This window comes from Pseudomonas sp. GV047, from assembly GCF_003058245.1.
GTDB classification, from domain to species: Bacteria; Pseudomonadota; Gammaproteobacteria; order Pseudomonadales; family Pseudomonadaceae; genus Aquipseudomonas; species Aquipseudomonas marginalis.
In genome coordinates this window covers 340,916-386,516 of sequence record NZ_QCWA01000007.1, presented here as the reverse complement: position 1 = coordinate 386,516, position 45,601 = coordinate 340,916, and the positions used below count along the sequence as shown (strand labels likewise).

Here is a 45,601-nt window from a genome sequence, read left to right as displayed (position 1 = left end):
AGGGCATGATCAGTTACCTCCTGATCATGCGTATTAGCCTGTAAACCATGTCCCCGGTTAGAAATGTAAACGATGTCCCCGGTTTGTACCGGGGCTTGCCCCCTCCCACATGGGGTCTGCATCAAGTTTCAGACTTGCGTCGACCACGGGTTTGAACACCCGCCTCCACCGCCATCCCGGCGGTACGCTCCAACGCCTCGGCAAACGCCTGACGCTGCTGCGGTTCGATCTGCGACAGGAACAACTCGTCCACCGTACTTTCGTAGATCTTCCACATTTTTTTACGCAACGCCCGGCCGGCATCGGTGATAGATGCAAAGGCCGCGCGGCCATCGCCGTCGGAGCGTGAACGCAGCACCAGGCCGTCCTTTTCCAGGCGGTCTACCAGGCGCGTGAGGTTATAGCGCTCGATGGCCAGCACATCGGCCAATTCGTGCATGCGGCGGGTGCCTTCGGGGCCGCTTTCAAGGCCCCACAGTGCGTCGTACCAGGCGTAAGGCGGCAAGTCGGCGGCCGCCAGGCGGCGCTCGATTTCGCGGATGACGGTTCTGTGGGCCCTGACAAAACGGAACCATACATCAGGCTCTTTCGACGACATGCAACACCATCCGGCGGATTTCAAGAAGGTTGCAATAGTAGCTCATCCCGCGCTAGATTCGACCATGTAGTTGCAATTGCAACAACTTTGGCGACACTCCCACAAGGAGCCCGCCACTTGAAATCCGCCGACCCTGGAGCCTCACATGACCCCGAATAACGAAGTCAGACGCGACGTCGATCCACAGGAAACCCGCGAGTGGCTGGAGTCCATCGAATCGGTGCTGTCCACCGAAGGCCGCCCGCGCGCCCATTACCTGATCGATCAGTTGCTGGATTTCGACGTGGCGCGGCATGGTGACTTCTACGGGCGGGTGACCACGCCTTACGTCAACACCATCCCGGTGGAACGCCAGTTGCCCTACCCCGGCAACCTGGTCATCGAACGCCGTATCAACGCGTTTATCCGCTGGAACGCCATGGCCATGGTATTGCGTGCAGGTAAACACTCCGGTGTGGGTGGGCATATCGCCACTTATGCGTCAGCCGCTGTGCTGTACGACGTAGGTTTCGACCACTTCTTCCGTGGCCGCACCGACAACTTCGACGGCGACCTGGTGTACATCCAGGGCCACTCCTCCCCAGGCATCTACGGCCGTGCCTACCTCGAAGGCCGCATCAGCGAAGCACACCTGGATAACTTCCGCCGCGAAGCCGGTGGCGAGGGCATTTCGTCCTACCCCCACCCACGGCTGATGCCGGACTTCTGGCAATTCCCCACCGTGTCCATGGGCCTCGGGCCGATCACGGCGGCCTACCAGGCGCGCTTTATGCGCTACCTGGAGTTTCGTGACCTCAAGCAACACCAGGGCCGCAAGGTCTGGGCATTCCTCGGTGATGGCGAAATGGACCAACCGGAATCCCTGGCCGCCATTTCCCTGGCCGGACGCGAGAAACTCGACAACCTGATCTTCGTGGTCAACTGCAACCTGCAACGCCTGGACGGCCCGGTACGCGGCAATGCCAAGGTGATCCAGGAGTTCGAAAGCCTGTACCGCGCCGCCGGGTGGAATGTGATCAAAGTGATCTGGGGCGGTGGCTGGGATGCACTGCTGGAAAAAGACACCAGCGGCCTGCTGCGCCAACGCATGATGGAGTGCGTGGACGGTGACTACCAGAACTACAAATCCCAGAACGGCGCCTACGTGCGCGAACATTTCTTCGGCAAATACCCGGAGTTGCTGGCACTGGTTGCAGACCTGTCCGACGACGATATCTGGAAACTCTCACGGGGCGGCCATGACCCGGACAAGGTCTACAACGCCTATACCGCCGCCGTGCGCCACAGCGGCCAACCGACGGTGATCCTGGCAAAAACCGTCAAGGGCTTTGGCATGGGCGAAGCCGGCGAAGGCCAGAACATCAATCACCAACTGAAAAAGATGGGCGCCGATGCCGTCAAAGCCTTCCGCGACCGCTTCGGCCTGGAAGTGCCCGATGAGCAACTCGCTGAAATTCCGTACCTCAAGCCCACCGCCGACAGCGAAGAAGCCCGTTACTTCGCCGCGCGTCGCCAGGCCCTGGGCGGCTATGTGCCCGCGCGCCACACGGCGGTCGAACCGTTGCAGATCCCCGAACTGAGCGCCTTCGCCACTCAGCTCAAGGACACCGGCGAGCGCGCGATATCAACCACCATGGCCTTCGTGCGCATCCTCGGTACGCTGCTGAAAGACCCGCACCTGGGCAAGCTGATCGTGCCCATCGTGCCGGACGAATCACGCACCTTCGGCATGGAAAGCCTGTTCCGACAGATCGGCATCCACTCCGCCGTCGGCCAGCTCTATACCCCACAGGACTCCGGGCAACTGAGCTATTACAAGGAGAGCAAGGACGGACAGATCATGCAGGAAGGCCTGAATGAGTCCGGCGCCATTTCCTCGTGGATCGCAGCAAGTACGTCCTACAGCAACCACGGCCTGATGACCGTGCCGTTCTATATCTTCTATTCGATGTTCGGCTTCCAGCGCGTCGGCGACCTGGCCTGGGCGGCGGGCGATGCACGGGCGCGTGGTTTCCTGCTGGGTGCCACGGCCGGGCGCACCACGCTGATGGGCGAAGGCCTGCAGCATGACGATGGCCATAGCCATATCCTGTCGTCGGTGATTCCGTGCTGCGTGTCCTATGACCCGACCTTTGCCTACGAACTGGCGGTGATTATTCGCGAGGGCATGCGGCGTATGTATGTCGAACAGGAGGATATTTACTACTACATCACCCTGCTCAACGAAAACTACCCGCACCCGGCGATGCCCGAAGGTGTGGAGGATGGCATTGTTAAAGGCATGTACCGCCTGAGCGGCAGCCAGCACGCCAAGGTGCAACTGATGGGCAGCGGGTCGATCCTGCGCGAAGTGATCGCAGCCGCCGACCTGCTCGCCAACGACTTTGCCGTGCAATGCGACGTTTGGAGCGTGACGAGCCTGACCGAGTTGCGCCGTGACGGACACGCGGTGGAGCGCTGGAACCTGTTGCACCCCGAGCGTGAGCCGCGCGCGAGCTACGTCGAGCGATGCCTGGCCGGGCAAACGGGACCGGTGGTGGTGGCGACGGATTACGTGAAACTGTTCGCCGATCAGATCCGTCCGTTCGTGCCGGGCCGACGCTTTGTCGCACTGGGCACTGATGGCTTCGGGCAATCAGACACCCGGGAAGCCTTGCGCGCGTTCTTTGAGGTGGATCGCCACTTCATCGCCCTGGCTGCCCTGAAGGCACTGGCGGATGACGGCGTGATCGGTCGCGACAAGGTCAGTGAAGCGATCAAGCGCTACGGGATCAACGTCGACAAGGCTGACCCCGTAGCGGTTTGATTTACTGCGCAGGCGTCGGCAGCGGCGGAATCGCTTCTGTCGGCGGCGGCAGGTCCGGCGTGGTGGCAGCGGGTGCGGGTTCGGCCTGCGGCGCAATCGGTGCAGCCTCAGGCGCGGGCACAACCGGCTCCGAGGCAGCCGGTGCGGCAGGCTGTTCCTTCGGCGCCTCGACTTTCTCGGCGGCCGGTGCGGCCTTCGGCTCCGGCACACCCAGGTCGGCCTTGGGCTGCTCGGGGATATGCTCGGCCTTCTTCACTTCCTGTGGCAGGAACACATCCACCAACGCAAAATAACGGTCGTAGAACTTCGGCGCGGACACCGTCTCACTGGCCACCTTCACCATCGAGTCATCGGTAGAGCCGATCGGCATCGACACCGACCCCAGCACGCCCACACCCAGGCTTGCGGAGTTGTTGACCTTCTTCAGCGCATAACGATCCTGCAGGGCATTGGCGAACATCGTCGAGTGGTTCTTGCCTTTGCCATCATCGGCGCAGACCACGTTGAAGCTGATCTGCAGGTGCGTTTCGCCGGTCTGCTGGAAGCTCTTGTTACCCACGACCAGTTTCGGATCGCTGCTGGTGATGATGTAGCCCTGGCTCAGCAAGGCGCGCCGCGCGGCCTCGCACGCCGCTACATCGGTAACCGGATAATCCCGGGAAAATGTACCGGAGTCGTCGAAGTTTTCATGTTCATAAATAGCGGTCTTGGGTGACGAGCAGCCCGCGGCGCCCGCCAGCACCAGCGCCAGCCCGAGGCTACGCAAGTGGAATGATGTCGACATTGATATTCCTGAGGAAAACGGTCTGGGCGGTATTGTGCAACAGAACGAGGTCTTGGCGCGCACATTCCTGTCGGTAAAACGTCACAGGGTTACGCACCGGGGCCTGCAGGGAAAAGCCCGGCGCACATATGGTCAATAAACACACGGAGCTTGGCCGAGGTATGGCGACCGGGCCACAATATCCAGAAATTGCCCCGATGCTCCAGGTATTCATCCAGCACCCGTTGCAAGCGCCCTTCGTCCACGGCCTGGTTGACCATGTAGTCCGGCAGGCAGGCAATCCCCAACCCCTCGAGCACCACATGCTTGAGGGACTCGATGGTGGTGCTGACCAACGGCGTACGCAACAGCGGTTCCGCAGCCCCCGGGGCAAGGCGCAACGGCCAGGGCTCGAGCTTGCCCGTGGCGCAGAACTTGTGGCGCAGGCAGGCGTGACCATTGAGGTCCTGTGGTTGCTGCGGCGTGCCGTGTTGGGCGAAGTAGCCCGGTGTGGCGACGAGTACCAACTGGTAGTGGCCCAGGTGGCGGGCCATCAAGCGTGAATCTTCCGGCTTGCCGGTGCGAATCACTGCATCGAAACCTTCCTCGATCACGTCCACCATGCGGTCGGAAAAATCCACGTCCAGCTCGATCTCCGGGTAGGCGCGCATAAAGTCACTGAGCACCGGCATCAACAAGCCGCGCACCTGCGGCACACTGATGCGCAACTTGCCCCGTGGCGTTGCAGCGGCGTCCGTCAGTTCCTGCTCGGCCGCTTCCACCTCAGCGAGAATCCGCCGCGAGCGCTCAAGGAACAGCGCACCTTCACTGGTCAAGGTGATACTGCGCGTGCTGCGGTGAAACAGCCGCACGCCCAGGCGCTCTTCCATCCGCGCAATGCTTTTGCCCACGGCCGACGACGACACCCCCAGCACGCGGCCGGCGGCGGTGAAGCTGAGCGTCTGCGCCACCTGCACAAATACCGACAGGCTGCCCAAGCTGTCCATGATCTGCCTCCAGCAATTACGGACACCGGCGTCCGATAAGTTCGGAACCTTAGCCTGTTTTTCCGCCAGTCACAGCCCCCTACTCTGCCTGCTTGCCCTTTTACCTGGATAAAACGTCATGAGCAGCAGCCCTTCACTCACCGCATCAGCCCAGCGGGATTCCTTACCCCTGGGCGGTTTACTGGCCCTGGCCAGCGCCGGCTTTATCACCATCCTCACCGAAGCCATGCCCGCCGGGCTTCTGCCGCAGATGGGCGAAGGCCTGGGCGTGTCACCCGCCCTGGTCGGCCAATTGGTTACCCTCTACGCCCTTGGCTCCCTGCTGGCAGCCATCCCGCTGACGCTGCTGACCCGCGGCTGGCGCAGGCGGCCCTTGCTGCTGCTGGCCATTGGCGGGTTTGCCTTGGTCAACAGCGTAACCGCGCTGTCCAGCCATTACGGGCTGACCCTGGTGGCACGCTTTTTTGCCGGGGTCTTCGCCGGGTTGCTGTGGGCGCTGCTGGCGGGGTATGCGAGCCGAATGGTGGCGCCACACCTGCAAGGTCGCGCCATTGCCGTGGCGATGCTGGGTGCACCGCTGGCACTGTCGCTGGGTGTACCCGCGGGTACCTTCCTCGGCACCGCCGTTGGCTGGCGCTTGAGCTTTGCGATCATGACCGGGCTGACCCTGGTACTGCTCGCCTGGGCACGCTGGCAACTGCCGGACTTTGCCGGCGAACGGGCGGATAAACGCCTGGGGCTGCGCGAGGTGCTGAACCTGCCGGGCGTTCGTCCGGTGCTATGGGTGACGTTTACCTACGTGCTGGCCCATAACATTCTGTACACCTACATCGCCCCGTTGCTGGTGCCCGCCGGGGTTGAGGCAGACGTTGACCGAGTGCTGCTGGTGTTCGGCCTCTCGGCGGTGCTGAGCATCTGGCTGGCAGGTGTATTGATTGACCGGTGGCTGCGCGCTTTGCTGCTGACCAGCTGTGCGCTGTTTGGCCTGATCGCCCTGGCGCTGGCGTTGTGGATCAATGTGCCGGCAGTCATCTATATCGCCGTGGCGTTATGGGGCCTGGCGTTCGGCGGTTTGCCGGCATTGCTGCAAACCGCACTGGCCCAATCGGCGGGCAAGTCGGCGGATGCCGCACAATCCATGCTGGTGACCGTGTGGAACCTGGGGATAGCCGGTGGCGGCCTGGCGGGTGGTGTATTGCTTCAAGGTTGGGGCGCCACGGCCTTTCCTTGGGCGGTTGTGCTTCTGATGCTGCTGGCCTGGGCCGGTGCATCACAGACGGCGCCCCAGCAGTTGGCCCGGCCACCCCGCCAAGTCGAACGTTGAAATGCGCTGGTAACCACAGGACTCATAAAAACGCACCAGATCCCCTGTCCCGCCGCCGTAGCAGTCCACACGCAAGCCCGTGACTCCTGCTGCGCGGGCCTGGTCATCGGCAAAGGCCATCATGCGCCGGCCAAGGCCGCGAACACTCGGGTCACGCGCGGCAATCAACAGGCGCACATACACCTCGGGCTCAGTCGCCGACGGTACATATGGCATGGGATCGCCCAACACCAGCGCTCCTCGGAGATGCCCCTCGGGGTCCTCGACAACCCAGGCCCCGGGCAACGCGCAGGCTTCAGCCACTTGCGCGACCCGCCGGGGCGACGCCGACCAGGGATCGGTGCCCCACTGATGGGTATTGCCCCTGCCAACGAACCAGGCGATCACCTCGTCGAACACCTGCAGCACGGCAGGAACATCCGCCACGCTGGCGCGGCGGATCAGCAAGCCATCCATTCCTTGAATCAACACGCTTGGAACTCCTGGGTCGACGATACCGAGTACCCAGTCTAGCGCACATAAAAAAGCCCCCGGTCTTTTCAGGCCGGGGGCTTCTTGTTCAAAGCGACATCAGTACTTCTTGATATCAGCCTTGGTTTCCAACTGCTTGCGGTACGCCGCGAAGTCCTGCTGGCCGACACGGGAAGCGAGGAAGCGGCGGTATTGCGCCTTTTCTTCGTCCGTTGGGGCAGCCGCTTCGTTGACGCCGTTCAAGCGCACGATCACCAGGCTGCCATCAGCCAGGGTCACGGTGGTGAAGGTCGGCTTGTCCTTGGCCGCAGGCTTGGGCATGCGGAACAGGGCTTGCAGCACGGCCGGGTCAATCGCTTCCTGGCTACGGGTAGCCGCTTCAGTGACTTTCCAGGCCTGGCCGTCGACCGGCTGGTTCAGCGGGGTCTTGCCATCACGCAGGCTGGCGATCAGCTCGTCAGCGTGAGTCTTGGCAGCCGCGCTGGCGCGCTCCTTGGCCATCTGTGTGCGAATCGCCGCAGCAACGCTTTCCAGCGGCAGTTGCGCCGGTTTGCGGTGCTCTTTGGCACGCAGCACGATGATGGTTTCCGGGTCCAGCTCGATGGCGCTGCTGTTGGCACCCTCATCCAGCACTTCCGGGCTGAACGCAGCGGTGACCACGGCGCGGTTGGCCGCAACACCGTCACCACCTTCACGGCCAAACGGCGCGGAGGTGTGTACGGTCAGCTTCAGGTCCGATGCTGGTTGGGCCAGGTCGGAGGCTTCGAATGCCGCATCTTCCAATTGCTTGGTTGCTTCGACAAAACGCTGCTCGACCTGTTGGGTCTTGAGCTCGCGGGTCAGCTTGTCTTTCAGGCTGGCGAACGTCGGCACTTGCGGTGCTTCAACGCCCAACAGCTTGATCAAGTGCCAACCGAAGGTGCTGCGCACCGGTGCAGATACCTGGTCCTTGTTCAAGGCGTACAAGGCTGCTTCGAAGTCCGGGTCGTAGACGCCAGGGCCGGCAAAGCCCAGATCGCCGCCATTGTTGGCCGAACCTGGATCCTGGGAGAACTCCTTGGCCAGGGCCTCGAACTTCTCACCCTTGGCCAGGCGCGCCTGGATTTCTTCGATCTTGGCCTTGGCTTGCGCGTCGGTGACCTTGTCGTTGACTTCAATCAGGATGTGCGCGGCACGACGCTGCTCAGCAAGGTTGGCGGTTTCTTTCTGATAGGCAGCCTGCAGTTCATCGTCCTTGACGCTGACCTGATCGAAGAAGGAAGACTTCTTCAGTTCCAGGTAGTCGATGACCACCTGGTCCGGGGTCATGAACTCCTTGGCGTGCTGGTCATAGTAAGCCTTGACCTCGTCGTCGGTGAGTTTCACCGCCGCAGGGTTGGCCTTGATATTGACGGTAGCGAAATCACGGGTCTGTTTTTCCAGACGGGCGAATGCCAGCACTTCGGCGTCGGTCACGAAACCGCTGCCGGCGATGCCTGCGCGAACCTGGCCAATCAGCATTTCCTGGGTCAGCATCTGACGGAACTGCAGACGGCTGTAGCCCAGCTGACGGATAACCTGGTCAAAGCGTTCGGCGTTGAACTTGCCGTCCACCTGGAATTCCGGGGTCTGCAGGATCACCTGGTCCAGTGCAGCTTCGGAGAAGCCAAACTTGGAGTCGGCGGCGCCTTGCAGCAGCAGCTTGCGATCGATCAGGCCCTTGAGGGCCGCTTCGCGCAGCAGTTTTTCGTCCAGCAGTGAAGCATCGAAATCCTTGCCCAGCTGTTGCATCAGCTGGCGACGTTGCATGTCGACGGCCTGGCTCAGTTCAGTCTGGGTGATTTCTTCACCGTTGACCTTGGCCACGTCCTGCTTGGTGTTGGTCGAAGCCTGGAAAATGGCCTCGATACCGGTGAACGCCATCAATGCGACGATGATCCCGATAATGGTCTTGGCAATCCAGCCTTGTGAATTGTCCCTGATATTTTGCAGCATGCGTCCCCCAGAAACGGTTGAACTTCAAAAATTGGCAACCGTGGAGCGTGGGTAGAGTCCGGATAGAAGAAAGGCGCATCCGAGGATGCGCCTTCTCGTAACTGGCGGAGCGGACGGGGGGTTGAATCTACACCCCCGGCTTGGCGACCCGATGGATACTTGGGTCAGCTTTCGCTCCGCTGCCAGGCCAGACCTGCGTCCGACCCGGGTAGCAAAGGCTTGATCGAAGCTTAGTTAACCGCTTCTTTCAGGGCTTTACCGGCTTTGAAACCTGGTTTCTTGGCAGCAGCGATTTGCAGTGCTTTGCCAGTCTGTGGGTTACGGCCAGTGCGAGCTGGGCGGTCAGTCACAGAGAAAGTACCGAAGCCTACCAGTACCACGGAGTCGCCGGCCTTCAGAGCGCCAGTGACGGATTCGATTACTGCATCCAGCGCACGGCCGGCAGCAGCTTTCGGGATATCAGCGGATGCAGCGATAGCATCAATCAGTTCCGACTTGTTCACTCTAAGTCCCCTTATATATCTATTGAGTATGATTCTAAGTTTTTTGGTAAACAGCAAAAACCAGTGCTGAATGGCCTACAGACACTTAAGAGCCGCTTTATAACAAGGGCTCTAAAAAGCTGTCAAGGAAGCCCCCAGGCTTATTCACATTAATGCGTGCTAATTCTTTCCTTGGAATCAGACTCTCGTTTTTCGTCCTTTGCAACTATCTCCGGAACCACATCCGGCAAGGGCTCCGGCGCGTATTGCAGCGCAATTTGCAGGACCTCGTCAATCCATTTAACCGGTTTAATCTGAAGATCCTGCTTGATATTGTCAGGAATTTCCTTCAAGTCGCGAACATTCTCTTCAGGAATGATCACAGTCTTGATGCCCCCGCGGTGTGCAGCCAGCAATTTCTCTTTCAGGCCACCAATGGCCAATACCTGGCCACGCAGGGTGATTTCCCCGGTCATCGCGACATCGGCGCGCACCGGTATGCCGGTCAATGCCGAAACCAGGGCCGTGCACATGCCTACGCCAGCGCTCGGGCCATCCTTCGGTGTAGCCCCTTCCGGCATGTGGATGTGGGTGTCGTGCTTCTCGTGGAAGTCCAGGGGGATCCCCAGGCTCCTGGCGCGGCTGCGCACCACGGTCTGCGCGGCGGTAATGGATTCGACCATCACGTCACCGAGGGAGCCGGTCTTGATCAACTGGCCCTTGCCGGGGATCACCGCAGCTTCGATGGTCAGCAATTCGCCGCCCACCTGGGTCCACGCCAGGCCAGTCACCTGCCCTACCTGATCCTGCTGTTCTGCCAGGCCGTAACGGAATTTACGCACACCCAGGAAGTGCTCAAGAGCGTCGGCCGTGACCTTCACCGAGAAGCGTTTTTCCAGCGCGTGCTCCTTGACCGCCTTGCGGCAAATCTTCGCGATCTGGCGCTCAAGCCCCCGTACACCGGCCTCGCGAGTGTAGTAGCGCACGATGTCGCGGATCGACTCGACGTCGAATTCGATCTCGCCCTTCTTCAGCCCATTGGCCGAAATCTGCTTGGGCGCGAGGTATTTGACGGCGATATTGATCTTCTCGTCTTCGGTGTAACCCGGCAGACGAATCACCTCCATCCGGTCCAGCAATGCCGGCGGAATATTCATGGAGTTGGAGGTGCACAGGAACATTACGTCGGACAGGTCGTAGTCGACCTCCAGGTAATGGTCGTTGAAATTGTGGTTCTGCTCAGGGTCGAGCACTTCCAGCAAGGCCGATGCCGGATCGCCGCGCATGTCGCTGCCCATTTTGTCGATTTCATCGAGCAGGAACAGCGGGTTGCGCACACCCACCTTTGTCATTTTTTGAATCAATCTTCCTGGCATCGAACCGATGTAAGTCCGGCGATGACCACGAATTTCCGCCTCATCGCGCACGCCACCGAGGGCCATACGTACGAATTTACGGTTGGTGGCATTGGCGATGGACTCGGCCAGGGAGGTTTTACCTACCCCAGGCGGGCCAACCAGGCACAGCACCGGGCCACGAATCTTCTTCACGCGCTTCTGCACGGCGAGGTATTCGAGGATGCGTTCTTTGACCTCTTCAAGGCCATAGTGGTCGGCATCGAGAATGTCTTCGGCACGAGCCAGGTCCAGGCGTACCTTGGTCTGAGCCTTCCACGGCACCTGCACCAGCCAGTCGATGTACGAGCGCACCACGGTGGCTTCGGCCGACATCGGCGACATCTGCTTGAGCTTGTTCAACTCGGCGGTGGCTTTGGTCAGGGCGTCTTTAGGCAGGCCGGCAGCATCGATGCGCTTTTTCAGCTCTTCGATTTCGTTGTGGCCTTCCTCGCTGTCGCCGAGCTCCTTCTGAATGGCCTTCATCTGCTCATTCAGGTAGTACTCGCGCTGGCTGCGCTCCATTTGTTTTTTGACACGACCCCGGATGCGCTTCTCGACCTGGAGCAGGTCGATCTCGGCATCCAGCAACGCCAGCACGTGTTCGACACGGGCCGACAGGTCAATGATTTCGAGGATGTCCTGCTTCTGCTCGATCTTCAGCGCCATGTGCGCGGCCATGGTGTCGACCAAGCGGCTTGGCTCATCGATGCTATTGAGGGAAGACAGGACTTCAGCCGGGACTTTCTTGCCCAACTGCACGTACTGCTCGAACTGCGAGAGCAGGCTGCGCACAAACACTTCGGACTCGCGCTCAGGGGCCTCGACTTCGTCGATCAGCACCACTTCGGCGCGCAGGTGGCCGTCCACCTCCATGAAACGCTCTACCGCACCGCGCTGCTCGCCTTCCACCAGCACCTTGACGGTGCCATCGGGCAGCTTGAGCAGTTGCAGGACAGTGGCAATGGTGCCGACGCGATACAGGGCATCTTCGCCTGGATCATCATCGGCAGGGTTTTTCTGGGCCAACAGCAGGATTTGCTTGTCGCCCGTCATCGCGGCCTCGAGGGCTTCGATAGACTTCTCGCGCCCCACGAACAGCGGGATAACCATGTGCGGATAGACGACGACATCACGCAACGGCAGGAGAGGCAATTCGATGGTTGTCTTCATGATTTCGCCTCTATGACAGTTGAAAAATAAGCTTGAAACCAAGATGGGGGCTGCGTGTAAAAAAAACAAGCTCAATGCTGGCAGTTACACGCAGTAAAAATCCTTATGAAAAACAAAGGAGCCCCTAGAGGCCCCTTCGTTTGTACCAAAACTGCGAAACGCTTACGCGTCTGGCGCAGCCTTGGCAGTCGGCTCACTGTTTTCGTAGATATACAGTGGCTTGGACTTGCCTTCTATAACGCTTTCGTCGATCACCACTTTACTCACCTCGGACTGCGAGGGGATTTCGTACATGGTGTCGAGCAATACACCTTCGAGGATCGAACGCAGGCCACGTGCACCGGTCTTGCGCTCCAGTGCCCGCTTGGCCACCGATTTGAGCGCGTCAGTACGGAACTCGAGGTCCACACCTTCCATCTCGAACAGCTTGGCATATTGCTTGGTCAGGGCGTTTTTCGGTTCGGTGAGGATCTGAATCAGAGCCGCCTCATCCAACTCGTCCAACGTGGCCAGGACCGGCAGACGGCCAACGAATTCCGGGATCAGACCGAACTTGACCAGATCGTCAGGCTCGACTTCACGCAGGGACTCGCCCACCTTCTTGCCTTCTTCCTTGCTGCGCACTTCTGCACTGAAACCGATGCCGCCACGGGTAGACCGTTGCTGAATAACCTTCTCCAGGCCGGAGAATGCGCCGCCACAGATAAACAGGATGTTGCGCGTATCAACCTGAAGGAATTCCTGCTGCGGGTGCTTGCGGCCGCCTTGTGGCGGTACGGAAGCAACCGTGCCTTCGATCAGTTTCAACAGGGCCTGCTGCACGCCTTCACCGGAAACGTCCCGAGTGATCGACGGGTTGTCGGACTTGCGCGAGATCTTGTCGATTTCGTCGATATAGACAATACCCATCTGGGCCTTCTCTACGTCGTAGTCGCACTTCTGCAGCAGTTTCTGAATGATGTTCTCGACATCTTCGCCCACGTAGCCAGCCTCGGTGAGGGTGGTGGCGTCGGCGATGGTGAACGGAACGTTCAGCAGGCGAGCGAGGGTTTCTGCAAGCAGGGTCTTACCCGAGCCTGTAGGACCGATCAGCAGGATGTTGCTCTTGCCGAGTTCGACTTCGTCGCCTTTCTTGTCACGCTGGTTCAAGCGCTTGTAGTGGTTGTATACCGCTACGGCCAGAACCTTCTTTGCACGCTCTTGACCAATCACATACTGATCAAGGATGCCGCTGATTTCTTTAGGCGAAGGCAATTTATGCGCGCTGCTTTCGGCCTGGGCTTCCTGCACCTCCTCACGGATGATGTCATTGCACAGGTCGACGCACTCGTCGCAGATAAAGACCGAGGGGCCGGCAATCAATTTGCGCACTTCATGCTGGCTTTTGCCACAGAAGGAGCAATAGAGCAGCTTGCCGTTGTCCTCGCCGTTGCGGGTGTCAGTCATTCGTTCGATCCAAATCCGATAGGCTTGCAACACAAGATGAAGGCTTATGCGGGCTTTTTCAAGCCCGCAGATGATCGGAAAACCCGACCAGCCCTATTTTGAGCGGCTTATATTAAGCGGGGCGCTTTTCGATCACTGCGTCGATCAACCCATATTCACGTGCGGCTTCGGCGCTCATGAAGTTGTCACGGTTGGTGTCGCGCTCGATTTCTTCCAGGGTGTGCCCGCTGTGCTTGGCCATCAGCGTGTTGAGGCGTTCGCGGATGAAGAGGATTTCCTTGGCGTGGATTTCAATGTCCGACGCCTGACCCTGGAAACCGCCCAGTGGCTGGTGAATCATCACACGCGAGTTCGGCAGGCAGTAACGCTTGCCCTCGGCACCTGCGGTCAGCAGGAACGCGCCCATGCTGCAGGCCTGGCCAATGCAGGTCGTCGATACGTTCGGCTTGATGAACTGCATGGTGTCGTAGATCGACATGCCCGCTGTCACCGAACCGCCCGGCGAGTTGATGTAGAGATGGATGTCCTTGTCCGGGTTTTCCGCTTCAAGGAACAGCAGTTGCGCACAGATCAGGTTGGCCATGTAGTCCTCTACCGGGCCCACCAGAAAGATCACTCGCTCCTTGAGCAGGCGCGAGTAGATGTCGTAGGCGCGTTCGCCACGAGCGGACTGCTCGACAACCATCGGGACCAGGCCGCCTGCGGCCTGGATATCAGAGTTCTGCTGAATATAGGAATTACGGAACATGCTCTGCAGTTACTCCCAAATAGTCATGTCTTGAAAACGCATAAGCCAGCGCGAGGCTGGCTTATGGTTGAATTTCCAACGAGTTGGACAATCAGTCGGCTTGTGCTGCTTCCGCCGGCTTGACTGCTTCTTCGTAAGAGACCGCTTTATCGGTCACCTTAGCCTTCTGCAGAACAGTATCCACAACTTGTTCTTCCAGCACAACCGAACGTACTTCGTTCAGCTGCTGGTCGTTCTTGTAGTACCAGGCCACGACCTGCTCAGGCTCCTGGTAGGCCGAAGCCATTTCCTGGATCATTTCGCGGACGCGATCTTCGTCAGGCTTGAGGTCGAACTGCTTGACCACTTCAGCCACGATCAGACCCAGCACCACACGGCGCTTGGCTTGCTCTTCGAACAGCTCGGCCGGCAGTTGGTCTGGCTTGATGTTGCCGCCGAACTGCTGGACAGCCTGTACGCGCAGGCGATCCACTTCGTTGGACAGCAGGGCCTTAGGCACTTCGATCGGGTTGGAGGCCAGCAGACCATCCATGACCTGGTTCTTGACCTTGGACTTGATAGCCTGGCGCAGCTCGCGCTCCATGTTCTTGCGAACTTCGGTGCGGAAGCCTTCGATACCTGTTTCCTTGATGCCGAACTGATTGAAGAACTCTTCGTTCAGCTCTGGCAGCTTAGGCTCGGAAACGCTGTTGACGGTCACGGTGAACTCGGCGGCTTTGCCAGCCAGGTCCAGGTTCTGGTAGTCAGCAGGGAATTCCAGGTTCAGGACACGCTCTTCGCCGGCCTTGGCGCCAACCAGGCCGTCTTCGAAGCCAGGAATCATGCGGTTGGAACCCAGCACCAGCTGAGTGCCCTTGGCGGAGCCGCCAGCGAATGCTTCGCCATCAACCTTGCCAACGAAATCGATGTTCAGCTGGTCTTCGTTCTGGGCAGCACGGTCGACCACTTCGAAACGGGTGTTCTGCTTGCGCAGGATTTCCAGCATGTTGTCCAGGTCCGAATCAGCCACTTCGGCGCTTAGGCGCTCGATAGCGATACCGTCGAAACCGGCCACTTCGAACTCAGGGAACACTTCGAATACGGCAACATATTCCAGGTCCTTGCCCGCTTCCAGGGACTTGGGCTCGATCGAAGGCGAACCAGCCGGGTTCAGCTTTTGCTCAACCACTGCTTCGTAGAAAGAAGCCTGGATCACGTCACCGACGGCTTCATTGCGTGCATCAGCACCAAAACGGCGCTTGATTTCGCTCATTGGCACTTTGCCTGGACGGAAACCAGCGATCTTGGCCTTTTGGGCAGTCTGCTGCAGACGCTTGTTGACCGCAGTCTCGATGCGCTCAGCCGGCACGGTGATGCTCATGCGGCGCTCGAGAGCAGTAGTATTTTCAACAGAAACTTGCATGGATATTCCTCGTTGCACAGACGTTAGCCGGCCATTTCCGACCCCAATCAAGGGCATGCATTCTAGTGGGTCAAACTCAAGAAGTCACCCTACTGGAAATACGCCCGTAAACAGCCGGCAATTTATCGGTACGAAGGCACTGTCGCGCCCCGCCCCGGTGACAAATAAAGCCAATCACGCCAGGGCTCTGCGCCGCCCCTCTATATATAGAAGGGATCGTCGCCCATCTCCCTGACGGCCTACCTCGCAATGAAGGCAGATAACAATGCAGTATCATCGAGACACATAAATACGATGAAACGCATCGCCATCGCGACCCACAACCCGCAGCCACGAAAAACCGAACCGCCAAAACCAAAAAAGGCGCCAGACTGTTAAATCTGGCGCCTTTCGAATATGGGGTGGACGAAGGGGATCGAACCCTCGACAACGGGAGTCACAATCCCGTGCTCTACCAACTGAGCTACGCCCACCATATTGCGTTAACAAAGAAACCAAACTACTTCTTTGTCTAACCCCACCCTGCATGTAAACCGAGTAAGGCCTTATTTGGTGCGGATGAAGAGACTCGAACTCTTACGCCTCGCGGCGCTGGAACCTAAATCCAGTGTGTCTACCAATTCCACCACATCCGCGCTTGAAGCTCTTAAAGCAAAGGCGCCAGACGGTTAATCTGGCGCCTTTCAAAATATGGGGTGGACGAAGGGGATCGAACCCTCGACAACGGGAGTCACAATCCCGTGCTCTACCAACTGAGCTACGCCCACCATATAGCGCTACTTGTGCCAAAGCTGCCTAATGGCGCACCCGGCAGGACTCGAACCTGCGACCATCCGCTTAGAAGGCGGATGCTCTATCCAGCTGAGCTACGGGCGCCTTATTAATCTGTACTCTTGGAGGATTACAAACTAAGTGCTTCCAGCCTTGCAGAACAACCATTCTGCTCGACCTTCTTAACCAGTGCTAGGCTGTGCCCGACAAGTGCGACGAATAGTATAGAGGGCCTGGAAACCCGTCAAATCTTTTTTGAAAAAAATTCATTTTATTTAAGGGGTTAGGCCAATTTGCGGACCAAGCGCCTTTGCCCTCACGCCGTGGCGTGCGAGAATGCGCGCACTTTTCCTCCCCCTCTCGATGGTTAATCACGCGTAATGACTGCACAACTTATCGACGGCAAATCAATCGCCGCCAGCCTGCGCCAGCAGATCGCCAAACGAGTCACCGAGCGCAGCCAGCAAGGCTTACGCACGCCTGGCCTCGCGGTGATCCTGGTCGGCAGCGATCCTGCCTCTCAGGTTTATGTCTCGCACAAGCGTAAAGACTGTGAAGAGGTCGGCTTTCTTTCCAAGGCCTACGACCTGCCTGCCGACACCACCCAGCAGGCCCTGACCGACCTGATCGACAGCCTCAACGACGACCCGGCGATGGACGGCATCCTCCTGCAATTGCCATTGCCCGCGCACCTGGACGCGTCCAAGCTGCTCGAGCGCATCCGCCCTGACAAAGACGTCGACGGTTTCCATCCTTATAACGTTGGCCGCCTGGCGCAGCGTATCCCACTGCTGCGCCCGTGCACGCCCAAAGGCATCATGACCCTGCTGGAAAGCACCGGTGTCGACCTGTACGGCCTCGATGCCGTCGTCGTCGGCGCGTCCAACATCGTGGGCCGCCCAATGGCCATGGAGTTGCTGCTGGCCGGCTGCACCGTCACCGTGACCCACCGCTTCACCAAGGACCTGGCCGGCCACGTTGGCCGTGCCGACCTGGTCGTCGTGGCCGCCGGCAAGCCGGGCCTGGTCAAGGGCGAATGGATCAAGGAAGGCGCCATCGTCATCGACGTGGGCATCAACCGCCAGGAAGACGGCAAGCTGGTCGGCGACGTGGTGTATGAAACCGCCCTGCCCCGCGCCGGCTGGATCACCCCGGTGCCGGGTGGCGTTGGCCCGATGACCCGTGCCTGCCTGCTGGAAAATACCCTGTACGCCGCAGAAACCCTGCACGGTTAATAACCAGCCGTACTGAAAAAGCCCTGCCTTATCGCAGGGCTTTTTATTGCTCGGAAGAAAACCTGTTTTTTCTTAGTTTTTAAGCACTTTCGTCCGGTTTTAGAAGAACATTCGACAGTCTCTCGTCCATACTCCTAAAATGTAACGCCATTTATCACAAAACCCGTTTCCCAACGGTATTTCTTACTTTTTAGCGAGTTCATCCGCGTGAAAATTCGTCTTTCCATTGTCAGCCTGTTTTTTGCGTTCACCGGCACCTTTGCACACGCTGCCGACTCCGCCCTGGCGCCGCGGGATCCCTCCAAACTGCAGATCGCTTCCGGCAGCGCCATGCTGGTGGACCTGCAGACCAACAAGGTCATCTACGCCAGCAACCCCGACGTGGTAGTGCCTATCGCTTCGGTGAGCAAGCTGATGACGGGCCTGATCGTGCTTGAAGCCAAGCAGAACATGGACGAGTACATCGACATCAACATCACCGACACGCCGGAGATGAAAGGCGTGTTCTCCCGCGTGAAGATCGGCAGCCAGATGCCGCGCAAGGAGATGTTGCTGATTGCCCTGATGTCCTCGGAAAACCGCGCCGCCGCTAGCCTGGCGCACCACTATCCGGGCGGCTACGCGGCCTTTATTGCCGCGATGAACGCCAAGGCCAAGGCCCTGGGCATGACCAGCACCCATTATGTCGAGCCCACCGGCCTGTCGATCCACAACGTGTCCACCGCCCGCGACTTGAGCAAGCTGCTGGCCTATGCGCAAAAATTTCCGATGCTGAGCCAGTTGAGCACCACCAAGGAAAAGACCGTAGCGTTCCGCAAGCCCAACTACACCCTGGGTTTCTCCAACACCGACCACCTGATCAACCGCGCCAACTGGGATATCAAGCTGACCAAGACCGGTTTCACCAACCAGGCCGGTCATTGCCTGGTGCTGGTCACCCGCATGGGTAATCGTCCCGTGTCGCTGGTGATCCTGGATGCTTTCGGCAAATTCACCCACTTTGCCGATGCCAGCCGTATCCGTAGCTGGGTCGAGACCGGCAAGGGCGGCTCGGTGCCGGACGTCGCGCTGCGCTACAAGGCTGACAAGAACCTGAAGAACCGCGCGAATGCCGCCGAAGTCCGCCGTTAAGGAACACCGAGAACGCATTTAGGAGGGGCTCGCCCCTCCCATTTTATTTGTGTTCCGCCAACACCTTGAGCGCCTGCGCGGCCGCCCGCTCCTGCCCGGCCTGGGCCGTTGCGTTCGCCGAATCCCGCCAGCGCTGCGCATCCACATTGGCCGGTAATTGGCTCGGGCGCTGGGTGACGATTGCCCAGTGCCCGGCACTGCTCCACTTCGACTCAAAGTCGCTGAAGCTCATCAGCAGGCGTCGGTCCATGCCTGAACGCAACAGCACCGTGCTTTTCTGCTGGTTGAAACCCACCACCACCACGTAGCGCGCGTCAGACAACAGGCCGCCGCCAATCCGCGCCATCACCGGGTAACCCGCCGCCACCTGCGCCAGTACCGCGGTCAGCTTGGCATCCAGCGGGTACACCATCAGCCCGTACTCACGGGCCAGCACCTGCATGTTGCGCTCCAGGTCCGCTTCACCGCCCGGCAAATGCAACGGTTTATCCAACAAGCCCGGTGTCATCACAATGCCTTGTTGCGACAGCATGCTGGCTAATGCCGTAGGACCGCTCTGATAAGCCTCGCTGCGAAAGGTCGGCACACCATTGAGTTCGACACGTTCCGGCAGGCCCGGAAGTTTCGACGGCTGCCCGGAACAGGCCGCGAGCCCCAGGGCACAGGCCAGCAACAAGGATGTTTTAAGGTTCGACCGTAACCGCAATTTTTTACTCTCTTGATCAACTGCCGGTGAGGGCCCTGATCATAGGACGCTCTGCCACGCGGGTATAGCCCACAGGCTCAGTAAAGCGTCGCGGTTAGAGCAAACGAGTTGGACGAACACGACCATTGGTCAATAGCAGGCAACCGCCGGGTAGCTAGACTGTCCATTGAGAAGACTGTGTGTGCCCCCTGCGGGGCGAAAGGAGGCCAAAATGAGCCTTGCAACAACGATTTTCCTGTTGATCTGCGGTTGGCTGGCGGTAGCCGGCGCCATGTTGTGGGGGGTGTTGCGCATTACCCGCCGGCACCATCACCCCCACGTCAAACCTGAGGCACCCGCCAAGCCCCATAGAGCGGCGGTGCACCACGCCTAGCCAGGCATGCAATTGAAATCCTGAGTCGCCGCGACTTCTTTACCGTGCCCGTCCATCAGGGATGCGCGCACGGTGGTGCCCAGGCTCGACTCCACCAGGGTGTAATGCTCACCCGCCTTGAAATCCTTGTACTCGACCCGACCCTGGCAGTCCTGCTGGTTGTCGTCGCCTGCCTCTTCCTCGAACAACGTCACGTCCAGGCGGTGATCCCCGGGGGTCACCTCGAAAAAGCGCCCGTCGTCGACACGCTTGCCGTCCACACGCTCGGCCATCAGGTCGTTCGGCGCTTCTTCTTTCAAGCCGATCCAGGCTTCGCTGGGGTCCGCCTTGGGAATCGGGCCGGCACAGGCCGACAACAACAAAACAGCCCCCAGGGCGGGGATCAACAATAAAGGTTTGAGTGACATGGCAGGGCTCCAAAGAACATCAGTAAAAAGACAAGTCGTCCGATGGGATGCAAGCTTGGGCAGCCACGCCTTGTAGAACAAATGAATCCATATGAAACGATCTTCAGCCCTTACCTAAATGTTCCTTCACCTGGCTGAAAGGCGCGTGTTAGGTGGGTCGGGCAAGACTGCCGGGGTTTGCAATCCTGCTCCCTCGGAGGTTCACGCATGCTCGGGCTGGTAAAGACCGCACTGCAAAAGCCGTACACGTTTATCGTGTTGGCCATATTCATCTGCATCATCGGGCCGATGGCGGCCCTGCGAACCCCCACCGACGTGTTTCCCGATATCGGCATCCCTGTGGTCGCCGTGGTCTGGCAGTACAACGGCCTGTCGCCGGACGCCATGGCCGGCCGGGTGATCTACACCTATGAACGCTCCCTGAGCACCACCGTCAACGACATCGAACATATCGAATCGCAATCCCTGCCCGGCATGGGCATCGTGAAGATTTTCTTCCAGCCCGGCGTCGACATCCGCACCGCCAACGCCCAAGTGACCGCCGTATCACAAACGGTGCTCAAGCAGATGCCACCGGGCATCACGCCACCGCTGATCCTCAACTACAGCGCCTCCACGGTGCCAATCCTGCAAATGGCGTTCTCCAGCCCCACGCTGTCGGAAGCCAAAATTCGCGACCTGGTGCAGAACAATATCCGCCTGCCCCTCAGCGCCCTGCCCGGCCTGGCCATGCCCACGCCGATGGGTGGCAAGCAGCGGCAGATCACCCTCGACCTCGACCCCCAGGCGTTGGCGGCCAAGGGCTTGTCGGCCCAGGATGTGGGCAATGCCCTGGCGCTGCAGAACCAGATCATCCCGGTGGGCACCGCCAAACTCGGCCCCAATGAATACACGATCCTGCTCAACAACAGCCCCAAGGCCATCGATGAGCTCAACGACCTGCCGATCAAGACCGTCGACGGCGCGCTGATCACCATCGGCCAGGTCGCCCACGTGCGCGACGGTTCGCCGCCGCAGACCAACATCGTGCGCGTCGACGGCCATCGCGCGGTGCTGATGCCGGCGTTGAAAAACGGCAGCATTTCCACCTTGTCGATCATCGACGGTATCCGCCAGATGCTGCCGCGCATCAACGAAACCCTGCCGCCGTCACTGAAGACCTCGTTGCTGGGCGACGCCTCGGTATTCGTCAAGCAATCGGTGGGCAGCGTGGCCCAGGAAGGCATCATCGCCGCGCTGCTGACCAGTGCGATGATCCTGCTGTTCCTCGGCAGCTGGCGCTCCACGATCATTATCGCGGCGTCGATTCCCCTGGCGGTACTGTCGGCCATTGCGCTGCTGGCGGTCAGCGGGCAGACCCTCAACGTCATGACCCTCGGCGGGCTGGCGTTGGCCGTAGGGATCCTGGTGGACGACGCCACGGTGACCATCGAAAACATCAACTGGCACCTGGAACAAGGCAAGGCGGTGAAGACCGCGATCCTCGACGGTGCCGCGCAAATTGTCGGCCCGGCGTTCGTCTCGCTGCTGTGCATCTGCATCGTGTTCGTGCCGATGTTCCTGCTGCAAGGCATCGCCGGTTATCTGTTCCGGCCGATGGCGCTGGCGGTGATCTTTGCCATGGCCAGCTCATTCATTCTTTCGCGCACCCTGGTGCCGACGCTGGCGATGTTCCTGCTCAAGCCGCACACGCCGGAGCCAGGCGTGGGGCACCATCCCGAAGATGCATTCATCAACCACCATGAGGGCGAGCAGCACCCGAAACCGCGCAATGCCGCGCTGCAAGCCGTGCTGAATTTCCAGCAGGGTTTCGAGCGTCACTTCTCGAATATCCGCGACACCTACCACGGCCTGCTGACCTTGGCCCTGGGCAATCGCAAGGGTTTTATCGTCGGCTTCCTGGCCTGTGTGCTCGCCTCATTCCTGCTGTTGCCCAGCCTGGGCCAGGACTTTTTCCCGGCGACGGATGCCGGCGCGCTGGCCCTGCATGTGCGCCTGCCCCTGGGCACGCGCATCGAAGAAAGCGCCGCCGCCTTCGACCGCATCGAAGCGCGGATCCGTGAAGTGATCCCCGCCGAAGAGCTGGACACCATCGTCGATAACATTGGCATTCCGCTCAGCGGCATCGACATGGCCTACAGCAGCAGCGGCACCATCGGCCCGCAGGATGGCGACATCCAGGTCAGCCTGAAAAAGGGCCATGCGCCCACCGCCGACTACGTGAAGAAACTGCGTGAAGCGCTGCCGCAAAGTTTCCCTGGCAGCCACTTTGCGTTCCTGCCGGCGGACATCAGCAGCCAGATCCTCAACTTCGGCGCGCCGGCGCCGCTGGACGTGAAAATCTCCGGGCGCAGCGATGCAGAAAACCGCGCCTATGCCGTCGAGTTGGAACGTCGCCTGCAACATGTGCCCAGCATCGCCGACCTGCGCATCCAGCAGTCCACCGGCTACCCGTCGCTGCAGGTGAATGTCGACCGCATGCGCGCCAACGGTCTGGGCATCACCGAGCGGGACGTGACCAACAGCATGGTGGCGTCGCTGGCCGGCAGTTCGCAGACCGCGCCGACCTTCTGGCTCAACCCGGCCAACGGCGTGTCCTATTCCATTGTCGCCGCCACCCCGCAATACCGACTCGACAGCCTGCCGTCACTGGAAGCGCTGCCCGTCACCGGCGCCGATGGGCAGTCACAGATCCTCGGCGGCGTGGCCACCATCTCCCGCGTGCAAAGCCCGGCGGTGGTGACCCACTACAACATCGAACCGACCCTGGACCTGTACGCCAACGTGCAGGGCCGCGATCTCGGCGGCGTAGCCCGCGACGTGCAAAAGGTGCTGGATGACACCGCGCATCTGCGCCCCAAAGGCGCGACGATCAGCCTGCACGGGCAGATCGATGCGCTGCATGAAGCCTTCAGCGGCTTGAGCCTTGGCCTGCTGGGTGCGGTGGTGCTGATCTACCTGCTGATCGTGATCAACTTCCAGTCGTGGGCCGACCCGTTCGTCATCATCACCGCGTTGCCGGCGGCGCTCGCAGGCATCGTGTGGATGCTGTTCCTCAGCGGCACCTCCTTGTCGGTGCCGGCGCTCACCGGCGCCATCCTGTGCATGGGCGTGGCCACGGCCAACTCGATCCTGGTGGTGAGCTTCTGCCGTGAGCGCCTGGCCGAACATGGTGATGCGTTGAAAGCCGCCATGGAGGCCGGTTACACGCGCTTCCGCCCGGTGTGCATGACCGCCCTGGCGATGATCATCGGCATGTTGCCCCTGGCAATTTCCGAGGAGCAGAACGCCCCGCTCGGGCGCGCCGTCATCGGCGGTTTGATCTTCGCGACCCTCGCCACATTGTTGTTTGTTCCCGTGGTCTTCAGCCTGGTCCACGGTCGTCACCCTACTCGCGCAGTTGCAGGAGAAACCCCACATGTCGTCTGATCACAAACCCTCGCGCAAGCGTCTGATGCTCATGGGTGTCGGCGGCCTGACCCTGGCCGCCCTGTTGGTCGCCAACGGCCTGCATGCCCGCACGCTGCACGAACAATCGGTCACGGCCTGGACCGAGACCGCCGCCATCCCGCACGTGATGGTGTTCCAGCCCCGGCAGATTGTGGCCGGCGATACCTTGCGCCTGCCGGCGCACCTGGAAGCCTGGAGCAAGGCGCCGATCCACGCCCGGGTCAGCGGTTACCTGAAGGATTGGAAAGTCGATATCGGCAGCCGGGTCAAGGCCGGGCAAGTCCTCGCGGAAATCGACAGCCCCGACCTGGATCAACAGCTGGCGCAGACCCATGCACGCCTGGTGCAGGAACAGGCCAACGCACGCCTGGCCGAAACCACCGCCACGCGCTGGCAAAACCTGCTGGCCAGCCATTCGGTCTCGCGCCAGGAGGCCGATGAAAAAACCTCCAATGCCGCTGCCGCCAAGGCCAACGCCGAGGCCGCCGCTGCCGACTACGCCCGGCTGTCGGCGCTGGAAAACTACAAGACCCTTCGCGCCCCGTTCGCCGGCACCATCACCGCGCGCAACACCGATATCGGCCAGCTGATCAAGGCCGACACCGACAGCGATCCGGAACTGTTCAACATTGCCGACACCCATCAATTGCGCCTCTACGTACCGGTGCCGCAGAACTACGCAGCAGTCATCCATCCGGGCCTTGAAGCCGAGCTGACCGTGCCCGAGCACCCCGGCAAGCATTTCAAGGCGCGCCTGATCGGTGACTCCACCGCCATCGACCGCCGCTCCGGCACCCTGCTCGCCCAGTTCGTCGCCGACAACCCCGACGGCGAGCTGCTGCCCGGTGATTATGCCGAGGCCACCCTGCCGATTCCGGCCGATACCCATGGCGTGAGCATCCCGGCCAGCGCCCTGATCTTCCGCGCCCAGGGCACTCAGGTGGCGGTGTTGGACGGGCAGAACCATGTGCACCTGCAGCCCATCCATATCGGCCTCGACCTGGGCGAACGCCTGGTGATCGACCAGGGCTTGAAACCCGCCGACCGCATCGTCGACAACCCGCCCGATGCGCTGCGCGAAGGTGATCCCGTGCAACTCGCCGATGCCTCCGGAGGTGCGCATGCGCATAAGGCTTAAACCGCTCGCCGCATTGACGCTGCTGGTCTTGCAGGGTTGCTCGATGGCGCCGACCTACAAGGTGCCGGCGATCGACCTGCCGGCCCACTACCGCGAACAGACCAGCGATGGGCCCTGGCACAGCGCCCAGCCCTCCGACCAACTGGCGCCCGAATGGTGGAAACTCTACAACGATTCGCGCCTGAATGACCTGCAACAGCAGCTGCTCAAGGCCAACCCGGACCTGGCGGCGGCGCTGGCGCACTTTGATGCTTCCCAAGCGTATGCCAGCCAACTGCACGCAGGCCTGTTCCCGCAGATCACCGCCAGCGCGCAACCGCTGCGCCAGCGGCAATCGGATTCGCGACCGTTGCGGGGGGATACGCAACCGTCGGTGTACAACAGCAACATCGCGGGGTTTTCCTTGAGCTATGACCTGGACCTGTGGGGCAAAATCCGCAACCAGGTCGCGGCCGGCGATGCCCAGGCGCAAGCGTCCGGGGATGACCTGGCGGTGGCGCGCCTGAGTTTGCAGCGTCAGTTGGCGACCTTGTACGTGCAGCTCAATGGGCTGGATGCACAGAGCCGGATTCTCACTCGCTCGCTGGATGATTTCAGCCAGGCATTGCAATTGACCCGCAGCCGCTACGAGGGCCAGATAGCCTCGGAGCTGGACCTGACCCGTGCGCAAAATCAACTGGCGCAGGCCAGGGCGCAATTGGATGAAGTGCGTGGGCAACGCAACCTCACCGAGCACGCCATCGGCGAGTTGGTGGGTGTGGCAGCCAGCGACTTTACCTTGCCGCCCGGCCAGCAACTGATCGCCCTGCCGGGAATTCCGTCGCAGTTACCAAGCCACCTGTTGCAACGTCGCCCGGATATTGCAGCGGCAGAGCGCCGGGTGTTTGCGGCCAACGCAAATGTCGGCGTGGCCAAGGCGGCGTGGTACCCGGACTTCAGCTTGACCGGGTTGATTGGCGGACAGACACAGGGCGTCGGCAATCTGCTGTCGGCGGGCAATCGGTATTGGGCGCTGGGACCGTTGGTGAACCTGCCGATCTTCGACGGTGGCCGCTTGAGCGCCAATGAACGCCAGGCCAAGGCCGAGTTTGAAGAGGCGTCGGCGCAGTACCGTAGCCAGGTGCTGAAGGCCGTGCGCGAGGTGGAAGATAACCTGGCGCAACTACGGGATTTGCAGCAGGAGGCGCAGGATGAACAGGCGGCAGCGGATGCGGCGCAGCATACGCAATCATTGGCGATGAACAGCTATCAGGCGGGGGCGGTCAGTTACCTGGATGTGGTGACCGCGCAGACGGCGGCGTTGCAGGCGCAGCGGACATTGCAGGCGGTGCAGACGCGGCAGTTGCAGGCCAGTGTAGGACTCATGACCGCACTCGGCGGCGGCTGGCAACCTGGCGCCTGACATCACCCCAGGCACAGTGATAGCGGTGGAACAGCCAGTTTATCCGTAGCTGAGCCACCGCCATCGGGGGCAAGCCCCCTCCCACACGGGTCCTGCGTCAGACACATAATGTATAAGCGCCGCTGAACCAATGTGGGAGGGGGCTTGCCCCGCGATTGCGGTGATTCAGTCAATCATCACTGACTGATCCACCGCATATTTCAGCCCTCTGGCCGACTATTAAGAAAAACACTCACCACTGTGTAATCACTACCATTGGCATGCCGATACAGGGTACTGCTGTGATAGTCGGATACATCCCCCGACACCGAAACCGTAATCGAACGGCTCTCGACATCAACTTTTACCGCCCCGTCACGCGTAACTAGAAACGGATTGGCATCTTTCAATAAAGCCAATATTTCACTATCGGTTCCCAAGGTGCGGTAAACGTAATATCGGTAACTGAACGGCACAGTGGCCCCTCCGCGATCATCCTTGACGCCATAGATCGAAGCGTCATCACTGATCGGCACGCGGAGTACAACCTCCGTCAATTGCGGACGGCCCGGCGAAAGCAGCCAATCACCAGCGATATACACCAAGCAAAGCGCCAGCAAGATCGTTGTGACCGTTGAATAAAGCGACTTTCTAGTAGTTCCTGAACCTGGCATACCTGATTCCTTTCTTGATCCAATATTGGTCGACTGGATCGTCACCGAAAGGCGCATCCCCCCACCAACGACCAAACTCGGGTTTATCCGTACCCGCCCTGGTTTGAGCAAGTCCCGCTGCACGTAAAAGCACTTCTTCGCTGAAACCCGCGGCAATCCCCACGGCGCCATAGTGAAAGTTTCCAAACGCTTCATATTCTTTGGAAATTTGCTTGTAGTCCCACGGGCCGCGATTGCGGACCTGAGTATAAAACCAAGAGTACATAAACGCTGAACCGGCTTTCAGTACATTCTTTTTATGAAAAGCGGTGGCCATATTTTCGTCAACCGATACACCAGGCGGGGGTATAGGGTTCGCCATTGCATGCTTCCTCTGCATTAGGTTTTTGCGCGGCAGAACCTAACACCGGATAGCCAAGATGATGAGCGAGGAGAAGAGCAAAAGAGGATTCGTACGAAGGAGTAAGACATGCCTTACACCACAGCCTCAAAGCAAGATACTTCCAAGTGCAATGAGGTTGCGGCAGCGTCAGTTCTGGCCTCATCGGGGGCAAGCCCCCTCCCACACTGATCCTGCGTCAGACACATAATGTATAAGCACTGCGGACCCCATGTGGGAGGGGGCTTGCCCCCGATAGCGTCCTTCCAGACACATCCTGCCAAAAGCCTGCCCATCAACCTCCTGCTCGCCAATCTAGCCTCTCTAAGCACATCTAGAGAGGGCCAGGGAATGGCAGATTTACCCGCTTCACACCGCCTGCGCATCGGTCGATTCAGCGAACCCGACCGCATCTACCTCGTCACCACCAACACCCACGAACGCATACCGATATTCAGCAATTTCCATCTCGGTCGCCTGGTGGTCTGGCAATTTCGGTTAGCCCAGTACCAAGGGCTGGCCAACTCCCTGGCATGGGTCATCATGCCGGACCATTTCCATTGGTTGCTTGAGCTGAAAAAAGGCTCGCTGGCGGACTTGATGTGCCAGGTGAAGTCAAAAAGCACCAGGACCGTCAATGGCGTGAGTGGTCGCAAGGGCCGGCTCTGGCAAGAGAGCTTTCATGACCGGGCTCTGCGCAAGGAAGATGACTTGGTGAAAATGGCCCGGTATGTGGTGGCTAATCCATTGAGAGCGGGTCTGGTCGAGCGGATTGGCGACTACCCACTGTGGGATGCCATCTGGGTTTAACGTCAAGCACAGTTCAAATGTGGGAGGGGCTTGCTCCCGATTGCGGTAGGTCAGTCAGCTTATCTGTAACTGATACACCGCTATCGGGAGCAAGCCCCCTCCCACATTTTTTACCCGCATTTCAGGCGGCGAGTTTGCCGCTGGCGATGGCTGCCGATGCAGCCACCATGGCCCGCAACAACACCGCACACCCCGCCGCCAGGTCATCCGGGGCGGCGTTCTCGATTTCGTTGTGGCTGATGCCCCCTTCACACGGCACAAAGATCATCCCCGCCGGCCCCAACTCGGCGACGAAAATCGCGTCGTGCCCTGCCCCGCTGACGATGTCCATGTTCGACAAGCCCAGCCCATTGGCCGCATCGCGCACGGCGTCCACACAGCCTTTGTCGAAGTACAGCGGCGGGAAGTCAGCCGTGGGTTCCATTTCAAAACTCAGCCCATGCCTGGCACAGGTCTCGTCGATTACCTTGCGCACCTGGGCAATCATCGAATCCAACCGTGCCGGTTCCAAGTGCCGGAAGTCCAGGGTCATGCGCACTTCGCCAGGAATGACGTTGCGTGAACCGGGATACGCCTGCAGGCAACCGACGGTCCCGCACGCATGGGGCTGGTGCCCCAAGGCCGCCGCATTGACCGCCGCCACCACCGCCGCCGCGCCTACCAGGGCGTCCTTGCGCAGGTGCATCGGCGTCGGCCCCGCATGGGCCTCGACACCGCGCAGTTTCAGGTCGAACCACTTCTGCCCGAGGGCGCCGAGCACCACGCCGATGGTCTTTTTCTCATCCTCCAGAATCGGCCCTTGTTCGATATGCGCCTCGAAATACGCACCGACCTTGTGCCCACTCTCAGGACGGGTTCCCGCGTAGCCGATCGCATTCAGCGCATCACCCACGCTGACCCCGTCCGCATCGACCTTGGCCAGGGTATCCGCCAGGGTGAATTTCCTGGCAAACACACCCGAGCCCATCATGCACGGCGGGAAGCGCGAGCCTTCCTCGTTGGTCCACACCACCACTTCCAAGGGCGCCTCGGTTTCGATCTTGAGGTCATTGAGCGTACGCAGCACCTCCACTCCCGCCAGCACGCCAAAGCAGCCATCGAACTTGCCACCTGTGGGCTGGGTATCGATATGGCTGCCGGTCATCACCGGCGGCAGGTCGGGATTACGCCCAGGGCGGCGCGCGAAGATATTGCCGATGCCGTCGACGGTCACGGTGCAACCGGCGTCTTCGCACCACTGCACAAACAGGTCGCGGGCCTTGCGGTCGAGGTCGGTGAGGGCCAGGCGGCACACGCCGCCCTTGGGGGTGGCGCCGAGTTTGGCCAGGTCCATCAGCGACTGCCACAAGCGGTCGCGGTTGATGTGCTGGTGGGTCGATTGCAGAACGTCAAGGGCAGCGTTCATGGGGATCTCCTCAGGCGTGTATTTCTTATGAATTGACAACCACCGGGCTGGCTCCACGCCTGGCATTCAGGCCGTAATACAACAACCCGCCCAACGCCGAACCGGTAAACCAGCCGTAGCTGTAGAACCAGCTGAACGCATCACTGCCCAGGGACAGCAAGGTCAGCACCACCGGCACACCGAAGGCGATAAAACCGCTCCAGTTCCACGCCGGGTACACGTCGTCGCGGTAGAGGCCGGCCAGGTCCAGTTGTTGTTTGCGGGTGATGAAGTAGTCCACCACCATGATCCCGGCAATCGGCCCCAACAGGCTCGAATAGCCCAGCAACCAGTTGGAATACACGGTTTCCAGGCTCACATCCGAGACGATCAGGCCGAGTTTTTTCAGCAGTTCGTGGCCCATCAACGCCAAGCCCACCAACCCGGTGAGGATCACCGCCGTGGTGCGGTTGATCAGCTTGGGCGCGATGTTCTGGAAGTCGTTGGTGGGCGAGACGATGTTTGCAGCGGTGTTGGTGGACAACGTGGCGACGATAATCAGCGCCATGGCCACGGCCACCCATACCGGGCTCTGGATATGGCCGATCAGGGTCACCGGGTCGGACACGCTGACGCCCACCAGTTTCACCGAGGCGGCGGTCATGATCACGCCGAGGGCGGCGAACAGGAACATGGTCAGCGGCAGGCCGAAAATCTGCCCGAGGATCTGGTCCTTCTGGCTTTTGGCGTAGCGGCTGAAGTCGGGAATATTCAGCGACAAGGTGGCCCAGAACCCCACCATCGCGGTAAGGCCGGCCATGAAGTAACCGGTCAGGCTCGCGCCTTCGGGCCGCTTGGGCGGGATTGCCATCAACTCGCTGATCGACACGTTGGGCATCGCCCATACCAGCAGGCCGATGCCCACCGCCACCAGCAACGGCGCCGAGAGGGTTTCCAGACGCTTGATCGACTCGGCACCGCGCAGCACCACCCACAGATTCAGGCACCAGAAAATCATGAAGCCGATCACTTCACCGGTGCCGCCGAGGGACTTCCATCCCTCGAAAATCGAGCCCAGGAACAGATGGATCGCCAGCCCGCCGAACATGGTCTGGATCCCGAACCAGCCGCAGGCCACCAATGCCCGAATCAAACACGGCACGTTGGAACCGAGGATGCCGAAGGACGAACGCAGCAACACCGGAAACGGAATGCCGTACTTGGTGCCGGGGAAAGCGTTGAGGGTCAGCGGGATCAGCACCACGATATTGGCCAGCAAGATCGCCATCAGCGCCTCACCCACCGACAGCCCGAAATACGCGGTGAGCACACCGCCCAGGGTGTAGGTGGGCACGCAGATCGACATGCCGACCCACAGCGCGGTGATGTGCCACTTGTTCCAGGTGCGTTCGTGCACCTTGGTCGGTGCCATGTCGTGGTTGTAGCGAGGGCTGTCGAGGACGTCGGGGCCGGCGTCGAGTTCGTACAGGCCGTTGCGCTCAATGACTTGCGATCTGTTCTGTTGCATGGCCGCTCCACGGTTTTTTCGAATTATTGTTGCTCACCCCGCGCTGAACGCAGGGTGGCCGGAGTACCTCGTAAACAACATGACATCACGGGCCCGGCCAGCCACCACTGCACTCAATAACCGTGCCGACAACTGCCCTTGAACCCGCACCGCTTATATAACTGGCTGATGTTAATCAGCTTTCCGATTGTGCCTAAGGTACTTGCCGCGTGACTCAGGCTAAATAACGCGCAAGTTATCCGAACTGTCAGGACTCAATCTGGTGCACCACAATTATTTTTATTTACCGACCCCGTCAAGAGGCATCTCTCAAGCGTCTGATTTGCAATAAGAAATGTTGCTCATATTGGGAACCTGTCAAGTGCGTCAAAATGGTGAGAGGCCGCTGCATTTTGGTGATTTTGTATTTTTTACCTTATAAATCAACAATTTAAATTCAATATAAGCTTATAAAAAATCTTCTTGCCCAATCGAAAAACTCGGGCTAGTTTCTATTCCTGTCACCGATGACAGGAATTAACCGACCATCGGCGCGTAGCCATACAACACTTAGAACTGGCACAAGCCGGTCAAGCCTGTGAGGAACTCGACATGTCGCTGTTGATCCGTGGCGCCACCGTTATTACCCATGATGAAAGTTACCGCGCCGATGTTTTATGCGCAGGCGGTCTGATTCGCGCCATTGGCACGGACCTGGATATCCCCGCCGGCACTGAACAACTCGACGGCAGCGGCCAATATTTGATGCCCGGCGGCATCGACCCCCATACCCATATGCAACTGCCCTTCATGGGCACGGTGGCCAGTGAAGATTTTTTCAGCGGCACGGCGGCGGGTCTGGCCGGAGGCACCACGTCGATTATCGACTTCGTGATTCCCAACCCGCAGCAATCGTTGATGGAAGCGTTCCATCAGTGGCGGGGCTGGGCGGAAAAATCCGCGGCCGACTACGGCTTCCACGTGGCGATCACCTGGTGGAGCGAGCAGGTGCGCGAGGAAATGGCCGAGCTGGTCAGCCACCACGGCATCAACAGCTTCAAGCATTTCATGGCCTACAAGAACGCGATCATGGCGGCCGACGACACCCTGGTGGCCAGCTTCGAACGCTGCCTGGAACTCGGCGCCGTACCCACCGTGCATGCGGAAAACGGCGAGCTGGTGTACCACCTGCAACGCAAGCTGATGGCCCAGGGCATCACCGGGCCGGAAGCGCACCCGCTGTCGCGCCCGTCCCAGGTGGAAGGCGAAGCGGCCAGCCGCGCTATCCGTATCGCCGAGACCATCGGCACGCCGCTGTACCTGGTGCACGTGTCCACCCGGGAAGCGCTGGATGAAATCACCTACGCCCGGGGCAAGGGCCAGGCGGTCTACGGCGAAGTGCTCGCCGGCCACCTGCTGCTGGACGACAGCGTCTACCAGCACCCCGACTGGCAAACCGCCGCCGGCTATGTGATGAGCCCGCCGTTCCGCCCGCGCGGGCATCAGGAAGCGCTGTGGCATGGCCTGCAATCCGGCAACCTGCACACCACCGCCACCGACCACTGCTGCTTCTGCGCCGAGCAAAAAGCCGTCGGGCGTGACGACTTCAGCAAGATCCCCAACGGCACCGCCGGTATCGAAGACCGCATGGCGCTGCTGTGGCACGAAGGGGTCAACAGCGGACGCCTGTCGATGCAGGAATTCGTCGCGCTGACCTCCACCAACACCGCGAAGATCTTCAACCTCTACCCGCGCAAAGGCGCGATCCGCGTGGGTGCGGATGCCGACCTGGTGCTGTGGGATCCCGAAGGCACGCGGACCATTTCCGCCAAGACTCACCATCAGAAGGTGGACTTCAACATCTTCGAAGGCAAGACCGTGCGCGGCGTGCCGAGCCACACCATCAGCCAGGGCAAGCTGGTCTGGGCCGATGGCGACCTGCGCGCCGAGCGTGGCGCCGGGCGCTATGTGGAACGGCCGGCATATCCGTCGGTGTTCGAGCAGTTGAGCAAGCGGGCGGAGCATTCCAGGCCGGTTGCTGTGAAGCGCTGAGACCGCTATCGGGGGCAAGCCCCCTCCCACACTTGACCGCATTCATTCAGATACAACTCGGTCGAATGTGGGAGGGGGCTTGCCCCCGATGAGGCCCGAACAGGCAACAAAAATGCCCACTTAGAGGCAATCCAGAAAAACCGTGAGGCCCACACCGTGATCCAGACCCTGACCCACCTCCCCCATCCCCATGAAGACGGCGCCACCCTCGCCAGCCATTTCACCGACCTGGCGCCGCCGCTCAACGCGCGCCAGGCCCAACTGGAAGCCTCGCGCTGCCTGTATTGCTACGACGCCCCTTGCGTGAACGCATGCCCCAGCGAAATCGACATCCCGTCGTTCATCCGCAATATCCACACCGACAACGTCCAGGGCGCAGCGCAGAAAATCCTCTCGGCCAACATCCTTGGCGGCAGCTGCGCGCGGGTCTGCCCGACGGAGATCCTCTGCCAGCAAGCCTGCGTGCGTAACAACGCCGAAGAATGCGCGCCGGTGCTGATCGGTCTGTTGCAACGCTACGCCATCGATAACGCCCACTTCAGCGAACACCCGTTCCAGCGTGCCGCCCCCACCGGCAAACGCATCGCCGTGGTCGGCGCAGGTCCCGCAGGGCTGGCCTGCGCCCATCGTGCCGCACTGCACGGGCACGACGTGGTGATCTTCGAAGCGCGGGAAAAGGCCGGTGGCCTGAATGAATACGGGATCGCCAAGTACAAGCTGGTCGACGACTTCGCCCAGAAGGAACTGGATTTCCTCCTGCAGATCGGCGGCATCGAAATCCGCCATGGCCAGCGCCTGGGCGACAACCTCACCCTGAGCGAACTGCACCAGCAATTCGATTCGGTGTTCCTCGGCCTGGGCCTGGCGGCCAGCAAGCAACTCGGCTTACCCCATGAGGACGCACCCGGCCTGCTCGCCGCCACCGACTATATCCGCGAACTGCGCCAGGCCGATGACCTGAGCCAACTGCCCCTGGCCGACCGCTGCATCGTGCTCGGCGCCGGCAATACCGCCATCGACATGGCTGTGCAAATGGCCCGGCTCGGTGCCCGTGATGTGAACCTCGTCTACCGCCGTGGCCTGGCCGACATGGGCGCCACCCACCATGAGCAGGACATCGCCAAGGCCAATCAGGTGCGCCTGCTGACCTGGGCCCAACCCGAAGCAGTCCTGCTCGACGACCAGGGCCACGTACGCGGCATGCGCTTCGCCCGCACCCGCCTGGAAAACGGCCGCCTGCAATCCACCGGAGAAACCTTCGAACTGGCCGCCGATGCCATCTTCAAGGCCATCGGCCAGGGCTTCGACAACGACGCCTTGCACGATCCCCTGGCGCAACAGCTGCACCGCGTCGGCGAGCGTATCTTCGTCGACGAACAGCTGCGCACCAGCGTCCCTGGGGTCTACGCCGGTGGTGACTGCGTCAGCCTCGGCCAGGACCTCACCGTGCAGGCGGTGCAACACGGCAAGCTGGCCGCCGAAGCCATGCACGCCCAACTCATGCTGAATGTGGAGGCTGCGTAATGGCCGATCTCTCGATTGTGTTTGCCGGTATCAAGGCCCCCAACCCGTTCTGGCTGGCCTCCGCGCCGCCCACCGACAAAGCCTACAACGTGGTCCGCGCATTTGAAGCGGGCTGGGGCGGCGTGGTGTGGAAGACCCTGGGTGAAGACCCGGCGGCGGTCAATGTGTCATCGCGCTACTCGGCGCATTACGGCGCCAACCGTGAAGTGCTGGGCATCAACAATATCGAACTGATCACCGACCGCTCCCTGGAGATCAACCTGCGGGAAATCACCCAGGTCAAAAAGGACTGGCCCGACCGCGCGCTGATCGTGTCGCTGATGGTGCCCTGCGTAGAGGAGTCCTGGAAAAACATCCTGCCCCTGGTGGAAGCCACCGGCTGCGACGGTATCGAGCTGAACTTCGGCTGCCCCCACGGCATGCCCGAACGCGGCATGGGCGCGGCGGTGGGCCAGGTGCCGGAATACGTGGAACAGGTGACGCGCTGGTGCAAGACCTATTGCTCGCTGCCGGTGATCGTCAAGCTCACGCCGAATATCACCGACATCCGCGTGGCGGCGCGGGCGGCGTATCGCGGCGGTGCGGACGCGGTGTCGCTGATCAACACCATCAACTCCATCACCAGCGTGGACCTGGAACGCATGGTCGCCCTGCCGATGGTCGGCACCCAGAGTACCCACGGCGGTTACTGCGGCTCGGCGGTCAAGCCGATTGCCCTGAACATGGTTGCCGAAATCGCCCGTGACCCACAGACCCAGGGCCTACCGATCTGCGGGATCGGCGGCATCGGCAACTGGCGCGACGCCGCGGAATTCGTCGCCCTCGGTTGCGGCGCGGTGCAGGTGTGCACGGCGGCGATGCTGCATGGTTTTCGCATCGTGGAAGAGATGAAGGATGGGCTGTCGCGGTGGATGGACAGCCAGGGCTACACCAGCCTGCAAGAATTTTCCGGGCGTGCGGTGGGCAACACCACGGACTGGAAGTACCTGGACATCAACTACCAGGTTATCGCCAGGATCGACCAGGCGGCGTGCATTGGCTGTGGGCGTTGCCATATTGCCTGTGAGGACACCTCGCACCAGGCCATCGCCAGTCTGAAACAGGCGGACGGCACGCATAAATACGAAGTGATCGATGATGAATGCGTGGGCTGCAACCTGTGCCAGATCACCTGCCCGGTGGCGGATTGCATCGAGATGGTACCGATCGACACGGGCAAGCCGTTTTTGAATTGGACGCAGGATCCGAGGAATCCGTACCGGGAGGCTGTGTAGTCCTGTAGACCGCTATCGGGGGGGGGGCAAGTCGAATCGTCGCACCGCCCCTCCCACCTTTTGATTTGTGAACACAGTCAAGTGTGGGAGGGGGCTACACCCCGATGAGGCCCTCAGCCCCACCACAACACTCAAGGCTCCAACCCAATCCCACGCAAAATCACACTGGTCACCGTCTGGATCGCCTTCTCGAACTGCATATCCGACAACGGCTGGTGATCATTCAAAATCTTCACCTGGTGATCAAAATCGGCATAGTGCTGGGTCGACGCCCAGATCATGTACAGCAGGCTCGACGGCTCCACCGGCAGGATGCGTTTGTCTTCCACCCACTGGCGAATTTTCGCTTCCTTCATCTTGGCCCAGTCGTACAGGCTCTCATCCAGGGCCTCACCGAGTGTGGGCGCACCGTGGATGATCTCGTTGGCCCAGACCTTGGAACCATAAGGCCGCGTGCGCGAGCGTTGCATCTTGGCGCGGATGTAACTGCTGAGCACCACCCGGGGATCATCGAAGGTCTCGAAGCTGAGGGCGTCCTGCTTCCACACTTCCAGCAGGTCGAACAGCACCGCGCTGTACAGCTCGCTCTTGGTGGTGAAGTAGTAATGCAGGTTGGAGCGCGGCAGTTGCACTTCTTCGGCGATATCGGCCATGGCGGTGCTGCCGTAGCCCTTTTCGGCGAAGATTTTCTCCGCCGCCAGCAGGATTTTCTCGACGTTGACCCGGCGAATTCCGCTCTTGTGATTGCCCATAAGGGCTCCCTGACAAAGACATGCCCCAAAGACTACCACCGCTCTAGATCGGGGCGACAGGCGCAGTCGAAACTTCGTACACTGCCCGCTCCTAACCATTGATGGGTATTGCACAATGTTGATCAAGAAAACCCTGACCACTGTCGCCCTGCTCGCCTCCCTGCTGGGTGCCTCCGCAGCATTTGCCCATGCTCATCTCAAAAGCGCCACGCCTGCGGCGGACAGCAGCGTCACCGCGCCCCAAGACCTGCGCCTGACCTTCAGCGAAGGCGTCGAAGCCACCTTCACCAAGGTGTCCCTGAGCAAGGACGGCATCGAAATCGCCATCAAAGGCCTGGAAACCCCGGACGCCGACAAGAAAACCCTGGTGGTGACACCGGCCGCCCCACTTGCGGCGGGCACCTACAAGGTGGTGTGGAATGCGGTGTCGGTCGACACCCACAAAAGCAACGGTGAATACAGCTTCAAGGTCGGCCAATAACCCATGGCAACGCTGCTGGTGCTGTGCCGGTTCGTGCATTTCATCGTCGTGCTGTTGATGTTCGGGGCCTGTGTATTCAGGCCCTGGCTTCTCGGCGCTGAACCGCAGCCGGTGCTGGACCGGCAATTGCTGCGCATCACCCGTGGGCTGGCATGGACGGCCCTCGCGTCGGGGCTGATCTGGCTGGGGTTGATTACCGCCAGCATGGCCGGTTCATGGCCGGCGGCACTGGAACTGTCGACCGTGCAGTTGGTGCTGGGCAAGACCTTTTTTGGCCAGGTGTGGACCTGGCACCTGATCGTCAATGGCTTGGTGGTCATCGCCCTGATAACCCCGTGGAAAACCCCGCGCCTGCCATTGCTCACACTGCTGCTGATGACCCTCGCCCCGGTCGGCCATGGCGCCATGCTCGACGGGCTGAGCGGGCAGTTGTTGATCCTCAACCAGGTGGTGCACCTGATATGCGTCGGCGCATGGCTGGGTGGGTTACTGCTGCTGGTATTGATCCTCAGGCAGCCACACCGTGTTGAGCTGGCGCCTGTCCTGCGTCGTTTCAGCGGCGTGGGTTATGGCCTGGTCAGCGGCCTGCTGGTGACCGGCCTGATCAATGTGCGCGTACTTACCGGGCAGCTGTGGCCCACCCCGTTGTTCAGTGGTTTTGCCCTGATTCTGTTGATCAAGGTGATGCTGGTGCTGGGCATGTTGGCGCTGGCATTGTTGAACCGGTTGCGCCTGGATAGCGGCGAACAGCGGTTGGGCAGCTTGAAGGCCAGCGTGATGCTGGAATGGCTGCTCGGTGTTTGTGCAGTCGCGGCCGTTTCACTCCTTGGCACTTTGCCGCCGATGGCCCTGGCGGGCTGAATGTGGAAGGGGCAAGTCGAATCGTCGCACCGCCCCTCCCACATTGACCCTGTGCGCTCTGGATCAACCCTCACCTAGTCATCGTATAACTTCTGCTTGACACCCCACGAAAACCCCGCAAATATCCGCCCTAATGTTGTACGACGACGTATAACAAATAATAAAAAAAACAAATGAAAGGGAGCGTCACTGTGAGTCCATTCGCCCGCAATTCGTCCGCGCGTCTCAGTGTTATCGGCCTGTTTACCCTGCCCCTCCTCGCCCACGCCGACGGTTTCGTCGACGACGCCAAGGCCACGCTCAACCTGCGCAACGCCTACTTCAACCGCAACTTCACCAACCCGAGCAACCCTCAGGGCAAGGCTGAAGAGTGGACGCAGAGTTTTATTCTCGACGCCAAGTCCGGCTTCACCCAGGGCACCGTGGGGTTCGGCATCGATGTGCTGGGGCTGTATTCCCAGAAGCTCGATGGCGGCAAAGGCACCGGCGGTACCCAGTTGCTGCCGATCCACGATGACGGCCGCCCCGCCGACAACTTCGGGCGCCTGGGCGTGGCGCTGAAAACCAGGCTGTCGAAGACCGAATTGAAGGTCGGCGAGTGGATGCCGGTGCTGCCGATCCTGCGCTCCGACGATGGCCGCTCGCTGCCCCAGACCTTTCGCGGCGGCCAGGTGACGTCCAGCGAAATCGCCGGCCTGACCCTCTACGGCGGCCAGTTTCGCGGCAACAGCCCGCGCAACGACGCGAGCATGGAAGACATGTTCATGAACGGCAAAGCCGCGTTCACCTCCGATCGCTTCAACTTCGGCGGCGGCGAATACACCTTCAACGACAAGCGCACCCAGGTCGGCGTGTGGTATGCCGAGCTGGCCGATATCTACCAGCAGCAGTACTTCAACCTGACCCACAGCCAGCCCGTGGGCGACTGGACCCTGGGGGCCAACCTCGGTTTCTTCAACGGCAAGGAAGACGGCAGCGCCCTGGCCGGCGACCTCGACAACAAGACCGTGTTCGCCCTGCTCTCGGCCAAATACGGCGGCAACACCTTCTATGTGGGCCTGCAAAAACTCACCGGCGACAGCGTGTGGATGCGCGTCAACGGCACCAGTGGCGGCACCCTGGCCAACGACAGCTACAACGCCAGCTACGACAACGCCAAGGAAAAATCCTGGCAGGTGCGGCATGACTTCAACTTCGTGGTACTCGGCGTGCCGGGACTGACCCTGATGAACCGCTATATCAGCGGCAGTAACGTACATACCGGGGCGATCACCGATGGCAAGGAATGGGGGCGCGAATCGGAACTGGCCTACACCGTGCAGAGCGGTGCGTTGAAGAACCTCAACGTTAAGTGGCGGAATTCCACCATGCGTCGGGATTTCAGCACCAACGAGTTCGACGAAAACCGGATCTTTATCAGCTATCCAATCTCCCTGCTGTAGAACCTAGTCTCCCAGCCCCAGAAAATCCCCTGTGGGAGGGGGCTTGCTACCGATGGCGGTGGGTCAGTAACAGATGCATTCACTGGCATGCCCTCATCGAGGGCAAGCCCTCTCCCACATTTTGCTCCGCACTCTGTCCGCAAGAACGTTGACAACCTGGGGGATCCCTAACAATACTTCGGCATAGTCATACGACAACCTACAACAAAAATTTGGAATTCCCATGACCACGACCACCCCCGCTCCCTTCAACCGCCTGCTGCTCACCGGTGCCGCCGGCGGCCTCGGCAAAGTCCTGCGCGAACGCCTGCGTCCCTACACCCAGGTGCTGCGCCTGTCGGACATCGCCAGCATGGCCCCGCCGGTGGATGCCTCGGAAGAAGTCCAGCCCTGCGACCTCGCCGACAAACAAGCGGTGCACCACCTGGTGGAAGGCGTCGACGCCATCCTGCACTTCGGCGGTGTATCGGTGGAGCGTCCGTTTGAAGAAATCCTCGGCGCCAATATCAGCGGCACCTTCCATATCTACGAAGCCGCGCGCCGCCATGGGGTAAAACGTGTGATCTTCGCCAGTTCCAACCATGTGATCGGCTTTTACAAGCAGACCGAAACCATCGACGCCCACTCCCCACGCCGCCCCGACAGCTACTACGGCCTGTCCAAGTCCTACGGCGAAGACATGGCGAGTTTCTACTTCGACCGCTACGGCATCGAGACCGTGAGCATCCGTATCGGCTCCTCGTTCCCGGAACCGCAGAACCGCCGGATGATGCACACCTGGCTGAGCTTCGACGACCTGACCCAACTGCTGGAACGCGCGCTGTATACGCCGAACGTCGGCCACACCGTGGTCTACGGCATGTCGGATAACCTCGACACCTGGTGGGACAACCGCTACGCCGCACACCTGGGCTACGCCCCGAAAGACAGCTCCGAAGTCTTCCGTGCCCAAGTCGAAGCCCAGCCACCGGTGGCCGCCGATGACCCGGCCAAGGTCTATCAGGGTGGCGCGTTCTGCGCCGCCGGGCCGTTCGGTGACTGAGTTCACACCAACCCAAGGGAATGAGTGGCCATGACTGCTGAATTGATCGTCGACGCCCGCAATGCCGTGGGCGAATGCCCGGTGTGGGTGCCCGAGGAAAACGCCCTGTACTGGGTGGATATCCCCAACGGCGGCCTGCAAAAATGGAGCGCCGCCAGCGGCCACGTTGCCGCCTGGAAAGCCCCGCAGATGCTCGCCTGCATTGCCCGCACCACGGCGGGCAACTGGGTCGCCGGGATGGAAACCGGCTTCTTCCAACTCACACCGCACAACGACGCCAGCCTCGATACCACGCCGTTGGCCAGTGTCGAGCATCCACGCCCGGACATGCGCCTGAACGACGGCCGTTGCGACCGCCAGGGCCGTTTCTGGGCCGGCAGCATGGTGCTGAACATGGGCGCGAATGCGGCCGAAGGTATCCTCTATCGCTATGCATCGGGTTCAGCCCCCCACGCCCAGCTGGACGGTTTTATCACCCTCAACGGCCTGGCCTTCAGCCCCGATGGCCGCACGATGTATGCCTCGGATTCGCACCCGCTGGTGCAGCAGATCTGGGCCTTCGACTACGACATCGACACCGGCACGCCGTCCAACCGTCGCGTGTTCGTCGACATGCACAACTTCCTCGGCCGCCCCGATGGCGCTGCGGTGGACGCCGATGGCTGCTACTGGATCTGCGCCAACGACGCCGGCCTGATCCACCGCTTCACCCCCGACGGGCGCCTGGACCGCTCCCTCACCGTACCGGTGAAAAAACCCACCATGTGCGCCTTCGGCGGCAGCCGCCTGGATACTCTGTTTGTCACCTCGATCCGTGACGACCAGAGTGAACAGTCAGTGTCCGGCGGCGTGTTCGCCCTCAACCCCGGTGTCACCGGATTGCCGGAGCCCCGCTTCATCCTCTAGCTGCATCGCTGTGCCTTGAATACAACAATAACAACACAGGAGTGACCTCCCATGGACTTCAAACGCACCTTGCTCGCCGCCGCAGTCTTTACCCTCAGCAGCGCCGCCCATGCGCTGGAAATCAAATTCGCCGACATCCACCCCGCCGGCTACCCCACCGTCGTCGCCGAAGAAAACATGGGCAAGGCCCTGACCAAGGAAAGCAACGGCGAACTGACCTTCAAGTACTTCCCCGGCGGCGTGCTGGGCTCCGAGAAGGAAGTGGTCGAACAGGCCCAGGTCGGCGCCGTGCAGATGACCCGCGTCAGCCTCGGCATCGTCGGGCCGGTGGTGCCGGACGTGAACGTGTTCAACCTGCCGTTCGTGTTCCGCGACCAGGCGCATATGCGCAAGGTCATCGATGGCGAGATCGGCGATGAAATCCTCGCCAAGATCACCGACTCCGAGTTCGGCCTGGTGGCCCTGGCCTGGATGGACGGCGGCACACGCAACCTCTACACCAAGAAGCCGGTGCGCAGGATCGAAGACCTCAAGGGCATGAAGATCCGCGTGCAAGGCAACCCGCTGTTCATCGACGCCTTCAACGCGATGGGCGCCAACGGGATTGCCATGGACACCGGCGAGATCTTCAGCGCCTTGCAGACGGGGGTGATCGACGGCGCGGAGAACAACCCGCCGACCCTGCTGGAACACAATCACTTCCAGAACGCCAAGTACTACACCCTCACCGAGCACCTGATCCTGCCCGAGCCCATCGTGATGTCGAAAATCACCTGGAACAAGCTCACCCCGGCGCAACAGGTCATGGTCAAAAACGCCGCCAAGGCCGCCCAGGCCGATGAGCGCGCGCTGTGGGACGCCAAGTCCGCCAGCAGTGAGGAAAAACTCAAAAAGGCCGGCGTCGAGTTCATCACCGTCGACAAAAAGCCCTTCTATGACGCCACCGCAGCGGTTCGCGCCAAGTACGGCGCGCCTTACGCCGACATCATCGCGCGCATCGACGCCGTTCAATAACCTCTCCTGCCTCTCGCACAAGGCCCGGCGCGGTCTGCACCGCCGCGCCCGGTTACGGTGAACGCCATGAAGAATCTACTGCTGCGCATCAACGACCGCATCTACATGACCTGCATCTGGGTCGCCGGCCTTTCGGTTCTCGGCGTCGCGCTGATCATTCCCTGGGGCATCTTCGCCCGCTACGTCCTCGGCACCGGCTCCAGTTGGCCGGAGCCCACCGCCATCCTGCTGATGCTGGTGTTCACCTTTATCGGTGCCGCCGCCAGCTACCGCGCCGGCGCGCATATGTCGGTGGCCATGGTCACGGACCGCCTGCCGCCCGCCCAGCACCGCATCGTCGGCATCCTGTCGCAACTGTTGATGGGCACCATCTGCCTGTTCATGGCGATCTGGGGCACCAAGCTGTGCCTGTCCACCTGGAACCAGTTCATGAGCGCCATCCCGACCCTGCGCGTGGGCATCACCTATATGCCGATCCCGATTGGCGGGTTGCTGACCCTGATCTTCGTGGTGGAAAAACTCCTGCTCGGAGACCAGAGCAACCGGCGCGTGGTGCGCTTCGACCTGGTGGAAGAAAGCGAAGGGGCTGCCTGATATGGACGCATTGATTCTGCTGGGCAGCTTTATCGCCTTGATCCTGATCGGCATGCCGGTGGCCTACGCCCTGGGCTTGTCGGCGCTGATTGGCGCATGGTGGATCGACATCCCGTTCCAGGCCCTGATGATTCAGGTGGCAGGCGGGGTGAACAAGTTTTCGCTGATGGCGATACCGTTCTTCGTGCTGGCGGGGGCGATCATGGCCGAGGGCGGCATGTCGCGCCGGCTGGTGGCGTTTGCCGGGGTGCTGGTGGGGTTTGTGCGCGGTGGCCTGTCGCTGGTGAACATCATGGCTTCGACGTTCTTTGGCGCCATCTCCGGCTCGTCGGTGGCCGACACCGCCTCGGTGGGTTCGGTGCTGATCCCGGAAATGGAGCGCCGTGGCTACCCACGGGAATTTGCCACCGCCGTCACCGTCAGCGGTTCGGTGCAGGCGCTGCTGACCCCGCCCAGCCATAACTCGGTGCTCTACTCCCTGGCGGCAGGCGGCACAGTGTCCATCGCCTCGCTGTTCATGGCCGGCGTGGTGCCCGGCTTGCTGATGAGCGCGTGCCTGATGGTGCTGTGCCTGATCTTCGCGAAAAAACGCAACTACCCCAAGGGCGAAGTGATCCCGCTCAAGCAGGCGCTGAAAATCTGCGCCGACGCGCTCTGGGGCCTGATGGCCATGGTGATCATCCTCGGCGGCATCCTCTCGGGCATCTTCACCGCCACCGAGTCCGCCGCGATTGCCGTGTTGTGGGCATTCTTCGTGACCATGTTCATCTACCGCGACTACAAGTGGAGCGAGCTGCCCAAGCTGATGCACCGCACGGTGCGCACCATTTCCATCGTGATGATCCTGATCGCCTTCGCGGCCAGCTTCGGCTACATCATGACCCTGATGCAGATCCCGGCGAAGATCACCACGCTGTTCCTGACCCTGTCGGACAACCGCTACGTGATCCTGATGTGCATCAACGCCATGCTGCTATTGCTCGGCACAGTGATGGACATGGCGCCGCTGATCCTGATCCTCACGCCCATCCTGCTGCCGGTAATCCTCGGTATCGGCGTCGACCCGGTGCACTTCGGCATGATCATGCTGGTCAACCTCGGCATTGGCTTGATTACGCCGCCGGTGGGCGCGGTGCTGTTCGTGGGCGCGGCGGTGGGCAAGGTGAGTATCGAGAAGACCGTGAAGGCGCTACTGCCGTTTTATGCCGTGCTGTTCCTGGTGCTGATGGCGGTGACGTACATTCCGGCGCTGTCGTTGTGGCTGCCGAGCGTGGTGCTGTGATGATTGAACTCGAAGATAACCTGACCCACCTCACCGTGAATCCGGCCGTGGGCGGCAGCCTCGTCAACTGGACGGTGCGCGCCACCGGCCAGCCGTTGTTGCGCCATAACGATGAGCAGGCGATCCATACCGGTTTGCCGGGCAAGCTGGGGTGCTATCCATTGGTGCCCTGGTCCAACCGCATTGCCCACGGCGGTTTCGACAACCCCGACGGCTGGCTCCCGCTCACGCCCAACAGCCTCACCGATCCGCTGCCGATCCATGGCTCGGCCTGGCAACAGGCGTGGCAGGTGGTCAGCCACACGGCGGATGAAGTGGTGCTGGAGGTACTGTGCGAGACGCCGTTTGCCTATCGCGCCGAGCAGCGGATTCGCTTGAGCGATGGGATGCTGAGTATCGAGCTACGGGTGACGCACCTGGCCGAAACAGCCGCATGGCATGGCGTGGGCTTGCATCCTTACTTTCCGCGCCGGCCGGGTACCCGGTTGCAGGCCAGGGCCGCACAGGTGTGGATGAGTGACGCATCCAAGCTGCCGACCGGGTTGGCGCCGGTGCCGGGCGAGTGGGATTTCCAGGCATTGAAACCTCTGCCCGAAGGCCTGGTGGACAATGGCTTCTGCCAGTGGGATGGCTATTGCCGGATCGAACAGCCGGACCTGGGCTATACACTGGAATGCCAGGCCAGCGGCGCCGATTACTTCCTGCTGTACTGCCCGCCGGGGCTGGGGTTCTTTTGCATCGAGCCGGTGAGCCATCCGGTGAATGCTCATCACCTGGCGGGACGGCCGGGCCTGAAACTGCTGGAACACAATCAATCGGTCCAACTCAATTTCAACCTGAAATACATTCAACATGTGGGAGGGGGGCTTGCCCCCGATGGCGGCCTGACAGCCGACCAGGATGTTGGCGTGGAATGAGTACATATCCGTTGCCGCGGTAACGGCCACTTAGGGTTTCGCTCTTACAGCGACTCACTTTTGAACAGCGCAAAAGTAAGCAAAACGCTTCGCCCCACCACTCGGCACCTCGCCCAGGCTCGGTGTGCCCGTAATCCGAGAGTGATGTCAGGGTGGAGAGTTTTTCAGCCGCCCAGCCGTGTCGATACTCACCACAACCGACAACCCCGGCCGCAACCGTTCGCTCTCAGCCTGATCCGGGTCCACCGTAATCCTGACCGGCACGCGCTGGGCAATCTTCACAAAGTTGCCCGTCGCGTTGTCCGCCTGCAACAGGCTGAACTCCGAGCCCGTGGCTGGGGAGATATGCTGCACCGTGCCGTGAAACCTGCGGTGGTTGAGCGCATCCACGGTGAAGGTCACCGGCTGGCCGACCTGCACATTGTCCATCTGGGTTTCCTTCATGTTGGCGATCACCCACAGCTGCTTCGGCACCAGCGCCATCAACTGCGCGCCGGAGTTGACGTAGGCCCCCAGGCGCACGCCA

Annotated in this window: 39 protein-coding genes and 4 tRNA genes (1 of these 43 only partly in view); 21 read left to right on the top strand and 22 right to left on the bottom strand. The window is 60.7% G+C overall.

The features are described 5' to 3' along the window. Positions 1–121 precede the first annotated feature (121 nt). The gene (locus C8K58_RS20600; protein ID WP_027606249.1) at positions 122–598 is read right to left on the bottom strand and encodes a MarR family winged helix-turn-helix transcriptional regulator; all 477 of its coding nucleotides are present in this window, start codon (positions 596–598) and stop codon (positions 122–124) included. A 145-nt stretch (positions 599–743) separates the two neighbouring features. Between C8K58_RS20600 and aceE the strand changes: the two genes are divergently transcribed. Next, complete coding sequence (gene aceE / locus C8K58_RS20595) at positions 744–3,404, top strand: pyruvate dehydrogenase (acetyl-transferring), homodimeric type (RefSeq protein WP_108574216.1); 2,661 nt, start codon at positions 744–746, stop codon at positions 3,402–3,404. Position 3,405: 1 nt separating this feature from the next. Here the strand turns inward: aceE and C8K58_RS20590 are convergent, their stop codons facing one another. Further along, positions 3,406–4,188 (bottom strand): DUF2242 domain-containing protein, encoded by a 783-nt coding sequence (locus C8K58_RS20590; RefSeq protein WP_092354589.1) that lies wholly within the window; start codon positions 4,186–4,188, stop codon positions 3,406–3,408. An 89-nt stretch (positions 4,189–4,277) separates the two neighbouring features. Then, positions 4,278–5,174, bottom strand: coding sequence for a LysR family transcriptional regulator (locus C8K58_RS20585; RefSeq protein WP_027606247.1), 897 nt, complete (start codon positions 5,172–5,174; stop codon positions 4,278–4,280). Between the two features lie 118 nt (positions 5,175–5,292). Here C8K58_RS20585 and C8K58_RS20580 point away from each other — a divergent pair, with 118 nt between their 5' ends. Next, complete coding sequence (locus tag C8K58_RS20580; RefSeq protein WP_108574215.1) at positions 5,293–6,498, top strand: MFS transporter; 1,206 nt, start codon at positions 5,293–5,295, stop codon at positions 6,496–6,498. Here the strand turns inward: C8K58_RS20580 and C8K58_RS20575 are convergent. The 11 genes from C8K58_RS20575 to C8K58_RS20525 form a co-directional block, all read right to left on the bottom strand. Next, a complete protein-coding gene (locus tag C8K58_RS20575; RefSeq protein WP_108574214.1) occupies positions 6,445–6,969 on the bottom strand; it encodes a GNAT family N-acetyltransferase in 525 nt (174 codons plus the stop codon). The genes C8K58_RS20580 and C8K58_RS20575 overlap by 54 nt on opposite strands. A gap of 99 nt (positions 6,970–7,068) precedes the next feature. Then, positions 7,069–8,943, bottom strand: coding sequence for a SurA N-terminal domain-containing protein (locus C8K58_RS20570; RefSeq protein WP_027606244.1), 1,875 nt, complete (start codon positions 8,941–8,943; stop codon positions 7,069–7,071). Positions 8,944–9,173: 230 nt separating this feature from the next. Further along, on the bottom strand, positions 9,174–9,446 hold the full coding sequence (locus C8K58_RS20565; RefSeq protein WP_003174819.1) for an HU family DNA-binding protein: 273 nt from the start codon (positions 9,444–9,446) through the stop codon (positions 9,174–9,176). Positions 9,447–9,595: 149 nt separating this feature from the next. After that, the gene (gene lon, locus C8K58_RS20560; RefSeq protein ID WP_027606243.1) at positions 9,596–11,992 is read right to left on the bottom strand and encodes an endopeptidase La; all 2,397 of its coding nucleotides are present in this window, start codon (positions 11,990–11,992) and stop codon (positions 9,596–9,598) included. 162 nt (positions 11,993–12,154) lie between these two features. Beyond that, positions 12,155–13,438, bottom strand: a complete 1,284-nt coding sequence (gene clpX, locus C8K58_RS20555; RefSeq protein ID WP_003238279.1) for an ATP-dependent Clp protease ATP-binding subunit ClpX — start codon at positions 13,436–13,438, stop codon at positions 12,155–12,157. 112 nt (positions 13,439–13,550) lie between these two features. Then, positions 13,551–14,186 carry an ATP-dependent Clp endopeptidase proteolytic subunit ClpP gene (gene clpP, locus C8K58_RS20550; protein ID WP_003174822.1) on the bottom strand — a complete coding sequence of 212 codons (636 nt, stop codon included), beginning with the start codon at positions 14,184–14,186 and terminating at the stop codon, positions 13,551–13,553. Between the two features lie 91 nt (positions 14,187–14,277). Beyond that, positions 14,278–15,588: a trigger factor gene (tig, locus tag C8K58_RS20545; RefSeq protein WP_027606242.1), complete on the bottom strand. Its 1,311-nt coding sequence runs from the start codon at positions 15,586–15,588 to the stop codon at positions 14,278–14,280. Positions 15,589–15,985: 397 nt separating this feature from the next. After that, positions 15,986–16,061 (bottom strand) — tRNA-His (locus C8K58_RS20540). A 77-nt stretch (positions 16,062–16,138) separates the two neighbouring features. Next, positions 16,139–16,223 (bottom strand) — tRNA-Leu (locus tag C8K58_RS20535). 56 nt (positions 16,224–16,279) lie between these two features. Beyond that, positions 16,280–16,355 (bottom strand) — tRNA-His (locus C8K58_RS20530). 32 nt (positions 16,356–16,387) lie between these two features. Next, positions 16,388–16,464, bottom strand: a tRNA-Arg gene (locus tag C8K58_RS20525). Between the two features lie 275 nt (positions 16,465–16,739). On the opposite strand from C8K58_RS20525, the gene folD reads away from it, so the two are divergent. After that, positions 16,740–17,594, top strand: a complete 855-nt coding sequence (gene folD / locus C8K58_RS20520; protein WP_027606241.1) for a bifunctional methylenetetrahydrofolate dehydrogenase/methenyltetrahydrofolate cyclohydrolase FolD — start codon at positions 16,740–16,742, stop codon at positions 17,592–17,594. A gap of 207 nt (positions 17,595–17,801) precedes the next feature. After that, positions 17,802–18,725 carry a D-alanyl-D-alanine endopeptidase gene (gene pbpG, locus C8K58_RS20515; RefSeq protein ID WP_092354602.1) on the top strand — a complete coding sequence of 308 codons (924 nt, stop codon included), beginning with the start codon at positions 17,802–17,804 and terminating at the stop codon, positions 18,723–18,725. Between the two features lie 43 nt (positions 18,726–18,768). Here pbpG and C8K58_RS20510 read toward each other — a convergent pair whose 3' ends face one another. Next, positions 18,769–19,431 carry a peptidase C39 family protein gene (locus tag C8K58_RS20510; RefSeq protein WP_065940154.1) on the bottom strand — a complete coding sequence of 221 codons (663 nt, stop codon included), beginning with the start codon at positions 19,429–19,431 and terminating at the stop codon, positions 18,769–18,771. Positions 19,432–19,642: 211 nt separating this feature from the next. On the opposite strand from C8K58_RS20510, the gene C8K58_RS32530 reads away from it, so the two are divergent. Beyond that, a complete protein-coding gene (locus C8K58_RS32530; RefSeq protein ID WP_166655314.1) occupies positions 19,643–19,804 on the top strand; it encodes a hypothetical protein in 162 nt (53 codons plus the stop codon). Here the strand turns inward: C8K58_RS32530 and C8K58_RS20505 are convergent. Continuing rightward, complete coding sequence (locus C8K58_RS20505) at positions 19,801–20,211, bottom strand: hypothetical protein (protein ID WP_065927021.1); 411 nt, start codon at positions 20,209–20,211, stop codon at positions 19,801–19,803. The two genes, C8K58_RS32530 and C8K58_RS20505, sit on opposite strands and share 4 nt — an antisense overlap. Before the next feature lie 207 nt (positions 20,212–20,418). Between C8K58_RS20505 and C8K58_RS20500 the strand changes: the two genes are divergently transcribed. From C8K58_RS20500 to C8K58_RS20490, 3 genes are read left to right on the top strand one after another with little or no spacing between them, the layout of a single operon-like run. Then, entirely contained in the window at positions 20,419–23,640 is a 3,222-nt protein-coding gene (locus C8K58_RS20500; RefSeq protein WP_108574213.1) for an efflux RND transporter permease subunit, read from the top strand. Continuing rightward, positions 23,630–24,799: an efflux RND transporter periplasmic adaptor subunit gene (locus C8K58_RS20495; protein WP_108574212.1), complete on the top strand. Its 1,170-nt coding sequence runs from the start codon at positions 23,630–23,632 to the stop codon at positions 24,797–24,799. Before C8K58_RS20500 ends, C8K58_RS20495 begins: the two co-directional genes overlap by 11 nt. Then, a complete protein-coding gene (locus tag C8K58_RS20490) occupies positions 24,783–26,201 on the top strand; it encodes an efflux transporter outer membrane subunit (RefSeq protein WP_108574211.1) in 1,419 nt (472 codons plus the stop codon). Before C8K58_RS20495 ends, C8K58_RS20490 begins: the two co-directional genes overlap by 17 nt. Positions 26,202–26,401: 200 nt before the next feature. Here C8K58_RS20490 and C8K58_RS20485 read toward each other — a convergent pair whose 3' ends face one another. Next, on the bottom strand, positions 26,402–26,854 hold the full coding sequence (locus C8K58_RS20485) for a hypothetical protein (protein ID WP_081744437.1): 453 nt from the start codon (positions 26,852–26,854) through the stop codon (positions 26,402–26,404). Continuing rightward, complete coding sequence (locus C8K58_RS20480; protein WP_027606234.1) at positions 26,832–27,215, bottom strand: polymorphic toxin type 44 domain-containing protein; 384 nt, start codon at positions 27,213–27,215, stop codon at positions 26,832–26,834. The genes C8K58_RS20485 and C8K58_RS20480 overlap by 23 nt, the downstream gene beginning before the upstream one ends. Before the next feature lie 369 nt (positions 27,216–27,584). Here C8K58_RS20480 and C8K58_RS20475 point away from each other — a divergent pair, with 369 nt between their 5' ends. Further along, a complete protein-coding gene (locus C8K58_RS20475; RefSeq protein ID WP_098479135.1) occupies positions 27,585–28,043 on the top strand; it encodes a transposase in 459 nt (152 codons plus the stop codon). Between the two features lie 121 nt (positions 28,044–28,164). On the opposite strand, the gene C8K58_RS20470 is transcribed toward C8K58_RS20475, so the two are convergent. Together C8K58_RS20470 and C8K58_RS20465 are read right to left on the bottom strand one after the other, a co-directional pair. Further along, positions 28,165–29,448 (bottom strand): Zn-dependent hydrolase, encoded by a 1,284-nt coding sequence (locus C8K58_RS20470; protein WP_092354617.1) that lies wholly within the window; start codon positions 29,446–29,448, stop codon positions 28,165–28,167. A gap of 25 nt (positions 29,449–29,473) precedes the next feature. Next, positions 29,474–30,955 carry an NCS1 family nucleobase:cation symporter-1 gene (locus C8K58_RS20465; protein WP_065940162.1) on the bottom strand — a complete coding sequence of 494 codons (1,482 nt, stop codon included), beginning with the start codon at positions 30,953–30,955 and terminating at the stop codon, positions 29,474–29,476. 591 nt (positions 30,956–31,546) lie between these two features. On the opposite strand from C8K58_RS20465, the gene hydA reads away from it, so the two are divergent. The 3 genes from hydA (at position 31,547) to preA (ending at position 35,784) form a co-directional block, all read left to right on the top strand. Then, positions 31,547–32,986 carry a dihydropyrimidinase gene (gene hydA / locus C8K58_RS20460; RefSeq protein WP_027606230.1) on the top strand — a complete coding sequence of 480 codons (1,440 nt, stop codon included), beginning with the start codon at positions 31,547–31,549 and terminating at the stop codon, positions 32,984–32,986. A gap of 156 nt (positions 32,987–33,142) precedes the next feature. Further along, positions 33,143–34,510 (top strand): NAD(P)-dependent oxidoreductase, encoded by a 1,368-nt coding sequence (locus tag C8K58_RS20455; protein WP_108574210.1) that lies wholly within the window; start codon positions 33,143–33,145, stop codon positions 34,508–34,510. Further along, on the top strand, positions 34,510–35,784 hold the full coding sequence (gene preA / locus C8K58_RS20450) for an NAD-dependent dihydropyrimidine dehydrogenase subunit PreA (protein ID WP_065927011.1): 1,275 nt from the start codon (positions 34,510–34,512) through the stop codon (positions 35,782–35,784). Before C8K58_RS20455 ends, preA begins: the two co-directional genes overlap by 1 nt. A 131-nt stretch (positions 35,785–35,915) precedes the next feature. Here preA and C8K58_RS20445 read toward each other — a convergent pair whose 3' ends face one another. Beyond that, positions 35,916–36,536 (bottom strand): TetR/AcrR family transcriptional regulator, encoded by a 621-nt coding sequence (locus C8K58_RS20445; RefSeq protein ID WP_027606227.1) that lies wholly within the window; start codon positions 36,534–36,536, stop codon positions 35,916–35,918. Between the two features lie 115 nt (positions 36,537–36,651). On the opposite strand from C8K58_RS20445, the gene copC reads away from it, so the two are divergent. The 9 genes from copC (at position 36,652) to C8K58_RS20400 (ending at position 45,075) form a co-directional block, all read left to right on the top strand. Further along, positions 36,652–37,017 (top strand): copper homeostasis periplasmic binding protein CopC, encoded by a 366-nt coding sequence (gene copC, locus C8K58_RS20440; RefSeq protein ID WP_098479131.1) that lies wholly within the window; start codon positions 36,652–36,654, stop codon positions 37,015–37,017. A gap of 3 nt (positions 37,018–37,020) precedes the next feature. After that, positions 37,021–37,878 (top strand): copper homeostasis membrane protein CopD, encoded by an 858-nt coding sequence (gene copD / locus C8K58_RS20435; RefSeq protein WP_108574209.1) that lies wholly within the window; start codon positions 37,021–37,023, stop codon positions 37,876–37,878. Positions 37,879–38,069: 191 nt separating this feature from the next. Continuing rightward, complete coding sequence (locus tag C8K58_RS20430; RefSeq protein WP_027606224.1) at positions 38,070–39,320, top strand: OprD family porin; 1,251 nt, start codon at positions 38,070–38,072, stop codon at positions 39,318–39,320. A gap of 223 nt (positions 39,321–39,543) precedes the next feature. Next, the gene (locus C8K58_RS20425) at positions 39,544–40,362 is read left to right on the top strand and encodes an NAD(P)-dependent oxidoreductase (RefSeq protein ID WP_027606223.1); all 819 of its coding nucleotides are present in this window, start codon (positions 39,544–39,546) and stop codon (positions 40,360–40,362) included. Positions 40,363–40,392: 30 nt separating this feature from the next. Then, positions 40,393–41,268 (top strand): SMP-30/gluconolactonase/LRE family protein, encoded by an 876-nt coding sequence (locus C8K58_RS20420; RefSeq protein WP_092354629.1) that lies wholly within the window; start codon positions 40,393–40,395, stop codon positions 41,266–41,268. Between the two features lie 51 nt (positions 41,269–41,319). Beyond that, complete coding sequence (locus tag C8K58_RS20415) at positions 41,320–42,282, top strand: TRAP transporter substrate-binding protein (RefSeq protein WP_027606221.1); 963 nt, start codon at positions 41,320–41,322, stop codon at positions 42,280–42,282. Between the two features lie 66 nt (positions 42,283–42,348). After that, positions 42,349–42,876 (top strand): TRAP transporter small permease, encoded by a 528-nt coding sequence (locus tag C8K58_RS20410; protein WP_108574208.1) that lies wholly within the window; start codon positions 42,349–42,351, stop codon positions 42,874–42,876. 1 nt (position 42,877) lies between these two features. Further along, positions 42,878–44,158 carry a TRAP transporter large permease gene (locus C8K58_RS20405; protein ID WP_065940170.1) on the top strand — a complete coding sequence of 427 codons (1,281 nt, stop codon included), beginning with the start codon at positions 42,878–42,880 and terminating at the stop codon, positions 44,156–44,158. Next, complete coding sequence (locus C8K58_RS20400) at positions 44,158–45,075, top strand: aldose 1-epimerase (RefSeq protein WP_098479126.1); 918 nt, start codon at positions 44,158–44,160, stop codon at positions 45,073–45,075. Before C8K58_RS20405 ends, C8K58_RS20400 begins: the two co-directional genes overlap by 1 nt. 147 nt (positions 45,076–45,222) lie before the next feature. Here the strand turns inward: C8K58_RS20400 and C8K58_RS20395 are convergent, their stop codons facing one another. Next, positions 45,223–45,601, bottom strand: partial view of an HlyD family secretion protein gene (locus C8K58_RS20395; RefSeq protein ID WP_027606218.1) — the final stretch only. The gene runs 767 nt beyond the window's last position; the window shows 379 of its 1,146 coding nt (coding positions 768–1,146); the start codon falls outside the window, past its right edge; it ends in the stop codon at positions 45,223–45,225.

Excerpts from the sequence above, each read along its gene's own strand:
- C8K58_RS20600 (WP_027606249.1), bottom strand. The coding sequence starts at position 598 with ATGTCGTCGAAAGAGCCTGATGTATGGTTCCGTTTTGTCAGGGCCCAC.
- aceE (WP_108574216.1), top strand. The coding sequence starts at position 744 with ATGACCCCGAATAACGAAGTCAGACGCGACGTCGATCCACAGGAAACC.
- C8K58_RS20590 (WP_092354589.1), bottom strand. The coding sequence starts at position 4,188 with ATGTCGACATCATTCCACTTGCGTAGCCTCGGGCTGGCGCTGGTGCTG.
- C8K58_RS20585 (WP_027606247.1), bottom strand. The coding sequence starts at position 5,174 with ATGGACAGCTTGGGCAGCCTGTCGGTATTTGTGCAGGTGGCGCAGACG.
- C8K58_RS20580 (WP_108574215.1), top strand. The coding sequence starts at position 5,293 with ATGAGCAGCAGCCCTTCACTCACCGCATCAGCCCAGCGGGATTCCTTA.
- C8K58_RS20570 (WP_027606244.1), bottom strand. The coding sequence starts at position 8,943 with ATGCTGCAAAATATCAGGGACAATTCACAAGGCTGGATTGCCAAGACC.
- lon (WP_027606243.1), bottom strand. The coding sequence starts at position 11,992 with ATGAAGACAACCATCGAATTGCCTCTCCTGCCGTTGCGTGATGTCGTC.
- clpX (WP_003238279.1), bottom strand. The coding sequence starts at position 13,438 with ATGACTGACACCCGCAACGGCGAGGACAACGGCAAGCTGCTCTATTGC.
- clpP (WP_003174822.1), bottom strand. The coding sequence starts at position 14,186 with ATGTTCCGTAATTCCTATATTCAGCAGAACTCTGATATCCAGGCCGCA.
- tig (WP_027606242.1), bottom strand. The coding sequence starts at position 15,588 with ATGCAAGTTTCTGTTGAAAATACTACTGCTCTCGAGCGCCGCATGAGC.
- folD (WP_027606241.1), top strand. The coding sequence starts at position 16,740 with ATGACTGCACAACTTATCGACGGCAAATCAATCGCCGCCAGCCTGCGC.
- C8K58_RS32530 (WP_166655314.1), top strand. The coding sequence starts at position 19,643 with ATGAGCCTTGCAACAACGATTTTCCTGTTGATCTGCGGTTGGCTGGCG.
- C8K58_RS20505 (WP_065927021.1), bottom strand. The coding sequence starts at position 20,211 with ATGTCACTCAAACCTTTATTGTTGATCCCCGCCCTGGGGGCTGTTTTG.
- C8K58_RS20500 (WP_108574213.1), top strand. The coding sequence starts at position 20,419 with ATGCTCGGGCTGGTAAAGACCGCACTGCAAAAGCCGTACACGTTTATC.
- C8K58_RS20495 (WP_108574212.1), top strand. The coding sequence starts at position 23,630 with ATGTCGTCTGATCACAAACCCTCGCGCAAGCGTCTGATGCTCATGGGT.
- C8K58_RS20490 (WP_108574211.1), top strand. The coding sequence starts at position 24,783 with ATGCGCATAAGGCTTAAACCGCTCGCCGCATTGACGCTGCTGGTCTTG.
- C8K58_RS20485 (WP_081744437.1), bottom strand. The coding sequence starts at position 26,854 with ATGCCAGGTTCAGGAACTACTAGAAAGTCGCTTTATTCAACGGTCACA.
- C8K58_RS20480 (WP_027606234.1), bottom strand. The coding sequence starts at position 27,215 with ATGGCGAACCCTATACCCCCGCCTGGTGTATCGGTTGACGAAAATATG.
- C8K58_RS20475 (WP_098479135.1), top strand. The coding sequence starts at position 27,585 with ATGGCAGATTTACCCGCTTCACACCGCCTGCGCATCGGTCGATTCAGC.
- C8K58_RS20470 (WP_092354617.1), bottom strand. The coding sequence starts at position 29,448 with ATGAACGCTGCCCTTGACGTTCTGCAATCGACCCACCAGCACATCAAC.
- C8K58_RS20465 (WP_065940162.1), bottom strand. The coding sequence starts at position 30,955 with ATGCAACAGAACAGATCGCAAGTCATTGAGCGCAACGGCCTGTACGAA.
- hydA (WP_027606230.1), top strand. The coding sequence starts at position 31,547 with ATGTCGCTGTTGATCCGTGGCGCCACCGTTATTACCCATGATGAAAGT.
- preA (WP_065927011.1), top strand. The coding sequence starts at position 34,510 with ATGGCCGATCTCTCGATTGTGTTTGCCGGTATCAAGGCCCCCAACCCG.
- C8K58_RS20445 (WP_027606227.1), bottom strand. The coding sequence starts at position 36,536 with ATGGGCAATCACAAGAGCGGAATTCGCCGGGTCAACGTCGAGAAAATC.
- copC (WP_098479131.1), top strand. The coding sequence starts at position 36,652 with ATGTTGATCAAGAAAACCCTGACCACTGTCGCCCTGCTCGCCTCCCTG.
- copD (WP_108574209.1), top strand. The coding sequence starts at position 37,021 with ATGGCAACGCTGCTGGTGCTGTGCCGGTTCGTGCATTTCATCGTCGTG.
- C8K58_RS20425 (WP_027606223.1), top strand. The coding sequence starts at position 39,544 with ATGACCACGACCACCCCCGCTCCCTTCAACCGCCTGCTGCTCACCGGT.
- C8K58_RS20420 (WP_092354629.1), top strand. The coding sequence starts at position 40,393 with ATGACTGCTGAATTGATCGTCGACGCCCGCAATGCCGTGGGCGAATGC.
- C8K58_RS20415 (WP_027606221.1), top strand. The coding sequence starts at position 41,320 with ATGGACTTCAAACGCACCTTGCTCGCCGCCGCAGTCTTTACCCTCAGC.
- C8K58_RS20410 (WP_108574208.1), top strand. The coding sequence starts at position 42,349 with ATGAAGAATCTACTGCTGCGCATCAACGACCGCATCTACATGACCTGC.
- C8K58_RS20405 (WP_065940170.1), top strand. The coding sequence starts at position 42,878 with ATGGACGCATTGATTCTGCTGGGCAGCTTTATCGCCTTGATCCTGATC.
- C8K58_RS20400 (WP_098479126.1), top strand. The coding sequence starts at position 44,158 with ATGATTGAACTCGAAGATAACCTGACCCACCTCACCGTGAATCCGGCC.